The organism is Ancylobacter tetraedralis (genome assembly GCF_014195655.1).
Classification (GTDB): domain Bacteria; phylum Pseudomonadota; class Alphaproteobacteria; order Rhizobiales; family Xanthobacteraceae; genus Ancylobacter; species Ancylobacter tetraedralis.
Genome location: NZ_JACICD010000002.1, coordinates 169,408 through 226,241 on the forward strand (window position 1 = coordinate 169,408; position 56,834 = coordinate 226,241).

The window sequence follows — 56,834 nt, forward strand, 5'->3', positions numbered from 1 at the left end:
CCTTCAGTTCGCGGCGCACCACCGCTTCCAGCACCTTGATGCCGTCCGGCGTGTCGTTGAGGCAGGGGATGAAGTGGAACTTCTCACCGCCGCTGTGATGGAAGATCTCGGCATTCTCGCCGGCGATCTCCTCCAGCGTCTCCAGGCAATCCGCCACGAAGCCGGGGGTGATGACGGCGAGGCGCTTCACGCCGGACTGCGCCAGTGCCTCCACCGTCTTGTCGGTATAGGGCTGCAGCCACTCGGCCTTGCCGAAACGCGACTGGAAGGTGAGACGCAGCTTGCCCTCCGGCCAGCCCAGCGCCTCGCGCACCAGCCGCGTGGTCTGGTAGCAATAGCAGTGATAGGGGTCGCCCTTCTCGAAATACTCCTTCGGGATGCCGTGGAAGGAGGCGAGCACCAGCTCCGGCTCCCAGTCCAGCGTGGCGAGCGAGGTGCGGATCGAATTGGCGATGCCCTCGATATAGGCCGGCTCGTCCGGCCAGTGCGGGGCGACGCGCAGCACGGGCTGCCAGCGCATCGTCTTCAGCGCATCGAAGGCGGCATCGCACACGGTGGCCGAGGTGGCGGCGGCATATTGCGGATAGAGCGGCACCAGCAGCAGGCGCTCGCAGCCCTGTGCCTGCAACGCTTCGATGCGCGAGGCGATGGACGGGTTGCCGTAGCGCATCGCCCAGTCGAACACGAGCCGGTCGGAAAGCGGGCCCAGCGCCGCGTCGAGCTTTTCCGACTGCGCACGGGTGATGGTGCGCAGGGGCCCCTCGTCGCGCTCCGTGTTCCAGATCGTCGCGTAGTCCTTGCCCTTGGCCTGTGGCCGCCGCGACAGGATGATGACGTTGAGGATGAACCACCACAGGACGCGGTTGACCTCGATGACCCGGCGGTCGGAGAGGAACTCCTTGAGGTAGCGCCGCATCGACCAGTAATCGGTGCCGTCGGGCGTGCCGAGATTGACGATCAGCACGCCGATCTTGCCGAATTTCACCGGCGGATGGCCGGCGGGCAGGTGCGAGGTGGAGCGCGCACCGGGCGGCGTCACATTCTGGTTCATCATCGCTCCCGACCTGTCGCTGGCGCCCGCTTATAGGCGAATCCAGCCTTGATGCCACCACACCGGCGGCATCGCTTATACGCGTCAGCCGCGCGGGGGGATTTCCAGTCCGCGCTGCACGGCGGGGCGATCGAGCCCGCGCGCCAGCCAGGCCGGCACATGGGTCAGCGCGGCATAGTCGACCAGCTCGCCCGCGCCGTAGAAGCCGACGAGGTTGCGCACCCAGCCGAGCGTGGCGATGTCGGCAATGGTGTAATCCGCGCCCATGATCCAGTCGCGGCCCTCCAGCCGGCGCTCCAGCAGGGCGAGCAGGCGCTTGGCCTCCGCGACGTAGCGGTCACGCGGGCGCTTGTCCTCATAGGCCGCGCCGGCGAATTTGTGGAAGAAGCCGACCTGGCCGAACATCGGCCCGATGGCGGCCATCTGCCACATCACCCACTGGATGGTCTCGTAGCGCGCGGCCGGGTCGGCGGGCAGGAATTTCCCGGTCTTTTCCGCGAGATAGAGCAGGATGGCGCCGGATTCGAACAGCGCCAGCGGCGTGCCGCCCGGCCCATCGGGATCGAGGATCGCCGGGATCTTGCCATTGGGGTTCAGCGCGAGGAACTCGGCCGTCCAGCTCTCGTCCTTCAGGATGTTGACCGTGTGCGCCTCGTAGGGCAGCCCGGTCTCCTCCAGCATGATCGACACTTTCACGCCGTTGGGCGTGGGGAAGGAATAGAGCTGAAGCCGGTCGGGATGCTGCGCCGGCCAGCGGGAGGCGATCGGGAAGGCGGAGAGATCGGACACGAGGGCGCTCATGGGGGTGCTCCGGGCGGGCGGGAAGGTCGCTCGCTTACTTAGGCGCGCCGCGCTGGCGCGCCAGTCGAAAAATCCGGCAGGCGCCCCTTGCGAAAACGGCCGGGACAGGCCCGGCCGCGTCATAGGTGGTTTCGGGCGATCCGCTCACCGCACCAATATGTTGCGGAACTGCCAGGGATCGGTCTCGTCGAGGTCTTCGGGGAACAGGCCCGGCCGGCCGTCGAGCGGCGTCCAGTCGGTGTAATAACCCTTTACCGTGCCGAGATAGGGCTTCTGGATATCCAGACAGCGGCGATAATCCATCTCGTCGGTCTCGACGATGCCGGCCTCCGGGTTCTCCAGCGCCCACACCATGCCGGCCAGCACGGCGGAGGTCACCTGAAGTCCGGTCGCGGTCTGGTAGGGGGCGAGGTTGCGCGCCTCCTGGATGGTGAGCTGCGAGCCGAACCAATAGGCATTCTTCGCGTGGCCGTAGAGCAGCACGCCGAGCTCGTCGCGCCCGTCGACGATCTCGTGCTCGTCGAGAATGGTCCAGTCGCCGGAGAACTTGCCCTCATTGCCGAACAGCTCGTGCCACGACACCAGCGCGTCGTTGCAGGGGTGGTAGGCATAGTGGCAGGTCGGACGGAAGCTCACCTGCGCACCGTTGCGCACGGTGAAATAGTCGGCGATCGAGATCGATTCGTTATGCGTCACCAGGAAGCCGTGCTGGGCGCCCAGGCTCGGGCACCAGGTGCGCACCTTGGTGGCGGCGCCCGGCTGCATCAGGTAGATGGCCGAGCCGGAGCCGAAATTGTGGGTGTGGCCGTTGGCCGGCATCCATTTCTCATGGGTGCCCCATCCCAGCTCGGCCGGCTGCAGCCCTTCCGAGACGAAGCCCTCCACCGACCAGGTGTTGACGAAGGTGCCGAACGGGCGCGGGTCGCGGGCGCGCTGGGTGTCGCGCTCGGCGATGTGCAGACCCTTGACGCCGAGCCGGCTCATCAATTCCGCCCAGCCCTCGCGGCTGGCTGGCTCCTCGAATTCGAGGCCGGTGTCGTGGGCGAGGTTGACCAGCGCCTGCTTGACGAACCAGGACACCATGCCGGGATTGGCGCCGCAGCAGGAAACCGCCGTCGGCCCGCCCGGCTGGGCGCGCTTGGCCTTGAGCATGGATTCGCGCAGCGCGTAATTGGAGCGGCTGGCGGGCGTGGCGTCCTTGTCGAAATAGAAGCCGAGCCACGGCTCGACCACCGTGTCGATATAGAGCGCGCCGCATTCGCGGGCGAGCAGCATCAGATCGACCGAGCCGGTATCGACCGAGAGGTTCACCACGAAGCCGCGCCCGCCGGAGGTGAGCAGGGGCGTCAGAACCTCGCGGTAGTTTTCCTTGGTGATCGCCAGTTGCAGGAAGGCTATCCCGCGCTCATCCAGCAGGGCGCGATGGTCGTCCACCGGATCGATGACGGTCAGGCGCTCCTTGTCGAAATCGAAATGCCGCTCCAGCAGCGGCAGGGTGCCACGACCGATCGAGCCGAAGCCGATCATCACGATGGGACCGTCGATTTTTCCATAGACAGGCCAGACTGACATTCTCGGGGGGACTCCTTTGACTGGGAAAATGTAGCTCCGCAGGACTTGGATCTTGCGGCCGCACCATGGGCACCGCAGCCTGCCGCGTCAATGGTGACGGGGGAGTGACGGGCCGAGCCGCCCGGTCGTCAAGGCCCGCCCTGCCGCGCTCGCCCGACCATTCCGGATCACTCCGACGGGGGGCCTCAGCCGTCGCTGGCGAGGATGTGGCTGCGCACGAGCGGATAGACCTGGCCCTTCCAGCGGCGGCCGCTGAACACGCCATAATGGCCGACGCCCGCCTGCATATGGTGGCGCCGCAGATGCGGGCGCAGGCTGGCGCAGATGTCCTGCGCCGCCACCGTCTGGCCGACCGCGCAGATATCGTCGCGCTCGCCTTCCACGGTGAGCAGCGCGGTGCGGCGGATGGCGCGGAAGTCGATTCGTTCGCCCTGATAGGTCAGCACGCCGCGCGGCAGGTCGTGTTCCTGGAACACGATGCGGATGGTCTCGAGATAGAATTCGGCGGCAAGGTCCAGCACGGCGAAATACTCGTCGTAGAAGGTCTTGGTGGTGCGCGCCTTCTCGTGCTCGCCCATGGCGAGGTTCTCGAACAGCTCGACATGCGCCTTCACATGGCGGTCCATGTTCATCGCGAGGAAGGCGCCGACCTGCACGAAGCCGGGATAGACCCGCCGGCCCGAGCCGGCAAAGCCGGGCGGCACGGTGGCGATCAGGTTCTGCTCGAACCAGTCGAGCGGCTTGGAGGTGGCGAGCTCGTTGACCTTGGTCGGGTTGACGCGGGTATCCACCGGCCCCGCCATCAGCGTGATGGAGAGCGGTGTCGCCGGGTTGTCGTTCTGCGCCATCACCGCCGTGGCGGCGAGCACCTGCACGCAGGGCTGGCACACGGCCAGCGCGTGGGCGCCCGGCCCGATGGCCTCCAGAAAGCGGATGACGTGCTCGACATAGCCGTCGAAGCCGAAGCCGCCGGCCGAGAGCGGCACGTCGCGCGCATTGGCCCAGTCGGTGACGTAGACGTCGTTCTCCGGAAGCAGGGTGCGCACCGTGTCGATCAGCAGCGTGGCGAAATGGCCCGAGAGCGGGGCCACCACGAGGATGCGCGGCTGCGGCTGGTCGAGGTCCTTGGCGAAATGCAGCAGCGTGCCGAAGGGCAGCGCGAGCGCTACCTCCTCGACCACCGCGACCTCGCGATTGCCGACCACGACGCTTTCGATGTCGAAGGCGGGCCGCGCGTGGCTCAGGCCGGAGCGCTCCACCATCTCGCACGCGGCGGAAAGGTTGCGCAGCAGCGCGCTTTCTCCGAAGCCGGACAGCCGGGTGCCGGACATGGCGGTGTCGAGGAGCCGCCGCGACATCCGAGCCATGGTGCGAAACGGGTCGAAGAGGTCGGTCTGGGCCTGATAGGCGGCATAGATCATCGGCGGCGGCTCTCGATGGCGGCGTGACGGGCCGCCCGTGCGACGGTTGCCGGCCGGCGGCCGGAGGAGAATGTCACGTAACGGTCGTCTCGTCCCGCCCCGTGCGCGATGGCGCGGCGCCGGGGAAGCGGCGGGCGGCGCGGCATCGCTGGGTTGTTCAAGGGCAAGGGGCGTGCCGTGTCGCGCGCGGCACCCGCCGGAATGCGGGTCGTGCCGGATCGGGTATGGCACGAATAGTGTTTGGCCCGTGCCGGTCTTTCGCTGGACCGCCGCCCGCGCTGGAATCTCACCCGTCGCGGGGCGCGGGTCCGTCGCACGATCCTCATCGCAGCCGATCATACAGGACGCATGCCCATGCCCGCGCCCACCGCCAAAGCCGCCTCCACCACCGGGCCGGGGACGACGCGCGCCAGAGCCTCGAGAGGGAGCGCCGCCAAGGGCGCGGCCACCAAGGCTCCGGCGGCCGCGGCCGCGTCCGGGCCTGCCGCCGGGTCGACGGCGTCCCCCGCCACCCTCACCATTTCCAGCAAGAACTACTCCTCGTGGTCGCTTCGCGGGTACCTTCTGTGCCGGCTGGCCGGGCTCGACGTCGAGGAGGTCCGGCTCTCCGCGGACGATCCCTCGATCCGGGCGGAACTGCTCCTGCAATCCTCGTCCTTCCTCGTGCCGCGCCTCGACCATGAGGGCCTGCGCATCTGGGACACGCTGGCCATCGCCGAATACCTGCACGAATTGAGGCCCGATGCCGGTCTGCTGCCCAAGGATCGGGCAGCGCGCTCGCATTGCCGCTCGATATCCGGCGAGATGCATTCCGGCTTCGCCAACCTGCGCTCGGCGCTGCCGATGAACATCAAGGCCCGCCACCCCGGCTTCAAGGTGTGGACCGGCGCGCAGGCCGATATCGAGCACATCCTCGCCATCTGGCGCGATTGCCTGACGACCTATGGCGGGCCCTATCTGTTCGGGCCCGCGCCGACCATGGCGGACGCCATGTACGCCCCGGTCTGCTCACGCTTCACGACCTACGACGTGGCGCTCGATTCGCTCACGCGGGGCTATTGCGAGGCCATTCTCGCGCTGCCGGCGATGGAGGAATGGAGCGCGGCCGCGCTGGAGGAGCCGGACGAGATGGAGGAGCTCGACGTCGAGTTCTGACCGCCCGGCGCGGGGCCGGCGGAAAACCTCGCGACGCTCGACCCCATCCCGTCCGTGGGGGCGGAGGGGCGGGGGTCTGGAAGCGGGCTCGATCCCGGACAGGAGAACCCGCACAAACCCACGCCGCCCCTCCGAGGGGAATGTCTGACATCGGATTCTCTCCTGAGGGGAGAGGGGCCCGCGGATCGGCTCGGGGAGGGGCTGCGGGATCGCGAAGCGATGGAGCCCTCACCCACCCCTCTCCGCGTGCGGGGAGAGGGGGAGGCGCCTCGTTACGCGGAGCGCTTGAGGCCGCCGGTGGTCTCAAGCGCCATCAACTCGCTCAGGCTCGGCACCTCGACCGGTGCACCGGTCGGGCTGACGAGGCCGCGCGCGCCGTCCAGAGCGCCGGAGCGCAGTTCCAGCCCGAGGAAGCGGCGGCGATCGAACGCGCCGGGCAGCCACAGCCCTTCCGTCAGCGCCACATCGAAGCCGAAGCGCGCGTAATAGGGCGCGTCGCCCACCAAGAGGATGGCGCCATGGCCGAGGCGGGTCGCCTCAAGGATCGCCGTCGCCATCATCGCCTTGCCGAGGCCCCGGTCGCGGAACCAGGGATGCACGGCGAGCGGGCCGAGCAGCAGTGCCGGCCGGGCCGGACCCGCCGCGACATGCCACAGGCGCAGCGTGCCGACCACGCGCCCGTCCGCGCCATGAGCGGCGAAGGCCAGGCCATCGGCGGGCTTGCGCCCTTCGCGCAGGCGCTCGCTGGTCTTGGCCAGACGCGCGGCGCGGCCGAAGGCGAGGTCCAGCAGCGCCTCGCGCTGGGCGAGGTCGGCCGGCGTCTCCAGCGTGATGGCCGGCGTAGGACCGGCGAAGTCCTTGACGGTGACGGGGGTGGCCTGTGCCCGCGCGGACGCGGCGAAATCGGTGACGGCGAGTTCCATGGCGGCCTCCAACACCCGGTCCCGCCGGGCAAAAGAGGTGAAAAGGAATTGTGAAGGGTCGCGAGCCGTCATCCCGGCCGGAGCGGGGGCATGCCGCCGGAACCGCCCGATGGCTGGCGGCATCCGCTTGCGCGCATGTCGCCGGGGCAATTCCGGCGCGCCGCGCGGGCGGTGTCCGGGATGACGTGTAGCCGGGCTTCGCCCCGCTCAGATCACATAGGATCGGAGCGGTTCGAAACCGTTGAACGCCACCGCCGAATAGGTGGTGGTGTAGGCGCCGGTGGCTTCAATGAGCACCTTGTCGCCGATGGCGAGGGACACCGGCAGCAGGACCGGGGTCTTCTCGTACAGGACGTCGGCCGAATCGCAGGTCGGACCGGCGAGCACGCAAGGCTCCATCGCGTCGCCGTCATGGGGCGTGCGGATGGGGTAGCGGATGGCCTCGTCCATCGTCTCGGCGAGACCGCCGAACTTGCCGATGTCGAGATAGACCCAGCGCATCGTGTCGGTGTCGGACTTCTTCGAGATCAGCACGACTTCCGCCTCGATCAGGCCGGCCGCGCCGACCATGCCGCGGCCCGGCTCGATGATGGTCTGCGGGATCGTGTTGCCGAAGTGCCGCGACAGGGCGCGGAAGATCGCCTCGCCATAAGCCTCGGCGGCCGGCACGTCCTGCAGGTACTTAGCCGGGAAACCACCGCCGAGATTGACCAGCGACAGCGTGAAGCCACGCTGCGCGCAGGCGGCGAAGATGGCGCTCGCCGAGGCCAGCGCCGAATCCCAGGCGTCGACATTCTTCTGCTGCGAACCGACATGGAAGGAGATGCCATGCGCCTCGAGGCCGAGGCGGTGGGCGTGTTCCAGCACGTCGACCGCCATGTCCGGCTCGCAGCCGAACTTGCGCGACAGCGGCCATTCGGCGCCGGCGCCGTCGCACAGGATGCGGCAGAACACCTTGGCGCCGGCGGCGACGCGGGCCACCTTCTCGACTTCCTCGACGCTGTCGACCGCGAACAGGCGCACGCCGAGTTCGAAGGCCCGCGCGACGTCGCGCTCCTTCTTGATCGTGTTGCCGAAGGAAATGCGGTCGGCGGTGGCGCCGGTGGCGAGAACCATCAGGATCTCGTTGACCGAGGCGCAGTCGAAGCAGGAGCCCATCTCGGCCAGCGCGTTGAGCACGGCGGCGTCCGGGTTGGCCTTCACCGCGTAGAACACGCGGGTATCCGGCAGGGCGCGGGCGAAGGCGGCATAATTGGCCCGCACCACATCGAGATCGACGACGACGCAGGGACCATCCTCGCGTCGAGTGCGCAGGAATTCGCGAATACGGTCGGTCATGGCAATCCCCAAGGACCCGAAGCTTCAAACCCAAGTGGATGCGAACACCCGCCCGCGGCGTCATTGAGCCGCGCGCGTGGCGAGAATGCGCATCCGTTCGCCGGCCGCGCGACACCTGTCGCAGGGTCCGGATGGAATGGAGCCGTGGCAGCGATGCGATCGCTTGCGCGTGTGGAGAGCGCGAGCGTTCGATCGATGCCTTCGCTTGGTACGGGAGACCCGACCGCACGCCCGGCAAGAAGTAGTGCCTCTTCAGTTTCCCGACCTTTGGAGGGCCGACAGAGACTAAAAAAGCCCGCTACGTCGTTGCTTCAAGTCACGTTCCCCGCTGAGAGCGAGGTGCGCCGGTTTCGCCTCCGGCTACCGATCTGACTGGCGATTTTCCGGCCTCTTGTCCGGACTTCCGCCGATCGGCACGCGACCACAGGCACGTGCGAATGTTGGGCAGGACGCGATGTATGGATTTCCGCTGTCATATGCAAGCGGCTGGGATCGATTTTTTCCCGGACGCCTGTAAAATCCGCATGCACGTAAAACCGGCGGCTGCCGGCTGCCGGGAGGCGCGGCGACGATCGGGCGTCGGGCGCGTGTCGTGGCCGTATCCCGCAGTAGCGGTGTGATTCGCCGCGCTCAGCCTTCGACGAAGGGCTCGACGGATTTGGCCTTCATCACGAAGCGATAGATGCCGTAAAGCGCGAGCAGGCCGAACAGGCCTTCGAAGAAGATCTCGACCATCCAGCTGGCGTTGAACAGCGCGGCGATGGCCCAGCCGGCGGCCAGTCCGGCGCCGATGAGTTCGGCGCCAAGCAGGATGGCGGCGCTCACCACCGTGCTCACATGGTCCCAGCGGATGCGTCGGCCGGTGCTCATCTCGTCTCAATCCGTCTTATTCAGCAGGGCGCAAACTGCTATGCCCGGCGGCGCGGGTCAAGTTTTCCGCCAATAGGGAGAATCCACATGGCTTCGGGAGCGGGTTGGGGATCGGATCACGAGAGCGTGCGCGCGGGTTCCGGCATGGTCGCCACGCCGCACTGGCTAGCCACGGAAGCCGGCCGCGCGGTGCTGGAAGAGGGCGGCAACGCCATCGAGGCGGCACTCGCCGCCGCCGCCGCCATCGCCGTGGTCTATCCGCACATGAACCAGCTGGGCGGCGATGGCTTCTGGCTGATCCGCGATCCCCGGGGCCGCGTCGCCTATGTCGAGGCGGCCGGCTTTGCCGGCGCCAAGGCCACGCCCGCCTTCTACCGCGAGCACGGCCATGAGGAGGTCCTGCCCGCGCGCGGCCCGCTCGCCGCGCTCACCGTGCCCGGCCAGATCGGCGGCTGGAGCCTCGCATTGGAGGCCGCCGCGGCATTCGGCGGCAGGATGCCGCTGCGCCGGCTGCTGGAGCCGGCGATCGCCCATGCCCGCACGGGCTTTCCGGTCTCCGCCTCGCAGAACCGGCTCACCACCGAGAAGAAGGACGAACTGGCCTCGGTCCCGGGCTTCGCGCGGAACTTTCTCGATGAAGAGGGCGCGGTGCCCGAGGCCGGCACGGTGCAGCGCTTCGAGCGGCTGGCCGATACGCTGGAGCATCTCTCCCGCGCCGGGTTGGATGATTATTACCGCGGCGACATCGGCCGCGAGATCGCCGCCGATCTGGAGCGCGCCGGCAGCCCGGTGACGCGCGAGGACCTCGCCGCCTTTCACGCCGTGCGCCGCGCGCCGCTGCATGTGAAGCTCTCGACGCTGGAACTGTGGGGCTCGCCGCCCCCGACCCAGGGGCTGGCGACGCTGATGATTCTCGCCATCTTCGACCGGCTCGGCGTGAAGGAGCCGGAGAGCTTCGCCCATGTGCACGGGCTGATCGAGGCCACCAAGCGCGCCTTCCTGGTGCGCGACCGGGTGGTGACGGATTTCGAGCGGCTGACGCAGGACCCGGCGGATTTCCTGACCAAGGCGGCGATCGATCGCGAGGTGTCCGCCATCGATGCCCGCCGCGCCCTGCCCTGGCCGCACAAGGCCGCGCCGGGCGATACGATCTGGCTCGGCGCGGCGGACAGGAGCGGCCTCGTCGTCTCCTATATCCAGTCGATCTACTGGGAGTTCGGCTCCGGCCTCGTGCTGCCGGCGACCGGCGTGCTGATGCAGAATCGCGGCACCTCCTTCTCGCTGGACCCCACCGCCGTGAACCCGCTGGAACCCGGCCGCCGGCCGTTCCACACGCTCAATCCCGGCATGGCGGCGCTGGCGGACGGGCGCGTCGTCGCCTTCGGCTGCATGGGCGGGGAGGGCCAGCCGCAGACCAACGCGGCCGTCATGAGCCGCTATGCCCTGTTCGGCGCGCCGCTCGGCGAAGCGGTCGCCCGCCCGCGCTGGCTGCTCGGGCGCAGCTGGGGCTCGCCCTCGCTGACGCTGAAGCTGGAGGGCGCCTTCGATGGCGGCATCGCCGACCAGCTGGCCCGCGCCGGCCATGAGATCGAGATCCTCCCGCAGCCTTACGCCGACATGATGGGCCATGCCGGGGCCGTGGTGCTGCACCCGGGGCGCGAGGGCCTGGAAGGCACGCACGACCCGCGCTCGGATGGCGGCGCGCTCGGCGTGTGACCTGCCGCAACGGCTTTCACGGAACCGTCACACGCGCATGCGAGAGCCGGGCGCCAATGGGAAAGAGCCGATGGAAACGATTCTGACCAATGCCCGCCTGGTGCTCGAGGACCGTGTCGTCGAGGGCACGCTGGTGCATGAGAACGGCACCATTCGCGCGCTGGACGAAGGCCGCTCGCAGCTGCCCGGCGCCGTGGATTGCGACGGCGATTATCTCGCCCCGGGCCTGATCGACCTGCATACCGACGCGCTGGAAGGCCATTTCGTGCCGCGCCCCAAGGTGATCTGGCCCGATGCCCGCGCCGCCGCCCTGGCGCATGACGCGCAGATGGCCGGCTCGGGCGTCACCACCGTCTATGACGCGATCTGCGCCGGCGGCTTCGACCAGGCCAAGGCCGACCGGCGCGCACTCTATGAGGTGATGCTGGACGCGGTCGAGCAGGGTGCCACGCGCGGCATGTTCCGCGTCGATCACCGCATCCATCTGCGCTGCGAACTGACCGACCACGGCTTGCCCGATCTCGTGGATGCCGCGATGGGCCGGCCCAACCTGTCGCTGGCCTCGCTGATGGACCACACGCCCGGCACGCGGCAATGGCGCAATGTCGAGCATCTCAAGGTCTACCTGTCCGGCATCGGCAAGGGCGGGCCGGATATCGATGCCGAGGTGGCGGACCGCATCGAGCGGGCCAAGGGCGCGGTGGCCGGCAATTACGACAAGATGGTCGCTCTGTTCTCCGCGTCCGGCATCGTGCTGGCGAGCCATGACGACACCACCCCCGCCCATGTCGACGAAGCGGTGGCGGCCGGCTGCAGCATTTCCGAGTTTCCGACCACGCTGGAGGCCGCGCGCGCCGCGAAGGCGAGGGGCCTCGCCACGATCGGCGGCGCGCCGAACGTGGTGCGCGGCGGCTCGCATTCCGGCGGCGTGTCGATGCGCGACCTCGCGCAGCAGGGCCTGCTCGACGCGCTCGCCTCCGATTATGTGCCGGCAAGCCTGCTGCAGGCGGCGCTGGCGCTCACCCGCACCGCCGGGCTCACCCTGCCCGCCGCGCTGGCGCTCGTCACCGCGGCGCCCGCCCGCCTCGCCCGGCTCGACGACCGCGGAAGACTGGCGCCGGGGCTGCGCGCCGATCTGCTGCGCTTCCGTCTGATCGACGACACGCCGGCGGTGGGCGAGGTCACGCTCGCCGGCCGCCGTGTCTTCTGAGCCGGCGATCATGTCCTCCGATACCCGCTCCATCGAGCCGCGCTACGCTCTCTACTACGCCCCGCCGGCGCAGAGCCCACTCTGGCGCTTCGGCTCGGCGGTGATCGGCTATGACGCCGAGACCGGCGAGGCCGATGGCTCGCTGGCGCTGCGCCGCTTCGATGCCGTGCGCTGGCGCGAGATCACCGCCGAGCCGCGCCGCTACGGTTTCCATGCCACGATGAAGGCGCCGTTCCGGCTGGCGAGCGGGCGTGTGGAGGCTGATTTGCGGGCCGCCTGCGCCCGCTTCGCCGCCGAGCGGGCGCGCTTCGCCTGCGCCGGCATCCAGCTCGCGACGATCGGCCGCTTCCTCGCCTTCCGCACCGCCTCGGCCTGCGCCGCGCTCGATCGGCTGGCCGCCGCCGCCGTCGCCGCCTTCGACGAGTTCCGCGCGCCGATGAACGCGGCCGAGCGCGAGAAGCGCCAGCGCGCGCCACTGACGCCGCGCCAGCGCGACTATCTCGACCGCTGGGGCTACCCCTATGTGCTGGAGGAGTTCCGCTTCCACATGACCTTGACCGGGCCGCTGGAAGCGGCGGAGCGGGCGTTGGCGGAGGCGGAACTCGCCGAGCATTTCGCCCTGAGCGGGGCCGACGGACCGCTGATCGTCGGCGAGATCGCGCTCTACCGCCAGGAGGACGGCCCTTTCCGCCTGATCGCCCGCTATCCGTTCGGAGGAGACCGATGAGCAAGCTCGGGCTGTCGCCCACCATCGATCCCACCGCGCAGGTGAGCCGCTCGACGCTCGGGCGCTATACCGAGGTCGGCCCGCGCACCAAGCTCGATGAGGTGGAGCTCGGCGACTATTCCTATGTCGTGAACGATTCCGACATCGCCTATGCGCGCATCGGCAAGTTCACCTCCATCGCCGCCATGACCCGCATCAACCCGGGCAACCACCCGATGGATCGCGCCAGCCAGGCGCATTTCACCTATCGCGCCTCCGCCTATTTCGAGGATGCGCAGGACGAGGACAGCTTCTTCGCGTGGCGCCGCGCCCATGGCGTCACCATCGGCCATGACGTGTGGATCGGCCATGGCGCCATCATCCTGCCCGGCCGCACGGTGGGCGACGGCGCCGTGGTCGCGGCGGGGGCGGTGGTCTCCAGGGACGTGCCGGCCTACACCGTGGTGGCCGGGGTGCCGGCGCGGCCGGTGAAGGCGCGCTTTGCGCCCGCCATCGGGGAGCGCCTGCAGGCGCTCGGCTGGTGGCACTGGGAGCACGCGCGGCTGCGCGCGGCGCTGGAGGATTTCCGCGCGCTCCCCATCGAGGCCTTTCTCGAAAAGCACGGCGGCTAGTCCACAATCGTCAGCCCGGCCGGAGCGGAGCGGCTCGCCGGGGCCTCGGGCATCACGGGCGCGCCGCCTCGCAACCCGCCCGCGCTTGCGTCCACCTTCCCCGCCCGCTACCCCTTGGGCCCTGGAACCCGGAGGGAGGCGGATGGCCTACAGCTCGATCGAGGTCGACGAGGTGCTGGTGCGGCGCCGGTTGCGGCGCAAGCTCGCCTTCTGGCGCGTCCTTGCCTTTCTCGTGCTGCTCGGCGCCGGCTTCGGCCTGTTCGCCTGGTGGAGCGATGGCGCGCTGCTGCCGCGCTCAAGCCCGCATGTGGCGCGTGTCACCATTGGCGGCATCATCCGCAACGAGCGCGAGCGGCTGGACCTGCTGGAGGCGATCGGGCGCTCCGGCGCGCGCGCCGTGATCCTCTCCATCGACAGCCCCGGCGGCACGGTGGTGGGCTCCGCCGCGCTCTATGACGGGCTGCGCCGTCTGGCGCAGAAGGTGCCGATCGTCGCGGTGGTGGACGGCATGGCGGCCTCGGGCGCCTATATCGCGGCCATGGGCGCCGATCATATCGTCGCCCCGCGCAACGCGCTGGTGGGCTCCATCGGCGTCATCTTCCAGTTCCCCAATTTCGCCGGGCTGATGAAGACGGTCGGCATCTCCTATGAGGAGATCAAGTCCAGCCCGCTGAAGGCGGCGCCGAACATGTTCGATCCGCCCACCGAGGATGCCCGCGCGGCGGTGCGCTCGCTGGTCACCGACAGCTATGACTGGTTCAGGGATCTGGTGTCCGAGCGCCGGCTGCTGACCGGCGACAAGCTGGCGCAGGTCTCGGACGGCCGGGTCTTCACCGCCCATCAGGCGCTGCCGCTGCGGCTGGTGGATGAGCTGGGCGACGAACGCACCGCGCGCGACTGGCTCGCGCGCGAGCGCGGCGTCTCCCGCGATCTTCCCGTGCGCGATTGGCGCACCGGCCGTGCAGGAGACGAATTCGGCTGGTTGCACGCGCTGGCCGTGCGGGTTATGTCGCTGATCGGGCTCGGGGATCTCACCCATGCGGTGCTGAGTTCGGCGAGCGAGGCGACTGACACGGCGCGCCTTGACGGTCTGTTGGCCCTCTGGCAACCTCGGGGCGGCTAGACGGGGCCCAAGAGTTTCCAAAATATGATGTTTTTGGAATTCCGACGAGCCGATCACAATCAGGGGGCGGGGCGTCGATGATCAAGTCCGAACTTGTGCAGCGGATCGCCGAGGCGAATCCGCATCTCTATCAGCGCGACGTCGAGAATATCGTGAACGCGATCCTCGACGAAATCGTCGCGGCGCTGGCGCGTGGCGACCGGGTCGAACTGCGCGGTTTCGGCGCTTTCTCGGTGAAAGCCCGTCCGGCCCGCACCGGGCGCAACCCGCGCACCGGCGCGCATGTGGCGGTGGACGGCAAGGCCGTGCCCTATTTCAAGACGGGCAAGGAAATGCGCGAGCGCCTTAATGATGGCGTCGACCTTGAATAGTCTGGCTTTCGTTAGTCTGGCGATGATCGAACCTTCCGGGAGTGCCGCGTGTTGCTGCGTCGTATCGTGACGATCCTCCTCGTGCTGCCGATTTCGCTCGGGCTGGTCATGCTGGCGGTGGCGAACCGGCAGAAAGTCGCCCTCGTCGTCGACCCGTTCGGTGGCGCTTGGTCGATCGAGGCTCCGCTCTATCTCGTGGTGTTCGCCGCGCTGATCGTCGGCGTCGTAATCGGCGGGGTCAGCGTATGGCTCGGCCAGGGCCGCTATCGCCGGGCCGCCCGCCGCAACGAGCGTGAGGCGCGCCGCGCGAGGACGCAGGCGGACGAGCTGCGCGCCGTGGTCTCCGCGCGCGAGGGCACCACGCCCGCCCGCGCCACCGGCCTTCCGCTCGCCGCCGTCCCGTCCGCGCCTGCCCTTGCCGATCGCCGCCACGCGGCCTGATCTTCCGCCTCTTCCCGCCTCTCCCTGCCGGCGTTTCCATGACCGATCTGCGCTTCGTTTCCGCTGGCGAGATCGCCGGCCTCCTCACCTTTCCCGCTCTGATCGACGCGCTGGACGCCGCCTTCCGGCGTCGCATCGTGGTGCCGGTGCGCCATCACCACGCCATCGAGCGGCCCAATGGCGAGGAGGGCACGCTGCTGCTCATGCCGGCCTGGACGGCGGAGGGCGGCGAGGACGACGTGATGGGCACCAAGCTGGTGACGGTGTTCCCCGGCAATGCCCGGCGAGGGCTCGACAGCGTGGCCGGCCTGTTCGTGCTCAATTCCGCCGCCACCGGCCTGCCGCTGGCGGTGATGGACGGGCGCGCGCTCACTCTGTGGCGCACCGCCGCCGCCTCGGCCCTCGCCGCGCGCTATCTCGCGCGGGAGGATGCCACGCGGCTCACCGTCATCGGCGCGGGAGCGCTCGCCCCCTATCTCGCCCGCGCCCATGCCAGCGTGCGGCCGATCCGCGCCATCACCATCTGGAACCGTACCCTCGCCCGCGCGGAAGCGATGGCCGAATCGCTGCGGGCGGAAGGCTTCGAGGCCCGCGCCGAGCCCGATCGCGGCGCGGCCATCGGGGAGGCGGACATCGTCACCTCCGGCACGCTCTCGCCCGATCCGCTGGTCGAGGGTCGCTTTCTGCAACCCGGCCAGCATGTCGATCTGGTCGGCGGCTTCACCCCCGCCATGCGCGAGGCGGATGACGAAGCCATTGCCCGCGCGCGGGTCTATGTCGATACCCGCGCCGGGGCGGGCAAGGAGGCGGGCGACATCGTGGTGCCGCTGCGAACCGGCGTCCTGGCGCCGGACGGGGTGCAGGGCGACCTGTTCGAACTGGCCGCCGGCACCGCCGCAGGGCGTGGCGGGCCGGAGGAGATCACGCTGTTCAAGTCGGTCGGCACGGCGATCGAGGACCTCGCCGCCGCCGAACTGGTGTGGAAGGCGCTGAAGGGCTGAGCCCCCCACATGACCCGCGGGTCTGGAGCTAATGCCCCGGCCGGCCCTGCGCCTTCACCCGCGCCGCGTCCAGCCGCTCGATGATGGCCTTCACCACCAGCGTCACCAGCGCGACGGCGGTCAGCACGGTGGCCACCGCGAAGGCGGCGATGGCGTTGTTGTCCTGGTAGAGCAGCTCGATCTGCAGCGGCAGCGTGTTGGTCTGGCCGCGAATATTGCCGGACACCACCGAGACCGCGCCGAACTCGCCCATCACCCGCGCATTGCACAGCGCCGCGCCATAGAGCAGGGCGAAGCGCACATTGGGCAGGGTGACGAGCCGCAGGATGCGCCAGCCGCCGGCCCCCAGCGTCACCGCCGCCTCTTCCTCCTCCGACCCCTGCGCGATCATCAGCGGGATGAGTTCGCGCGCGACGAAGGGCGCGGTGACGAACAGGCTGGCCAGCACGATGCCGGGCACGGCGAACATGATCTTGATGTCGTGCGCCTGCAGCCACGGCCCCAGCAGCCCCTGCGCGCCATAGACGAAGAGATAGGCGACGCCGGCAATGATCGGCGAAATGGAGAAAGGCAGTTCGACCAGCGCCACCAGGAGGTTGCGGCCGCGAAAGCGGAACTTGGCGATGCACCAGGCGCTGGCGATGCCGAAGCCGATATTGATCGGCACCACGATGAGCGCGACGCACAGGGTCAGCAGCATCGCATATTGCGTGTCGGGCGCGGCGAAGGAGGCGAGATAGGCGCCCCAGCCATGGCGCAGCGCCTCGGCGAAGATGGCGATCAGCGGCACCACCAGCACCAGCGCGGTGACGGCCAGCACGCTACCGATCAGCAGCGCCCGCGTCAGCGGACCGTCGCCGACCCGGATACGGCGGGCGGGTCCATGCGAGGGAGCGGGATGCGAGGGGGGGCTCATAGCCTCAGTCTCCCGTGCCGATGCGGCGCTGCTGCCAGAGCTGGATCATGTTGACCAGAAACAGCATGGCGAAGGCGAGGCCGAGCAGCGTCGAGGCGATCGCGGCGGCGGCGGGGTAGTCATATTCCTCGATGCGGATGAAGGTCAGCAGCGAGACCACCTCGGTCTTCAGCGGCAGGTTGCCGGCGATGAAGATGATGGCGCCGAATTCGCCAAGCGAGCGGGCGAAGGCGAGCGAGGCGCCGGTGAGGAAGGCCGGGAAGATGGCGGGAAAGATGATGCGCGCGAAGATGCGCCAGTCCGAGGCGCCGAGCGTGGCCGCCGCTTCCTCCACATCGGTGGCGAGATCCTCCAGCACCGGCTGCACCGTGCGCACCACGAAGGGGATGGAGGTGAAGGCCATCGCCGCGGCAATGCCGAGCGGAGTATAGGCGACCGAGATGCCGAGCGCGGCCAGCGGCGCGCCGAACCAGCCATTCTTGACGAACAGCGCCGAGAGGGCGAGCCCGGCCACGGCGGTCGGTAGGGCGAAGGGCACATCGACCAGCGCATCGATGAAGCGCCGGCCGGGAAATTCATAGCGCACCAGCACCCAGGCCAGCGCGAGGCCATAGACGGCGTTGAACAGGGTGGCGAGCGCGGCCGTGGTCAGCGTCACCCGGAAGGCGCTCGCGGTGCGCGCGCCGCTCAGGATGGCGAGATAGCGCTCCCAGCCGACATCGAGCGCCTGCCACACCAGCGCGCCCAGCGGCAGCAGCACGATCAGGCAGAGATAGAACAGGGTGATGCCGAGCGAGAGGGGATAGCCCGGTATGACGCGGTTCAACGGACGGGCTCCTCAGAAAAGCCGATGGCCGGGATATGCCCCCGGCCATGACCTATTGAAACGCGGATGTCCAGCGTGGCGAGGGCATCTGCCCCCTCTCCCCCGCGGGGGAGAGGGTCGGGCTGAGGGGGAAGGCCGGGTCCATGACGGCCCGAACGGCTCGACCCCTCACCCGACGCCGCGCGGCGACCTCTCCCCGTCGGGGAGAGGCGAGAACTCACGGCGCGACGAACAACTGGTCGAGCTTGCCGCCCGAGGCGAAGTGCACCTTCTGCGCCTTGTCCCAGCCGCCGAACACGTCCTCGACCTTGACCAGGCGGACGGGGGCGAACTTGGCCTTGAACGCCTCGGCCACCTTGGGGTCGACCACGCGGTTATTGGCCTGCGCCGCCACGGTCTGGCCGGCGGGCGAATAGAGGAAGGTGAGGTAGTCGGTGGCGAGCGCGCGCGAGCCGCGCTTGTCGACCACCTTGTCCACCAGCGCGACCGGGAATTCCGCGAGCAGGCTCACCGGAGGCACCACGACCTCCAGCTTCTTGTCCTTGTAGGCGTCGCGGGCGCCGAGGACCTCGGCCTCGAAGGTGATCAGAACATCGCCCTGCTCGCGATCGACGAAGGAGGTGGTGGCGCCGCGGCCGCCCGTGTCGAACACGACGACATTGGCGAGGAATTTCTTGATGAAGGCGTCGGCCTTGGCCTCGTCGCCGTTGAACTTCTCCAGCGCATAGGCATAGGCGGCGAGATAGGTGTAGCGCGCATTGCCCGAGGTCTTGGGATTCGGGAACACCAGCTTCACATCGTCGCGGACCAGGTCGTCCCAGTTCTTCACGTTCTTCGGGTTGCCGGCGCGCACCAGGAAGGCGGGGAACGAGTACCAGGGCGAGGAGGCGTTGGGCAGGCGGGCCTGCCAGTCCTTGGCGACATAGCCCTTGTCGACGAGGAAGGTGATGTCGGTGATCTGGTTGAAGGTGACGACGTCGGCCTCCAGCCCCTCGACGATGGAGCGCGCCTGCTTGGAGGTGCCGGCATGGCTCTGGTTGACCTTGATGTCCTTGCCGGTCTTGGCCTTCTCGGCCGGCTCGAACTCCTTGTTGATCGCCTCGAAGAGCTCGCGGGCGACGTCATAGGAGGCGTTCAGGATCGAATTCGGCGCCTCCTGCGCGCGGGCCGGGCCGGTGCCCGCCAGGATGAAGGGCGCCAGGGCGGCGGCGAGGGTCGTGGTGAGCACGAGGCGGCGCGACAGGCGCATGGACGTATCTCCGCGGTCAGCATACGGCACGATCGGCTTGCCCCGACGGCCTATATTCATAAATTTGACGTGAAATCTATAATTTCACAGATAATGCTGAGTAGCATGTGGATCGCCGTGGAGGAAGGACCGATTGCGCCGGTCGGGGCGAGATTTCACTCAAATCGATGGGAATTCCGAAGCGGCAGCTCCGGGAGCCGCTGCGCCGGGACGCCGGCGCCCGGCGTCGAGACGCTTGCCAAGGCCGCACGAGCCAACGACCGCGCGCCAGCCAGAACCCAGGCCCAGCCAGAACCCCGCCCCAACCAAGACCCGCCCCAACCAAGACCTCGCCTCCGCCCGCGGTTCCGTGCTAGGTGGCTCTCTTCGAGGAGACGGCCTTGGCGCTTGAGATCAAAATCTGCGGGCTCAGCACCCCCGAGACGCTGGATGCGGCGCTCGGGGCGGGGGCCGACATGGTGGGCATGGTGTTCTTCCCGCCCAGCCCGCGCCATGTCGATCTCGCCACGGCGCAGGCCCTCGCCGCGCGGGCGCGCGGCCGCGCCGGGATCGTCGCGCTCACCGTCGATGCCGATGACGCCACGCTCGCCGCCATTGTCGCTTCCGTACGGCCGGACCTGCTCCAGTTGCACGGCACGGAGCCCCCCGAGCGGCTCGCCATCCTCCGCGCCCGTTTCGGGGTGCCGGTGATGAAGGCCGTCGGCATCGCCATGCCCGCCGACCTCGACCGGCTGGCCGCCTATGACGGGCGGGCCGACCGGCTGCTGCTGGATGCCAAGCCGCCCAAGGGCGCCGTGCTGCCGGGCGGAAACGGGGTTCCCTTCGACTGGAACCTGATCGCCGGCCGGGCCTTCGAGACCCCCTTCCTGCTGGGCGGCGGCCTCGACCCGGCCAATGTCGGCGCCGCGGTGCGATTGATCCGTCCCGACGGCGTCGACGTATCGTCCGGTGTCGAGCGTGCACCCGGCATCAAGGACCCAGATCGTATCGCCGCCTTCGTGCGCGCGGCGCGGGAGGCGGACACGGCCGCCACCGCTCCCGCCCGACCGGCCGACACTTCACCCGCGAGAGAGACGAGCCTGTCGTGAACGTTCCGAATTCCTTCCGCACCGGCCCCGACGAAAACGGCCATTTCGGCATTTTCGGCGGTCGTTTCGTCGCCGAAACGCTCATGCCGCTCATCCTCGATCTCGACGAGGCCTACCAGCAGGCCAAGGCCGACCCCGCCTACAAGGCGGAGATGGATGCCGGGCTCAAGCACTATGTCGGCCGGCCGAGCCCGCTCTACTATGCCGAGCGCTTCACCGAGCACCTGCGCGCCAGCGCCCCGGGGGGCATGGGCGCGAAGATCTATTTCAAGCGCGAGGAGCTGAACCACACGGGTTCGCACAAGGTGAACAACGTGCTCGGCCAGATCCTGCTCGCCCGCCGCATGGGCAAGGAGCGCATCATCGCCGAGACGGGGGCGGGCCAGCACGGCGTCGCCACCGCCACGCTGTGCGCGCGCTACGGGCTGAAATGCGTCGTCTACATGGGCGCGGTGGATGTCGCGCGTCAGGCGCCCAACGTGTTCCGCATGAAGATGCTCGGCGCGGAAGTGGTGCCGGTGAAGTCGGGCTCCAGCACGCTCAAGGACGCCATGAACGAGGCGCTGCGCGACTGGGTGACCAACGTGCACGACACGTTCTACTGCATCGGCACGGTGGCCGGCCCGCATCCCTATCCGGGCATGGTGCGGGACTTCCAGTCCATCATCGGCCGGGAGACGCGCGAGCAGATGCTGGAGGCGGAAGGCCGCCTGCCGGACAGCCTGATCGCCTGCATCGGCGGCGGTTCCAACGCGATGGGCCTGTTCCATCCCTTCCTCGACGACACCGGCGTGCAGATCTTCGGCGTCGAGGCGGCCGGCCACGGCATCCCCACCGGCCAGCACGCCGCCTCGCTCACCGGCGGGCGCCCGGGCGTGTTGCACGGCAACCGCACCTATCTGCTGATGGACGATGACGGCCAGATCACCGAGGCGCATTCCATCTCGGCCGGCCTCGACTATCCCGGCATCGGCCCGGAACATAGCTGGCTGCACGATATCGGCCGCGCCACCTACATCTCCGCCACCGATGACGAGGCGCTGGCCGCCTTCCAGCTGGTGTCGAAGCTCGAGGGCATCATCCCCGCGCTGGAGCCGGCCCATGCCCTCGCCAAGGTGATCGATCTCGCCCCGACCCTGCCGAGCGACCATCTCATGGTGGTCAACCTCTCCGGCCGTGGCGACAAGGACATTCCGCAGGTGGCGGAAATTCTGGGGACCCGCCTATGACCGCCCGCCCGACAACCCGCCTCGACCATCGCTTTGCCGCCTGCGCCACGGAAGGGCGCGCGGCGCTGGTGACGTTCATTACCGCCGGCGATCCCGACTACGACACCTCGCTGGCCGTGCTCAAGGCGCTCCCAGTGGCGGGTGCCGACGTGATCGAGCTCGGCGTGCCCTTCACCGACCCGATGGCCGATGGCCCGGCGATCCAGGCGGCGGGCCTGCGCGCCCTGGCCGCCGGCCAGACGCTGGCCAGGACGATCCAGCTGGTGCGCGAATTCCGCAAGCAGGACGATGCCACGCCGATCGTGCTGATGGGTTATTACAACCCGATCTATATTTATGGCGTCGACCGTTTCCTGGTGGACGCCAAGGCGGCCGGGGTGGACGGGCTCATCGTCGTCGACCTGCCGCCGGAGGAGGACAACGAGCTGTGCCTGCCGGCGCTGCTGGCCGGCCTCGCCTTCATCCGCCTCGCCACGCCGACCACCGACGACAAGCGTCTGCCAGCCGTGCTCGCGAACACGGCCGGCTTCGTCTACTACGTCTCCATCAACGGCATTACCGGCTCGGCGACGCCGGACGCGGATCGGGTCGGCGAGGCGGTGGCGCGTATCAAGCGCCATACCGTGCTGCCGGTCGCGGTCGGCTTCGGCGTCCGCACGCCCGAGCAGGCCGCCGCCATCGCCGCCGGGGCGGATGGCGTTGTGGTGGGTTCGGCGATCGTCGATGCGCTGCGCGCCAGCCTCGACAGCAACAACCGCGCGACGCCGGCCACGGTTTCCGCCGTCACCTCGCTGGTCGCCCGGTTGGCGCAGGCGGTGCGCGGCGTGCGGCGCGAGGCCGCCGAGTAGCGCGCTCTGCCCTCATGTGCGAGGCCCCGCAGGTGTGCATCTGCGAGGCCCGCATGCTGCAACGCCTTCCGGGCGCCTTCCCTTGGCCGGCTTTCGGCATTAGATGAGAAAGCCGGCGTGCCAAGGCGCGCCCGTGCCGCTTCCCGTTTTCCGTCCGGAGCCACGCCGTTGAACTGGATCTCGAACGTCGTCCGCCCGAAGCTGAACAGCTTCCTCAATCGCCGCGACGTGCCGGAAAATCTCTGGGTGAAATGCCCGGAGACCGGCCAGCTGGTGTTCCACAAGGACCTTGAGGCCAATCTCCACGTCGTTCCCGGCTCCGGCTACCACATGCGCATGGAGCCGGCGGCCCGGCTGCGCTCGGTGTTCGACGGCGGCAAATGGTATGACATCGCCCTGCCAGCCATGCCGGTCGACCCGCTGAAGTTCCGCGACGAGAAGCGCTACCCCGACCGCCTGCGCGATGCCCGCGCCAAGACCGGCGCGCAGGATGCGCTGAAGGTCGGCTATGGCAAGCTGGAAGGCCTGCCGGTCACGGTCGCCGTGCAGGATTTCGGCTTCATGGGCGGCTCGCTCGGCATGGCCGCCGGCGAGGCGATCATCACCGGGCTGGAGACCGCCGCCGCGCGCGGCACGCCGTTCATCATGTTCGCCTGCGGCGGCGGGATGCGCATGCAGGAAGGCATCCTCTCGCTGATGCAGATGCCGCGCACCACCTGCGCCGTGCAGGAACTGCGCGAGGCGAGGCTCCCCTATATCGTCGTTCTCACCAACCCGACCACCGGCGGCATCACGGCGTCCTACGCCATGCTGGGCGACATCCAGATCGCCGAGCCGGGGGCGCTGATCGGCTTTGCCGGTCCCCGCGTCATCGAGCAGACCATCCGCGAGAAGCTGCCCGAGGGGTTCCAGCGCGCCGAATATCTGCGCGATCACGGCATGGTCGATCTGGTCGTGCACCGCCATGAGATGCGCGCCACGCTGGGCCGGGTGTGCCGCCTGCTGATGCGGGCGCCGGCGGTGGCGGCCGAACAGCCTGTCGTGAAGCCGGCCCCGGCCGAGGCCGAGGCGGCACCCGCGCCTGCGCCCGTCGCCGCGCCGGTGGGCGCCTGAGGTTGCCATGCCGGCCCTGCCCCAGCCACGGGACGCGGTGGAAGACATCTTCTCCCGCCTTCTGGCGCTGCACCCGAAGCTGATCGACCTCTCGCTCGATCGCATGTGGCGGTTGCTGGAGCGGCTCGGCCATCCCGAGACGCGCCTGCCGCCGGTCATTCATGTCGCCGGTACCAATGGCAAGGGCTCCACCGTCGCCTTCATGCGCGCGGTGCTGGAGGCCGCGGGCAAGCGCGTGCATGTCTACACCTCGCCCCACCTGGTGCGTTTCAACGAGCGCATCCGCCTGGCCGGCCAGTTGGTCGACGACGCCACGCTCACCGAGGCGCTCGCCCGCGCCGAACGCGCCAATGAGGGCGCGCCCATCACTTTTTTCGAAATCACCACCGCCGCCGCCATGCTGCTTTTCGCCGAGGTGAAGGCGGATGTGCTGCTGCTGGAAGTGGGGCTTGGCGGGCGGCTGGATGCGACCAACGTCATCGAGACGCCGCTGGTCAGCGTGATCACCCCGGTCTCCATCGACCATGTCGATTTCCTCGGCGGCACCGTCGCAGAGATCGCGGGGGAGAAGGCCGGCATTCTCAAGCGCCTTGTTCCGGCGGTGATCGGGCGCCAGCCGCCCGAGGCGCTGGCTGTGATCGAGCGTCAGGCGGCCCGCCTCAGGGCGCCGCTCAGCATCATGGGCGAGCAGTTCCAGGCCCATGAAGAGGGCGGGCGCCTCGTCGTCGCCGATGAGGACGGCCTCATGGACCTGCCGCGCCCGCGTCTCGTCGGCCCGCACCAGATCGGCAATGCCGGGCTGGCGGTGGAAGCGCTGCGGGTGGCCGGGCAGCGCGATCCCGCCTTCCGCCTGCCGGCTTCGGCCTTCGAGGAGGGCATGCGCGCCGCGCAATGGCCGGCGCGGCTGCAGCGCCTGGGGCCGGGCCCGCTCACCCAGCGCGCGCCGCAGGGCGTCGACATCTGGCTCGACGGCGGCCACAACGCGGCGGGTGGGCAGGCACTCGCGGCGGCGCTGGCCGACCTCGAGGACCGGGTGTCCCGCCCGCTGGTAATGATCGTCGGTATGCTGGGAACCAAGGATTCCGGCGCGTTCCTGGCGCCCTTCGCCGGGCTCGCGCGTGAACTCGTGGCCGTGCCGGTGCCGGGCGAGCACAAGGGCCAGCCGCCCGAGGCGGTGGCGGGCGCGGCGCGCGCGCATGGCATCAGCGCTTCGGTCGCGCCGAGCGTGGCGGCCGCGCTGGATGGGCTGAGCGCCTTCCCGGTGGCGCCGGCGCCGCGCGTGCTCATCACCGGCTCGCTCTATCTCGCCGGCGCCGTGCTGGCGGAGAACGGCACGCTGCCGGACTGAGGCGCGCGCTCTTGCGCGCTTTCAACGCTACCCGCGCACGAAACAACCCGGATACGGCCTCTCGGCCGTTCCGGGATGACGCAGGTGCAGTCGTCGTGAAGGTACCGGCTCAGCGGGGAGCCAGCACCATGATCATCTGCCGGCCTTCCAGCGAAGGCTCGGCTTCCACCTTGGCGATGGGGGCGAGTTCTTCCTTCACCTTGTTCAGCAGCTTGTAGCCGAGCTCCTGATGCGCCATCTCGCGGCCGCGGAAGCGCAGGGTGATCTTCACCTTGTCACCTTCCTCGAAGAAGCGGTGGATCGCCTTCATCTTCACCTCGTAGTCATGGGTGTCGATGCCGGGACGCAGCTTGATTTCCTTGATCTCGACGATGTGCTGCTTCTTGCGGGCCTCGTTGGCCTTCTTTTGATTCTGGTACTTGAAGCGGCCGTAATCGAGAATCTTGCATACCGGCGGCACGGAGTTCGGCGCGATCTCGACGAGGTCGAGGCCGGCTTCCTGCGCACGCAGAATGGCATCACGAGTCGGGATGACGCCAAGATTCTGGCCCTCCTGATCGATGAGCTGCACTTCGCGGATGCGGATGTCTTCGTTGACGCGCGGGCCTTCCTTCTCCGGCGCGACGGGTCTCATAGGGCGACGAATGGCGGCTTTCTCCTCTGCCGTTTCAGAAAAACTGCTCTACCGCGACCTGAAGCGTGCCAGACGGCTCGTTCCGCGCGCGTAAAACGGTCGCAGAACATGTTGACAAACCGGTCAGAAGTCAACGGTACGACAGGGTCGAACGCATCAATGCCCGGATGAGTTTCACGCGCCCTGCCGCAAGCCGGAGGGGAGCCCTGTTCGCGCTCCCGTCCGGCCTGTAGGTGAAGATGGCGCGGGCGGCGCGAATCGCAAGTGCCGGCGCGGCACGGGCCGGCATTGCGGCGGCGACCTCAAGGAGACGGGCATGACGGAAACCGCCGTTCAGATAGCACAGACACAACCCCGTTTCATCGCCGTGGGCGAGGATGCGCGGTCGATCGCGGTGCGGTCCACCCCGGCCGGGGCCGGCGAGGGAGCCCCCGGCGTGCTGTGGTGCGGCGGCTATCTCTCGGACATGTGCGGCAGCAAGGCGGAGGCTTTGGCCACGTGGGGCGTAGAGACCGGCCGGCCGGTGGTGCGCTTCGACTATTCCGGCCATGGCGAATCCGGTGGGCGTTTCATTGACGGCACCATCTCGCGCTGGGCGCAGGAGGCGCTCGCGGTGTTCGACGGCGAGACGAGCGGACCGCAGGTCGTGGTCGGCTCCTCCATGGGCGGCTGGATCGCGCTGCTGCTGGCGCGGGCGCTGGCCGCGCGCGGCGAGCCCTCGCGCCTCGCCGGGCTGGTGCTGATCGCCCCGGCGCCCGACTTCAGCGAAGAGCTGATGTGGAAGGCGATGACCCCGGAGATTCGCGCGGAAATCCTGGAGAAGGGCGTGTGGTACCGCCAGAGCGAGCACGGCACCACGCCCATCACCCGCGCCTTCATCGAGGACGGACGGGCCAATCTGGTGCTGGGCGCGCCGTTCGCCGTCGGCTGCCCCGTGCGCATCCTCCAGGGCGTCGCCGATGATGTGGTGCCCTGGCAGCACGCCTTGCGGCTCAGCACCTGCCTCGCCGAGGACGACGTGGTGGTGACGCTGGTGAAGGATGGCGATCACCGTCTGTCGCGGCCGGAGGACATTGCCCGCATCCTCGACGCGGTTGCCTCGATCGGCTGAACGCTCAGGCGGAAGAGCTGACCGTCACCGGGGTGGCCGCGATGTCCGGCGCGCGCAGGATCACGATCTCGGTCGTGTCGTAGCGCCGCCGTTCCAGCTCCTCGAAGCCCTCCGGCGCGGTGAAGCCGGCCTCGGCCGCTTCCTCAACGATGACAAGCGCGCCGGGCGCGAGCCATTTGCCCGCGCGCGCATTGGCCAGCGCCAGCCCGGCGAGGCCGCGCCCATAGGGGGGATCGCAGAAGACGAGGTCGAAGGCGTCGCTCGCCATCGCCTCGCCGAGCTTCGTCGCGTCGCGGCGGAAGATGCGGGTGATGCCGCCGAGGCCCAGCGCCTCGATATTGGCGCGGATCAGCGCGCGCGGCTCGGGAGCCTCGTCCACGAACACCGCGAGCTTCGCCCCGCGCGAGAGCGCCTCCAGCCCCAGCGCGCCGGTGCCGGCGAACAGGTCCAGCACCCGCGCGCCCGACGCGGCGTCGTCATAGGCATGCGCGAGCACGTTGAACAGCGCCTCGCGCAGCCGGTCCGACGTGGGCCGGGTGGCGTTGGAGGACGGCCCGTGCAAGGGGCGTCCCTTGAAGCGCCCGCCGACAATGCGCACGTTTCAGCCCGCCTCAGCCGCGCGGCGCGCGCGGCGGGCGCCCGCCCGGCTTTCCGCCGGGGGAGCCGCCGGGCTTGCCACCGGAACGCGGACCGCCCGGCTTTCCACCGCCCGGCTTGCCGCCAGCGCGCGGGGCGCCACCCGGCTTGCCGCCGAAGGATTTGCCGCCGGCGGGCTTGTTCCCAAAGGATTTGCCGCCAAAGGATTTGCCGCCGCCGGCCCGCTCGCCACCCGACCGTTCACCACCCGACCGTTCACCACCCGGTCGGCTCCCGAACGGCTTTCCGGCCGGCCGCTCGCCGCGCTCGGGCCTGTCGCCAAAGGAGCGCTTCTCGCGGAACGGGCGCTTCTCGCCGGGAGATTTCTCCCCGAACGACTTCTCGCCATAGGTCCGGCCGCCCTCGGGCCGTTCGCGGCGCGGGGGGCGATCCTCACTGGTGCGCTCGGGACGATCGAAGCGGCGCACGGGCCGCTCGGCATCCTCGCGGCGCGGACGGTCGAGATCGCGCGGCGGACGGACGGGACGCTCCACGCGCGCGCCATCCTCGCCCTCGCCGGGACGCGGGCGCCGCGCGCGGCTCTGCTCGGATTTCACCCGGCCGGTGAAGGGTCGGTCGGTTGCCTCGCCACGATAGGGCCGCGCACCCTCCGAGCGCTCCCGACGTTGCGGACGATCACCCATGGGGCGCTCGCTGCGTTCACGGAACGGACGATCGCCAGCGGGACGCTCGCTGCGTTCACGGAACGGACGATCGCCCGTGGGACGCTCGCTGCGTTCACGGAACGGACGATCGCCAGCGGGACGCTCGCTGCGTTCACGGAACGGACGGTCGCCCGTGGGACGCTCGCTGCGTTCGCGGAACGGACGGTCGCCCGTGGGACGCTCGCTACGTTCGCGGAACGGACGATCGCCAGCGGGGCGCTCGCTGCGTTCGCGGAACGGACGGTCGCCCGTGGGACGCTCGCTGCGTTCACGGAACGGGCGATTGCCGCCCTCCGGTTCCTCGCGCGGTCCGCGCTCCTCGAAGCGCGGGCGGGCGGGGCGGGGGCCGGCGGCGGCGCGGTCCCGCGTGGGCTTGCGCTCGGGACGGCCGGCACGCGCGGGCCGGGGGGCGTCGCCGGCCTCGGCCTCGGCCGGGGCGCCCTCGCCGTCGGGCCGCCGGCGGAAGGTGCGCTCGCCGCCACCCTCGCGGGTGGGGCGTGACGTGGTGCGGGCGTCGTCGCTGCGGCGGGCCGGGCGGGCGGGGGCCTCCTCGGCCTCCTCGGTGGCGGTGGAGCGCACACGCTGCACCAGCACCTTGCGACCCTTGCGATCGGCCACCAGGCCGGAGGTCACGCTGCGCTCGGGGCTTTCCTCGGTGTCGATCGGCCGGCGGCGGTGGCGGTCCTCCGACCCTTCCGGCTTGGCATAGCCGGCCTTTTTCGCGGCGGGGCGGCGGGGCGCCTCGTCCTCGTCGGCATGGTTGAACAGCGGACCCTCGAAATCCGCGCCGGCGGCGGCGGAAAGCTCGGGGCCGAGCTGGTCGGCCAGCACGCGGGTGCGCACTTCCTCGACCGCGCCCTGCGCGATCTCGCCGAGCTGGAACGGGCCGTAGGAAAGCCGGATCAGCCGGTTGACGTCGAGCCCGAGGCTGCCGAGCACGTTGCGGACTTCGCGGTTCTTGCCCTCGCGCAGCGCCAGCGTCAGCCACACATTGGAGCCCTGCACGCGGTCGAGCAGTGCCTCGATCGGCCCGTAATGCACGCCCTCGACCGTGATGCCGTGGATCAACGCGTCGAGCTTGTCCTGGGTGATCGAGCCCTTGGCGCGCACGCGGTAGCGGCGCAGCCAGCCGGTTTCCGGCAGTTCCAGCACCCGCGACAGGCCGCCATCATTGGTGAGGAGGATGAGCCCCTCGGTATTGAGGTCGAGCCGGCCGACCGAAACCAGACGCGGCAGGCCGCCGGGCAGGATCTCGAACAGGGTGGGGCGCCCCTCGGGGTCGAAATTGGTCGTCACCACGCCCTTGGGCTTGTGGTAGAGGAACAGCCGCGTGCGCTCCTTCTCGGGCAGCGGCGCGCCGTCCACGCTGATGTGGTCCGCCTCCGTAACGGTGCGGGCGGGGCTTTCCAGCACCTCGCCATTCACCGCCACGCGGCCGGCGAGGATCCATTCCTCGATCTCGCGGCGCGAGCCGAGCCCCGCGCGGGCGATGACCTTGGCGACGCGCTCGGCCTCGCGCGGCTCGGCCGGGGCGAGGGTACGCGGGGCGCGCGGTACGCGGTTCTGGTCCTTGCGGGGCGGCGTGTTCTTGGGCATGGGGTGCAATCGTCCGGGGGTTCGGTCCGGTCCTTGGCGACGATCCGGAGTGCAAAGCGATATCCGTATTGGGGCGCGGGTGCTAGCACGTCCGTCGCCTTGAGGCGAGCATTTGCGGCGTGCGAGGGCGGCAAGCGGCGATCAGGTGAGCGAGAAGTGACCGAGCGGCAGAATACAGGCCCGGAATCGGGCCCGGAAACAGGCGCGGGATTGCGCTCGACATCGCGCGCCGGTTTCATGGATCTGGCGCTGGCCGAGGCCGGCAAGGCGGGCGCGCGCGGCGAGGTGCCGGTAGGCGCCGTGCTGGTGCGGGGTGGCGTGGTGATCGCCGCCGACGGCAATCGCACGCGCGAACGCGCCGACCCCTCCGCCCATGCCGAAATGCTGGTGGTGCGGGCGGCGGCGGCCCTCATCGGCAGCGACCGGCTGCCCGACTGCGATCTCTATGTGACGCTGGAGCCCTGCACCATGTGCGCGGGGCTGATCGCCTGGGCGCGGCTGCGCCGGCTCTATTACGGCGCGGCCGACCCCAAGGGCGGGGCGGTGGAAAGCGGCGTGCGCTTCTTCGCCCAGCCGAGCTGCCATCACCGTCCCGATATCTATGGCGGCCTCGGCGAGCGCGCGGCGGCGCAGTTGCTGCGCGATTTCTTCGCGGGGCGGCGGTAGGACGCTGAAAGCCGCTCGGCTTTCAGTTCACCCGCGAGATGCAGAACTCCACCACGTCGAGCAGCGCCCGCTTGGCCGGCCCGGCCGGGAAGAGGCCGAGCGCATCGCACGCCATGGAGCCATAATGGCGCGCACGCTTGACCGTGTCGGCGAGCGCCTGGTGGCATTCGAGCAGCCCGACGGCGCGCGCGAGGTCGCCCTCGCCGATCTCCCCGCGCTCCAGGCTGCGGCGCCAGAAGTCGCGCTCCTCCTCGGTTCCGCGGCGGAAGGCGAGGATGATCGGCAGGGTGATCTTGCCCTCGCGGAAATCGTCGCCGACATTCTTGCCGAGCGCGGCGCCGGAGCCGCCATAATCGAGCACGTCGTCGACGAGCTGGAAAGCGATGCCCAGATTCATGCCGTAGCTGCGGCAGGCGACCTGCTCCGCCTTGGGCCGCTCGGCCAGCACCGGCCCGACCTCGCAGGCGGCGGCGAACAGTTCGGCGGTCTTGCCACGGATGACGGCGAGATATTCGTCCTCGCTGGTGGCGGTGTTCTTGGCGGCGGCGAGCTGGGCCACCTCGCCCTCGGCAATGACCACGGCGGCGTTGGACAGAATGTCCAGCGCTGTGAGGTTGCCGACCTCGATCATCATGCGGAAGGCCTGGCCGAGCAGGAAGTCGCCCACCAGCACGCTCGCTTCGTTGCCCCACAGCATGCGGGCGGCGAGCTTGCCACGGCGCATCTCGCTGTCGTCGACCACGTCGTCATGCAGCAGCGTCGCCGTGTGCATGAACTCGACCGAGGCGGCGAGCTTGACCGCGCCATCGCCCTGATAGGCGGCGAGCCCGGCCGTGGCGAGGGTGAGCATCGGCCGCAGCCGCTTGCCGCCCGAGGAAATCAGGTGCTGCGCGACCTCCGGGATCATCGTCACGTCGGAGCCGGTACGCGAGAGGATCAGGGCGTTGACCCGCTCCATGTCCGCGCGGACCAGATTGACGATGCCCTCGATGGAGGGCGCGGCCGAGACCTCGGCGGCAGGATCGAAGGGCAGAACGACGGCCACGGGGTTCCTTCCGAATCTCTTCACCAAAACGCCAGCACGAGGTGTGAAGACCGGTTGTCGCGCGCGCGAAGCGCAACCCCGGCCGCCATCAACCCGAGCGCCGACCATCCCCATAGCGTAAATACGCCATTGACGGAAAGAGCCGAAGCCGTCGCCCAATCCCGCCCGGCCGGCTCTCATCGCCGCATGAACGTGGCATGATGGCGCCATGCGCGAACTCATCCGGACCAATGACATCGTTCTTCTCTCCGCCGTCGAGGCGCTGCTCGACGGGGCGGGAATCGGCCATCTCGTGCTGGATCAGCACATGAGCGTGATGGAAGGCTCGATCGGCCTGCTGCCGCGCCGCCTTCTGGTGGAGGAGGCGCGCCTGGCCGTCGCTCGCGCCCTGCTGAAGGAAGCCGGCCTCGGTGCCGAGCTTTCCGCACAATGACGGGCGAATTGGAAACGGACGCCGCGCCCGCGCCGCGCGAGCCTGGATGGGGTGAGCCGGAATTGACCGACGACGCTCTCCTCGGCGGGCGGCTTCATCTGCTGCAGCCGGCGCGGGGGCATCGCGCCGGGCACGACGCGCTGCTGCTGGCCGCCAGCGTGCCGGACGATGCGCGACGGGCGGTCGATCTCGGGGCCGGAATCGGGGCGGCGGGGCTGGCTTTGGCCACCCGCCTCGCGCGGGTTGCGCTCACGCTGGTGGAGATCGATCCCGCCACCGCCGCGCTGGCGGGCCACAATGCCGCCCGCCAGTCTCCCGATCTGTCGGCGCGGGTCAGCGTCGTGACCGGGGCGGTCGAGCGGGTAGGGCGTCCTTCGGGCCCGCCCGCGCCGGCGGCCGGGGCGGCCGATCTCGTGCTGATGAACCCGCCCTTCAACGACCCCGCCCGCCACCGCGTCTCCCCGCGCGCCAGCCGGGCGCTGGCGCACAGCGTGGCCGATGCCGGGATAGAGGCGTGGCTCACCGCCGCGGGGCGGCTGCTGGAGCCGGGCGGGCGGCTCGCGCTGATCCACCGGCCCGAGGCCATCGAGGCGCTCCTCACGCTTCTTCGCGGCCGTTTCGGTGCCGTGACGATCCGCCCCGTGCATCCGCGCCCCGAGGCGCCGGCGATCCGCCTGCTCATCGGAGCCATCAAGGGCCGGCGCACGCCGCCCGTGCTGCTCCCCGGTCTGGTGCTCGCCGGCGCGGATGGCCGGCCGAGCGTGGCGGCCGGGCGCATCCTGCGCGAGGGGGCGAGCGTGGAAGCGGCGCTGCGCGGTTCGCAGGGCACGTCGCTGGACTCGCTGCAGGACTCGCCGCAGGACACGCCGCTGGACTCTCGGCCGATGCCGGCTTGAGCCGGCCGATGCGACGCCCTATGTCTTGGGCATGGCCAATGCATCCTTCTTCGCCGAATTCCGCCGCCGCCTCGATCCTGTCCTGCCCGCACGGTTGCGCGCGGGTACCGCCATCGTGCCGGTGGTGCGGCTCAGCGGCGCGATCGGCATGTCGCGGCCGTTCAATCCCGGCATCACCTTCGCCAATACGGCGCGGGTGCTCGACCGCGCCTTCGCGGTGAAGGGGGCGAAAGCGGTGGCGCTGGTGATCAACTCGCCCGGCGGCTCACCGGTGCAGTCGCATCTCGTCCATCGCCGCATCCGCCTGCTGGCGGAGGAAAAGAACCTCCCGGTCATCGCCTTCGTCGAGGATGTGGCGGCGTCCGGCGGCTATATGATCGCCAGCGCCGCCGACGAGATCGTCGCCGATCCGTTTTCCATCGTCGGCTCGATCGGCGTGGTGAGCGCCGGCTTCGGCTTCAACCGCGCGCTCGACAAGCTCGGCATCGACCGGCGTGTCTACACCGCTGGCGAGAGCAAGGTGATCCTCGACCCGTTCCAGCCGGAAAAGGCGGAGGATGTCGAGCGGCTGAAGGCGTTGCAGAAGGAAATTCATGACGCCTTTGTCGGGCTGGTGCGCCAGCGGCGCGGCGACGTGCTCAGCCATGACGAGGCGACGCTGTTCTCCGGTGCGTTCTGGACCGCGACGCAGGCGCAGGAACTCGGCCTTGTCGATGCCATCGGCGAGATCCGCTCGTTTCTGCGCGCGCGCTATGGCGAGAAGGTCGTGACACCGCTGATCGAGGGCAAGAGCGGCCTGTTCAGCCGGCGCGTTCCCGGCATTGCCGGCCTCGACGCGGGCGCCATGGCGCCGGCGATCGGTGCCGGCATCGCCGAGAACCTGCTCGCCGTCGCCGAGGAGCGTTCGCTCTGGAACCGGTACGGCCTATGATCATTCTGCCCCGCGAATGGGAAATCGCACCATGCCGCCTGTGATCGTGCTCGCCCTCGGTGCCATGGGTGCCGCGGCTCTGGTCAAGCTTCTGGCCGGCGAATCGCGCCGCGTGAATGCCGAACTCGATGCCGCCCGGCGGGCGGAAGAGGCCAATGTGCCGGCGACCCGCGTGACCTTGCGTCGCGACCCGAAGACCGGCGAGTACCGACCCTTCGATTCCTGAGCCAACAGGCCGACCGGCGGCTGCGTTACTGCGGTAATAGTTGTTGGAATGGCTCCAATATGATGGCGTGGTCCATCATTACAGGGAATTCACTTTTTACGCTGGCGGTTCGGCCTTATCCCCGAGGAGAATGGTTCGGGCGAGCGGGGCGATGTTGCAGAGGTCGGAAGGCGGTTGGACGGCAGGCACGCGGGCGACGCGGCGGCGCCGCTGGTCGGGCGTGCTGCTGCTGCTCGTGCTGGGCGGCGCGGGCGGGGGCTATGCGTATTACCGCCACCTCGCCGCCGAGGCGCAGGCGGTGCCGGCCTACCAGACCGCGAAGGTCGAGCGCGGCGATATCGAGACCACCGTCACCGCCATCGCCAACATGCAGCCGAAGAACTATGTCGATGTCGGCACGCAGGTCTCCGGCCAGCTGCGCCGCATCGATCCCGATGTCGGCGCGGTGGTGAAGAAGGACGACCTCCTCGCCGAGATCGACCCCACCGTCTACCAGACCCGGGTGGCCGGCGATCGCGCCAGCCTCGACAATCTGCGCGCCCAGCTGGCGCAGGCGCAGGCCCAGCTCACCCTCGACCGGCTGCGCAACCAGCGCGCCCAGCAATTGCTCGCCAACCAGTCCGGCAGCCGCGACGCGGCGGACGCCGCCGACGCGACCGAACGGATCAGCGTTGCCAAGATCGACGCGCTCAAGGCGCAGATCGCCCAGACCCAGGCGACGCTGGACGGCGATCTCGCCAATCTCGGCTACACCAAGATCTACGCGCCCATGGATGGAACGGTGGTCTCGATCACCGCCCGCGAGGGCTCGACGCTGAACGCCAACCAGTCCGCCCCCATCGTGCTGCGCATCGCCGACCTGCAGACCATGACGGTGACGGCCCAGGTGGCGGAAGGCGACATTCCCCGCATCCGCATCGGCACGCCGGCCTATTTCTCCACTCTCGGCCTGCCCGACCGGCGCTGGCAGGGGCAGGTGCGGCAGATCGAGCCGACCCCGACCATCGTCAACGACGTGGTACTCTACAACGTGCTGATCGACGTGCCGAACGAGGACCTGACGCTCATGACCAACATGACCGCGCAGGTGTTCTTCCGCCTCGGCGAGGCCAGGGACGTGCCGCTGGTGCCCACGCAGGCGCTGCGGACCCGCCGCGACGGCTCGCATGTCGTGAAGGTGGTCACCCCGGGCGGCACCGAGGATCGCGTGGTGCAGACCGGCCTGTCCAACCGCACGGTGACGCAGATCGTCGAAGGGCTGGAGCCTGGCGAGACGGTCGTCACCGGCGCCAGCGCGGGTGCCGCGGCTCCCCGCCCGCCCGGCCAGCCGCGCCCCTCCATGCCGCCCCGGCTTGGCTGAGGCCGTCATGGAGGAGGTCGCCCGCCCCGCCCCCACCCCCGCCCCCACCCCCGCCCCCGGCCCCGTCTGCCGGCTCGATGCCGAGGAGGAGATCGCGCGCCGGGCCGCCGCGTCGGCCACCGGCGCGGCCCTTCGCCCGATGGTCGAATTGGACGATGTCAGCCGCATCTATCCCAATGGCGAGAGCGTGGTGCGCGCGCTCGACCGTGTTTCGCTCACCATCATGCCCGGTGAGTTCGTTGCCATCATGGGCCAGTCCGGCTCGGGCAAGTCGACGCTGATGAACATTATCGGCTGCCTCGACCGTCCCTCGGCCGGCGCCTACCGCGTCGACGGCGTCGACGTCGCCGCGCTCGACAAGGATGCGCTGGCGGCGCTGCGCTGTTCGACCTTCGGCTTCGTGTTCCAGCGCTACAACCTGCTGCCGACCCTCACGGCGGCGGAGAATGTCGAGATCCCCTCCATCTATGCCGGCGCGGCCAAGGAGCCGCGCGTCGAGCGCGCCCATGTGCTGCTGGAGCGCCTCGGCCTCGGCGACCGCAGCGCGCACCGGCCCGGCCAGCTCTCCGGCGGCCAGCAGCAGCGCGTTTCCATCGCCCGCGCGCTGATGAACGCCGCCCCGATCATTCTCGCCGACGAGCCCACCGGCGCGCTCGATTCGCGCTCGGGCGAGGAAGTGCTGGCGCTGCTGCGGGAGCTGAACGGGGAGGGCCACACGGTCATCCTCATCACCCATGACCCCGATGTCGCGGCCCATGCGCGGCGCGTCGTGCGCTTCCAGGACGGGCGCATCGTCTCCGACGAGCGGCGGGAGGAGGAGCCGGCCCGCGTGCCGTTGCCCGCCGTCGGCCCGGCGCGGCGCGGCGGGCTCGCCCGCTTCGTGCCCGACGTGGCCGAAGCCGTGCGCATGGCCTTTTCCTCGATGCACGCCAATATTTTCCGCACCGCGCTGACGCTGCTCGGCATCGTCATCGGCGTCGCCTCGGTCATCACCATGCTGGCGGTGGGCGATGGCGGCAAGGCGCGGGTGATGGAGCGCATCGCGCAGATCGGCACCAACCTGCTCATCATTCGTCCCGGCGCGGTGGGCGTGCGCTCCTCCGGCGACAATGCCACGCTGCTGCCGGAGGATGCGGAGGCGCTGCGCGCCGTTCCCGGCATCGCCGATGTGGCGCCCGAGCGCACCGGCCGCTACACGCTGCGCTTCGGCTCGGAAGATTATTTCACCACGGTCACCGGCACCAGTGCCGATTATCTGGCAGCCCGCGACTGGCCGATCGCCAAGGGTGTGATGTTCACGGCGGACGACGTGCGTGCCTATGCCCCTGTTATCGTGCTGGGACAGACCGTGGCCACCAACCTGTTCGGCGAGGATGACCCGCTCGGGCGCTACATCCTCGTGAAGAACGTGCCCTATGAGGTGATCGGCATCCTCGCCGCCCGCGGCGCCAACGCCTTCGGGCAGGATCAGGACGACGTCGCGCTGGTGCCGCTCTCCACCGGCTTCGTGCGGATCTTCGGCCGCCGCTTCGTCAACTCCGTCACCGTGAAGGTGGAGAACGCCGCCGACATTCCGCGCGTCGAGGCCGACGTCACCCGCATCATCACGGATCGCCACCAGGCGGAGGACTTCCAGGTACGCAACACCGCGCAGTTCCTGGAAACCGCTGTGGAGACCCAGAACACGCTCACTCTCGTGCTGGGCTGCGTCGCCGCCATCTCGCTGCTGGTGGCCGGCATCGGGGTCATGAACATCATGCTGGTGAGCGTGACCGAGCGCACCCGCGAGATCGGCATACGCATGGCGACGGGCGCGCGCATGAGCAACATCATGCTGCAGTTCAACACCGAGGCGCTTGTCGTGTGCGGCGTCGGCGGGGCGGTGGGCGTCGCGCTCGGCATCGGCGTCGCGGTGCTGCTGGAGAGTCTCGGCGTCAGCATCGTGCTCAGCCTGCTGCCGCCGCTGCTGGCCTTTGGCTGCGCCTTCCTCACCGGGCTGATCTTCGGCTACCTGCCGGCGCGCAAGGCGGCCGGGCTCGATCCCGTGGTGGCGCTCGCCTACGAGTAGGCGACGCATGCGCCGCGCGACGGGCCGACGCGCGACGGGCCGACGTGCGACGGGTCTTGCCCCCTGCCGCCCGAACGTTTAGGCGAAGCACGGACACCGGCGGCTGGAGGCACTCGGCATGAACGTTCTTCTGCTCGGCTCGGGCGGCCGCGAGCATGCGCTCGCCTGGAAGCTGGCGCAGAGCCCGCTCATTGAGGGCTTCTTCGCCGTGCCGGGAAATCCCGGTATCGCCGACTACGCGACCTGTTTCGAGGGCATTGCGCTCACCGACCACGACGCCATCGTCGCGCTGTGCGGGGCGTATCGGATCGACCTCGTGGTGGTCGGCCCCGAGGCGCCGCTGGTCGAGGGCATTGCCGACCGGCTGATCAACGAGGGCATCGCGGTGTTCGGTCCGCGCCAGGTCGCGGCGCAGCTGGAAGGCTCCAAGCTCTTCACCAAGGAATTGTGCAAGGCGCACAACATCCCGACCGCCGCTTTCGGCCGGTTCGACGACCGCGAAGCCGCCCGCGCCTATGTCGAGCGCCACGGCGCGCCCATCGTGCTCAAGGCCGACGGGCTGATGGCCGGCAAGGGCGTCATCGTCGCGTTGACGCTGGACGAGGCGCTGGCCGGGATCGACGAGGTCTTCGCCATGGGCGGGTCGGAGGCGGGCTTTCGCACCGAGATCCTCATCGAGGAATTTCTCGAAGGCGAGGAAGTCTCCTTCTTCTGCCTCGTCGACGGCGAGACCGTGCTGCCCTTCGGCTCGGCGCAGGACCACAAGCGCGCCTTCGATGGCGACGAGGGCCCCAATACCGGCGGCATGGGCGCCTACTCGCCCGCGCCCATCTTCACCGCCGAGATCGAGCGCCGGGTGCTCGGTGAGATCATCAAGCCCACCGCGCGCGCGCTCGCCGATGCCGATTGCCCCTATCGGGGCGTGCTGTTCGCCGGGTTGATGATCACCACCAAGGGCCCCAAGCTCATCGAATACAATGTCCGCTTCGGCGATCCCGAATGCCAGGCGCTGATGCTGCGGCTCGACGCCGACCTGCTGCCGCTGCTCCACGCGGTGGCGACCGGGCGGCTGGAGAGCCAGCCGGTGCCGCTCAAGCCCGAGGCGGCGATCACCGTGGTCATGGCGGCGCGCGGCTATCCCGGCAGCTATTCCAAGGGCTCGCGCATCTCGGGCATCGGCGCGGCGGAGAGCATTCCCGGCGTGAAGGTGTTCCACGCCGGGACACGGCGCGAGGGCGCGGCGATTCTCGCCAATGGCGGGCGCGTGCTCAACATCGCGGCCATCGGCGGCAATGTGGCCGAGGCGCGCGAGCGCGCCTATGACGGCGCGGCGCTGATCGACTGGCCGGAAGGCTTCTATCGTCGCGATATCGCCTGGCGCGCGCTGGGGAGCGACACCAGATAGAGCGTGCGCCGCAGCATTTCCCAACAAATGCCGCGGTCGCAGGCCAGTCAGGGGCGGGACAGGAAGCATCATGAACGACCTCGCGGCAGCCCCCGATCTCTCCGTGACACAGAAGGCCCGCCGCTCTCCCCGCGCGGCGCCGGCCTATGACGGCATCGTCGTCTCCGGCGAGCACAGCCCCGCCCCGCCCGCGCCGGGGCCGCGCATCGCGGTGGCGCTCGGCTCGGGCGGAGCGCGCGGCCTCTCGCATGTTCTCGTGCTGGAGGCGCTGGACGATCTCGGCGTGAAGCCGGTGGCGCTGGCGGGCGCTTCCATTGGCGCGCTGTTCGCCAGCGTCTATGCCGCCGGCATGCCCGCCCGCGAGTTGCGCCAGCTGGTCGCCCACACGCTGCGCAATCGCGGCGAGGTGATGCGGCGCCTGCTGGCGGCCCGGGTGGGGCGCATCTCCCATCTCTTCGCCGGGCTCGGCAATCCCGTGCTGATCGATGCCGAGCAGATGATTGCCGGCTTTCTCCCCGACATCGTGCCCGAGACCTTCGAGGAGCTCGGCATTCCGCTGCAGGTGGTGGCGACCGATTACTGGGGCCGCTGCGAGCGCATGTTCGAACAGGGCCCGATCCGCCCGGCGGTGGCGGCCTCGCTCGCCATTCCGGGGCTGATGCGCCCCGTCCAGCATGGCGGGCACACGCTGGTCGATGGTGGCGCGGTCAACCCGCTGCCCTTCGACCTGCTGCGCGCCCGGGCCGATATCGTGCTGGCGGTCGACATTACCGGCGGCCATGGCACGGAAATGCGCGGCGTGCCGGCGCCGTTCGAGGCGATGTTCGCCACGCTGCAGATCATGGCCTCGTCGATTGTCGGCGAGAAGCTGAAGAACGGCGCGCCGGACATCCTGATCCGGCCCAACGTGCATGATTTCCGCGTGCTGGAATTCTTCCGCTTCGCCGCCATCTTCAAGGCCTCCGAACCGGCCAAGGATGAGGTGAAGCGCCGCCTCGCCGCCGCGCTGGAGCGGGTTCTCTAGCGCACGCCGTCTCTAGCCGCGCGGGCCGAACACCACGATGGCGGCGCCGGCGAGGCAGACCGCGCCGCCCAGCAGGTCCCAGCGATCGGGCCGGAAGCCCTCCACCTGCCACAGCCAGACGAGCGACGCGGCGACATAGATCCCGCCATAGGCGGCGAAAGCGCGCCCGGCCATCGGCGCATCGACCTGCGTCAGCACGCCGGCGAAGGCGATCAGGCTCGCCACGCCCGGCGCCAGCCACAGCGCGCTCGCCCCGCTGCGCACCACCGCCCAGAAGGCGAAGCAGCCGGCGATCTCCAGCAGGGCGGCGAGGACGAAGAGCAGGGCGGTGTGCATTACTTTCCCTCAGCCGAGGATGGTCGACTTCACCCACCAACCGGGATGAGCGGCGGCGACCTGCTTGCCGGCCCGCGCGGCGGCGCGGCAGTCCGGATAGAGCGCGAACATGGTCGCACCGGAGCCCGACATGCGCACGAGCCGCACCTCCGGCGTCGCCCGCAGCGCGCTCGCCACATCGTCCAGAACCGGGGCGAGGCGACGGGCGGGCGGCTCGAGGTCGTTCGGCTCGTCCATCAACCAGGCCAGCGCCGGCCCCTGCGCGACAAAGGCCGGGACGGGCCTGGCGGCGGCGAGCGTCGTGCCCGGTGTGAGGGCGAGGGCGCGGAACACGTCCGGTGTCGGCACCGGCACGCGCGGATTGACCAGCAGCGCGCCGAACCGGGGCAGCGCGAGCGGGGTGATTGCTTCACCGCGCCCGGCCATCCGGCAGCTTCGGCTGTACAGGCAGGCCGGCACATCCGAGCCGGTGGCCAGCGCGGCGGCGAACAGGCGCGCATCGCCCCGTGGCAGGCCGTTCGCCCGCGCCAGCAGCCGCAGCGCGGCGGCCGCGTCCGCCGATCCGCCGCCAATGCCCGCCGCGACCGGCAGGCGCTTGTCGAGTGTGAAACGCCCGGTGACGAGGCCGGGAATCCGCGCGACCAGGTCGCGCGCGGCCCGCAGCACGAGATTGTCCGGGTCCGCCGCCAGTGTCCCCGCGCCCGGCCCGGCGAGGTCCAGCGCGAGTTCGTCCCCCGGCTGCAGCGTCAGCCGGTCGCCCGCGCCGGCAAAGGCGACCACGCTCGACAATTCGTGATAACCGTCCGCGCGCCGTCCGAGCACGCGCAGCGACAGGTTCACCTTGGCCGGCGCGCGCTCGGTCAGAACAGGGGATTCAACGCGGGGAGGGCGGCTCTCGGGCATGGTCCGCTTATGCGATGGAGCGCCGCTGCCGGCAAGCGGGGGAACCGCCCGCCGCACCCCGGCCGCACCCCGGCCGCCGCTCGGCTTGCGCCGGTCCGTCATTTGGATGTATAAGACGGTCATTCACTAATTCTCATAGCGACTATCTGGTCGGTTGAGAGTGGGTTCCGCCACCGGAGCCCGCTCTTTTTGCATTACGGGCCGTGTGGGTCCGGGCAGGACGGATGAGCGAACAAGACAATCACCCCGCTGAAGAGATCGTCGCACCGGCTAGCGGTGCCGGCGAACCCCGCCTTGACGAACCCCGCCTCGTGACCGAGGCCGGACCGGCCGCGCGCGTCGCCGGCATCGTCGCGCCGGTGCTGGAAGGTCTCGGCTTCCGGCTGGTGCGGGTGAAGATCACCGGCGGCCATTCGCCGACGCTGCAGATCATGGCCGAGCGGCCGGATGGCGGCTTCGGCATCGAGGAATGCGAGGCGGCCAGCCGCGCCATCTCGCCCGTGCTCGATGTCGAGGACCCGATTTCCGGCGCCTACAACCTCGAAATGTCCTCGCCCGGCATCGACCGGCCGCTGGTGCGCATCTCCGATTTCGAGCGCTGGGCCGGCCATGAGGTGAAGGTCGAGATGGCCGTGCCGGTGGAGGGGCGCAAGCGCTTCCGCGGCCTGCTGATCGGCGCGAAGGACGGCGCGGCGCTGGTTCGCCTGCCCGACGCGCCGGCCGGGTCGCCCGATACGGCGACGCTGCCGATCGCCGATATCGGCGAGGCGCGCCTCGTCATGACCGAAGCGCTCATCCGCGAGGCCCTGCGCCGCGACAAGGCGCTGCGCGAGGGCGCGGGGATCGACGAGGACGATATCGACACCGCCGACCTGGGCGATGCCCCTCTCGACGGCGATGACGAGGGCGACGACGCGGGGGCCGGCGAGGCCGTCGCCGTCCGCGTGGTGCCGCCGAAGAAGATGCCCGTCCGCGGCAAGCCGAAGGCCAAGGCGATGCTGAAGCCCAAGGGCGCGGCAAAGCCTGGCAAGAAGTCCAACGCCAAACGCACATCCACCGCGAAGGAGATCCACTGATGGCAGTGGTCAGCGCAAACCGGCTCGAACTCCTGCAGATCGCCGACGCGGTCGCGCGGGAGAAATCGATCGACCGGAGCATCGTCATCGCCGCCATGGAAGATGCGATCGCCAAGGCGGCCCGCTCGCGCTACGGCGCCGAGACCGACATCCACGCCGAGATCAATGCGCGCACCGGTGAGCTGCGCCTCGCCCGCCATCTGCTGGTCGTCGATCAGGTGGACAATCCGTCCACCGAGATCGAGATCGTCTCCGCCCGCCGGCACAACCCGGCGGCGCAGGTTGGCGACACCATCGCCGACACGCTGCCGCCCTTCGACTTTGGCCGCATCGCCGCGCAGTCCGCCAAGCAGGTGATCGTGCAGAAGGTGCGCGAGGCCGAGCGCGACCGGCAGTACGAGGAATTCAAGGACCGCATCGGCGAGGTCATCAACGGCGCGGTCAAGCGGGTCGAATATGGCAACGTGGTCGTGGACCTCGGCAAGGGCGAAGCCTCGCTGCGCCGCGACGAGCTGCTGCCGCGCGAAGTGTTCAAGGTCGGCGACCGCATCCGCGCCTATGTCTATGACGTGCGCCGCGAACTGCGCGGCCCGCAGATCTTCCTGTCGCGCACCCATCCCCAGTTCATGTCGAAGCTGTTCGCGCAGGAAGTGCCGGAAATCTATGACGGCATCGTCGAGATCAAGGCCGTGGCCCGCGATCCGGGCTCGCGTGCCAAGATCGCCGTGACCTCCCGCGATTCCTCGGTCGATCCGGTCGGCGCCTGCGTCGGCATGCGCGGCTCGCGCGTGCAGGCGGTGGTGAACGAGCTGCAGGGCGAGAAGATCGACATCATTCCGTGGTCGGACGACGTCGCCACGTTCATCGTCAACGCCCTCGCCCCGGCCGAAGTGGTCAAGGTCGTGCTTGACGAGGATCGCGAGCGTATTGAAGTCGTGGTCCCGGATGCCCAATTAAGCCTGGCGATCGGCCGTCGCGGTCAGAATGTCCGCCTTGCGTCCCAGCTCACCGGCTGGGACATCGACATCATGACCGAAGCGGAAGAGAGCGAGCGGCGGCAGAAGGAATTCGCCGAGCGCTCGAAGATTTTCGCCGAGGCGCTCGACCTCGACGAGATGATGGGCCAGCTTCTGGCCTCGGAAGGCTTCTCGAATGTCGAGGAGATCGCCTATGTCCCGGTCAACGAACTCGCTTCCATCGAGGGCTTCGACGAGGACACGGCGCAGGAACTGCAGAACCGCGCGCTGAACCATCTGGCGCAGGTCGAGGCGGATTTCGACGCCCGCCGCCGCGAGCTCGGCGTCGCGGACGAACTGCGCGACGTGCCGGGCGTGACCTCGCCCATGCTGGTGGCGTTCGGTGAGAACGACATCAAGACGGTCGAGGATCTTGCCGGCTGTGCCACCGATGATCTCACCGGCTGGACCGAGCGCAAGGATGGCGAGACCGTGCGCATCTCCGGCGCGCTGGAAGGTTTCCAGCTGTCGCGCGAGGATGCCGAGGCGCTGATCATGCGGGCCCGCGTGAAGGCCGGCTGGATCGAGGCCGACGAGGTCGTCGCCGAGGAAGGCGAAGAAGAAGCCGAAGCCGAGGTCGAGGCGGACGAGACCCGCGCCTGAGGCGTGGGGTTCGGTCCCTGAGGTCCAAGGCTGGTGAGCAGGAGCGTGGCACCCGTGCAGGCAGAGGCGGCATCGGACGGGGCGGAGGCGGACATGTCCGCGTCGGTCCCCGCCAGCGACACCGCGGCCCCTGTCGGGGTTGACGTCGGTGCGGACGCGGCGGGCGATGTGCCCGGTGACGTTCCGGCCGTGGAAGCCGATGCCGTGGAGACCGACGAGGGACCGGAGACGGTCCGTCGGGCGCTGACGCGGCTCTGCCTCGCCACGCGCACCGTGAAGCCGGTGGGGGAACTCATCCGCTTCGTGGTGGGTCCCGACGGCCTTGTGGTGCCGGACATCGCCGCCCGGCTCCCCGGGCGGGGCGCCTGGGTCACGGCCCGGCGCGACTCGGTGACCGAGGCGATGAAGAGGAAGGCCTTCGGGCGGGCCTTCCGCGGCAAGGGTCGCGCCGATCCGGCGCTGCCCGAGCTGGTCGGGCAGCTGCTCGAGAAGGACGCGCTCGGCGCCCTCGCCCTCGCCAACAAGGCGGGGCAGGTGGTGACGGGCAACATGAAGGTGATCGACGCCCTCACGGGCGGAAAGGTCGCCGTGCTGGTGCATGCCCGCGACGCCGCTCCCGACGGGGCCGGCAAGCTCGACGGGCTGGCCCGGCGCATCGTTGAGGCGGGCGGACGCAAGATCGCCCGCATCGATGCCTTCCCCGGCGTGCAATTGGACTTGGCGCTAGGGCGGGCAAATGTGGTACATGCTGCGCTGCTTGCGCATCCGACCAGCGCGGGCTTTCTCGCGCGTGTCAGACGACTTGAAGGCTGGTACGCCGACTAAGGGCAGTTCAGCGTTCGGATGGAACCATCCGGGCGACGAGAAAATGCTTCAGTCTCAATGAGCTGGAGCATTTTCTCGTCGATCAGGTGTTTCCATCTGAACCTTGAAGGCCCCGCATTGAGGCAGGCGGACCGCAGGTGACGCATTCCCGCAAGGGGCGGGGATGCACAGGAACGGATATCGAATGACCGATACGAAGAACCCGGGCGAGAAGACGGTGGGCGTTGGCCAGGGGACTGGCCAGGGGGGGAAGACCCTCACGCTCAAGCGACCTGTCGAGCAGGGCGTCGTCCGCCAGAGCTTCAGCCATGGGCGGTCCAAGTCCGTCGTGGTGGAGAAGGTGAAGCGCCGTGTCCTCGGCCCGGGCGACAAGCCCGAGGCGCCGCAGGCCGCGTCGCCGGCACCTTCTTCCCCGGGACCGTCCGCCCAGCCGCAGGCTCCGCGCCCCGCGCCCAGCAACGTGCAGACTCGCCCGCCGCTGCGCACCCAGCCATCGCCCAACGCCAATCTGTCGGGTCCGCGCCCGGCGCCGCAGGGCTCGCGCCCGGGCGGCGTGGTGCTGCGCTCGCTGACCGAGGAAGAGGCTCGCGCCCGTACCGCCGCGCTGCAGGACGCCCGCCTGCGCGAGGTCGAGGAGCGCCGCCGCGCCGAGGAAGAAGCCGTCCGCCGCGCCGAGCGCGAGGCGCGCGAGAAGATCGAGCGCGAGGCCGCCGAAGCGCGCAAGCGTGAGGAAGAGGCCCGCCGCGCCTTCGAGGAAGAAGCCAAGCGCAAGTCCGAGCAGGAGGCGCGCAAGCGCTTCGGCGAGGAAAACCCCGGCCATGCCGGCGCTGCCGCGTCGTCGCAGGGGGCTGCGCCGGCCTCGGCGCCGCGCGGGGGGGCGTCTGCCCCGGCCGCTTCGCGTCCCGGTTCGTCCGGTCCTCGCACGACCACGCCCGCGCCGACCGCCGCCACCCCGGCGGGTGCGCCGCGCGTGGCGACGCCGCGCAGCAACCCGGCCATGGACGCCGAGGAAGACGATCGCCGTCCGGTTCGCCGGGGTCCCGGTGGCGCGCCCGCGCGTCCCGCCGTCCCCGCCAAGCCGACCCGTCCGGCTGCCGGGCCTGAGAAGAGCCGCGGCCGCCTGACCGTCGTCACCGCCCAGTCGGGTGATGACGAGCGCCAGCGTTCGGTGGCCTCGTTCCGCCGCCGCACCCAGCGCATGAGCGGCCATCGCCATGTCGAGACCAAGGAAAAGATCGCCCGCGAGGTCACGGTCCCGGAGACGATCTCCATCCAGGAACTCGCCAACCGCATGGCCGAGCGCGCGGTCGACGTCATCCGCCTGCTGATGAAGCAGGGCCAGATGGTGAAGATCACCGACGTGATCGACGCCGATACCGCCCAGCTGCTGGCCGAGGAACTCGGCCACACCGTGCGCCGCGTCGCCGAATCCGACGTCGAGGAAGGCCTGTTCGACACGGCCGACACCGACGAGGAACTGGTGTCGCGTCCTCCGGTCGTCACCATCATGGGCCATGTCGACCACGGCAAGACCTCGCTGCTCGACGCCATCCGCAAGGCCAACGTCGTCTCCGGCGAGGCCGGTGGCATCACCCAGCATATCGGTGCCTATCAGGTGACCTCGCCGCTCGGCGGCAAGATCACCTTCATCGATACGCCCGGCCATGCGGCGTTCACCGCCATGCGCGCCCGCGGCGCCAAGGTGACGGACATCGTGGTGCTGGTCGTGGCTGCCGATGACGGCGTCATGCCGCAGACGATCGAGGCGATCAACCACGCCCGCGCCGCCAAGGTGCCGCTGATCGTGGCCATCAACAAGGTCGACAAGCCCGATGCGAAGCCGGAGCGCGTGCGCACCGAGCTGCTGCAATACGAGGTCCAGGTCGAAAGCCTCGGCGGCGACACGCTCGAAGTGGAAGTGTCGGCCAAGGCGCAGACCAACCTCGACAAGCTGCTGGAAGCCATCACGCTGCAGGCGGAAGTGCTCGACCTCAAGGCCAATCCCAACCGCGTCGCGGAAGGTACGGTCATCGAGGCCAAGCTCGATCGGGGCCGGGGTCCGGTGGCGACCGTGCTGGTGCAGCGCGGCACGCTGCATGTCGGCGACATCGTCGTTGCCGGCGCCGAATTCGGCCGCGTGCGCGCGCTGATCGACGACAAGGGCGCCAATGTCACCGCGGCGGGCCCGTCCTTCCCGGTCGAGGTGCTCGGCTTCAACAGCACGCCGGAGGCGGGCGACCGTCTCGCCGTGGTGGAGAACGAGGCCCGCGCCCGCGAGATCACCGACTATCGTCAGCGCCAGAAGCGCGAGAAGGCGGCGGCCCGTTCCGCCACCATCCGCGGGTCGCTGGAGCAGATGATGAGCCAGGCCAAGACGACCGGCCGGAAGGAATTCCCGCTCATCATCAAGGGTGACGTGTCCGGCTCGGTCGAGGCGATCATCTCCTCGCTGGAGAAGCTCGGCACCGACGAAGTGCAGGCCCGCATCATCCATTCCGGCGCGGGCGGCGTGAACGAGAGCGACGTGACGCTGGCCGAGACGGCCGGCGCGGCGATCATCGCGTTCAACGTGCGCGCTAACAAGGAAGCCCGCGATGCGGCCGAGCGTGCCGGCATCGAGATCCGCCAGTACAACATCATCTACGACCTGGTGGATGACGTGAAGGCGGCGATGGGCGGCCTGCTGGCGCCGATCAACCGCGAGACCATGCTCGGCAATGCCGTGATCAAGGAGATCTTCGCGGTCTCCAAGGTGGGCAAGGTCGCCGGTTGCCTTGTTACCGACGGTGTCGTCGAGCGCGGCCAGCATGTCCGCCTCATCCGCGACAACGTGGTGATCCACGAAGGCAAGCTGTCGACGCTCAACCGCTTCAAGGATGCGGTCAACGTCGTGCAGTCGGGCCAGGAGTGCGGCATGTCCTTCGAGAACTACCAGGACATGCGTGCCGGCGACACGATCGAGTGCTACCGCGTCGAGGTCGTGCAGCGCACGCTCTGACGTGTGCCGCTCTCTGCCGCTCCCCGTGCGCGGGGAGCGCGCGCCCCGCGCAGGCTCGGCATACGTCGTTGGCCGGGCGCGGATTTTCCACGGGAGCGAGCGGTCCAAGCCCGCTCGCTCCGGTCGAGGCCGGCCCCATCGATCCGGTTCACCGGCGGGGGCCTTGAAGGTTTGTGAATCATGAAGAACAAAGCGAGCTCGGGCGCAGGCCCGAGCCAGCGCCAGTTGCGCGTGGGCGAACTGGTGCGCCATGCCCTGGCCGATATCCTCGCGCGCGGCGATGTCGCGGATCCGGCCCTGTCCAAGGTGCTGATCACCGTTCCCGAGGTGCGGATGAGCCCGGACCTGAAGATCGCCACCTGTTTCGTCATGCCGCTCGGCGGCAAGGATCCGAAGGCGGCGATCGAGGCGCTGGCGACCAACGCCAAGCCGCTGCGCGGGGAAATCGCCCGCCGGGTGGAGCTGAAATTCGTGCCCGAGCTGCGCTTCCGCATCGATACCTCCTTCGAGGAGGGGGGACGCATCGACGCGCTGCTGCGGTCGCCGCAAGTGCAGCGCGATCTCGACAGGAACGACGACGACAAGAACGACGACGGCCAGAACGACCACGAGGACGCCCGATGAACGCCCCCTTCGCCCAGCAGGCGCCGATTGACGAGGCTCCGATGGATCCGGCGCCGCACGTCGACGCCGGCGACGAGACCGCTGCCGAGCGGGCGCCCGCCCCGCGCGCGGCGCCCGAGCGCAAGCGTCGCCCCAAGCGCGACCTCGACGGCTGGGTGCTGCTCGACAAGCCGGTCGGCATGACCTCCACCCAGGCGGTCGGCGCGGTGAAATGGCTGTTCCAGGCCAAGAAGGCGGGCCATGCCGGCACGCTCGATCCGCTCGCCTCCGGCTGCCTGCCCATCGCGCTGGGCGAAGCCACCAAGACGGTTCCCTTCGTGATGGAAGGCCGCAAGGTCTATCGCTTCACCGTCCGCTGGGGCGTGCAGACCGACACCGACGACAGCGAGGGCAAGGCGATCGCGACCGCCGACGAGCGTCCCTCGCGTGAGGCCATCCTGTCGATCCTCGACGAGTTCCGCGGCGAGATCGAGCAGGTGCCACCGCAGTTTTCGGCGCTGAAGATCAATGGCGAGCGCGCCTATGACCTCGCCCGCGAAGGCATCGAGGTGGAACTCGTCGCGCGCACCGTCATCGTCCACTCGCTCGACCTTGTGGAGATGCCGGACGCCGACCACGCGGTTTTCGAGACCGAGTGCGGCAAGGGCACCTATGTGCGCTCGCTGGCCCGCGACATGGGCCAGCGGCTGGGCACGCGCGGCCATATCTGCGCGCTGCGCCGCACCCGCGTGGGCACCTTCGCCGAGGAGGAACTCGTGCCGCTGGCGACGCTGCGCGAGATTTCCGAGGCGATGGACGATGCCGCGCCCATGCAGGCGCTGCGCCCGGTGTCGATCGGCCTCGATACGCTGCCCTCGCTGCGCGTCTCGCCGGCGGATGCCGCGCGGCTGGTTCATGGCCAGCCGATCATCCTGCGCGGCCGCGACGCGCCGATCCTCGAAGGGCCGGTGGCGATCACCGCCGGCGGGCGCCTCGTCGCCCTTGGCGAGGCCGAGGCCGGGGAGATCCACCCCAAGCGGATCTTCCATTCGGGCAAGTAGGCGGCCCCCGCGCCGGGCGCACGGCATAGTTGACGCTAGCCAGATTGGCGTTTTCGTGTATCTTGCGCCCGCGTTGCGGACCCTTGTCCGCGCGACCCGCAATCCTTCGACCGCGCTGGACGACATCCCGGCCCGGCCGAACTGCGGAACCGGCGAGCGAGAACGGCACGTGATCCCGGAGGGATCGGCCGCGGCGCTCGCCATCTCCACCGTCAGAACCGAAAGGACTCTCCGATGTCGATCACTGCCGAGCGCAAGCAGGCGCTCATCCAGGAATACGCCACCAAGCCGGGCGATACCGGTTCGGCCGAGGTGCAGGTCGCGATCCTCACCGAGCGCATCGCCAACCTCACCGGCCACTTCAAGGGCCACGCGAAGGACAATCATTCCCGTCGCGGCCTGCTCAAGATGGTCTCGGCCCGTCGCGGCCTCCTCGACTATCTCAAGAAGACCGAGGAAGCCCGCTACAAGTCCCTGATCGCGCGGCTGGGCATCCGCCGCTGACCCTCGATGCGAGGCTCGCACCCCGACGGTGCGGGCCTCGCGCGCATGGGTGCCCTGCCTGCCGACCGGAAGGCCGGACCGGCAGGCACGTGCCCATACGATGACGTGGAGCGTGTTCGCCGCGCAAATGGCCCCTCGGCCCTTGCGCAACAGGCTCCGGACGACGGCGCAGCGGATGGTCCGCGCGCGCCGATACCGCAAGAGCGGCGGGCATGGGGCTCGCCGCGACCGATGAGAAGCGGCGCGCCATGGCAGGATCGCCGGAGGCTCGGAGCACGACCCGAACCTCTCGCCGTCTTGCCCATGGCCCCGCTTCGGAAAGCCAGAGACAGACATGTTCGATATTCACCGCGAGGAACTCGACTGGGGCGGGCGCACGCTCGTTCTCGAGACCGGCCGCATGGCGCGCCAGGCTGACGGCGCCGTGCTCGCGACCTATGGCGACACCACCGTCCTCGCCACCGCCGTCTCCGCCAAGGCGCCCAAGCCCGGCCAGGACTTCTTCCCGCTGACCGTCAACTACCAGGAAAAGGCCTACGCGGCCGGCCGCATTCCCGGTGGCTATTTCAAGCGCGAAGGGCGCCCGAGCGAAAAGGAGACTCTGGTCTCCCGCCTCATCGACCGTCCGATCCGCCCGCTCTTCGCCGACGGCTACAAGAACGACACCCAGGTCGTCATCACCGTGCTGTCGCACGACCTTGAGAACGATCCCGACATCGTCGCGCTGGTCGCCTCCTCGGCCGCGCTCACCCTCTCCGGCGTGCCCTTCATGGGCCCGGTGGGCGGCGCCCGCGTCGGCTTCATCGACAATGAATACGTGCTCAACCCGACCAGCGACGAGCTGAAGGAATCGGCGCTCGACCTCGTGGTCGCCGGTACCGCCGACGCCGTGCTGATGGTCGAGTCCGAGGCCAAGGAACTGTCCGAGGACGTGATGCTCGGCGCGGTCATGTTTGGCCACCGCCACTTCCAGCCCGTGATCGAGGCCATCATCCGCCTCGCCGAGAAGGCCGCCAAGGAGCCGCGCGACTTCGTGGCTCCGGACCATTCGGCGCTCGAGGCCGAACTGCGTGGCCTGATCGAGCAGGACCTGCGCGCCGCCTACAAGATCGCCCGCAAGCAGGATCGCTACGACGCGGTCGGCGCGGCCAAGGCGAAGGCGAAGGCGCATTACGCTGCGCTGGCGGCCGAAGGCCAGCCGGTGCCGGATGGTCAGGTGCTCTCCGAGGTCCTCAAGGAGCTCGAAGCCAAGATCGTGCGCTGGACCATCCTCGACGATGGCGTGCGCATCGACGGCCGCGACACCAAGACGGTCCGCCCGATCGTCGCCGAAGCCAGCGTGCTGCCGCGCGCCCACGGCTCGGCGCTGTTCACCCGTGGCGAGACGCAGGCCCTGGTGGTCGCGACGCTCGGCACCGGCGAGGACGAGCAGTTCATCGACAGCCTGGAAGGCACCTACAAGGAGCGCTTCCTGTTGCACTACAACTTCCCCCCCTTCTCGGTCGGCGAGACCGGCCGCATGGGTTCGCCCGGCCGCCGCGAGATCGGCCACGGCAAGCTCGCCTGGCGCGCCATCCGCCCGATCCTGCCGCCCGCGCATGAGTTCCCCTACACGCTGCGCGCGGTGTCGGAGATCCTGGAGTCGAACGGCTCCTCCTCCATGGCGACCGTCTGCGGCACCTCGCTGGCGCTGATGGATGCCGGCGTGCCGCTGCGCCGTCCGGTGGCGGGCATTGCCATGGGCCTCATCCTCGAGGGTGAGAAGTTCGCCGTGCTGTCCGACATCCTCGGCGACGAGGATCACCTCGGCGACATGGACTTCAAGGTGGCCGGCACCGACAAGGGTGTCACCGCCCTGCAGATGGACATCAAGATCGCCGGCATCACCGAGGAGATCATGAAGGTCGCCCTCGCCCAGGCGAAGGATGGCCGCGCGCATATTCTCGGCGAGATGGCCAAGTCGCTGACCGGCGCCCGCGCCGAGCTGGGCGAACATGCCCCGCGCATCGAGGTGATCCAGATTCCGGTCGACAAGATCCGCGAAGTCATCGGCTCCGGCGGCAAGGTCATCCGTGAGATCGTCGAGAAGACCGGCGCCAAGATCAACATCGAGGATGACGGCACCGTGAAGGTGGCCTCGGCCTCGGGTGAATCGATCAAGGCGGCGCTCAACTGGATCAAGTCCATCGCCTCCGAGCCGGAGATCGGCCAGATCTATGACGGCACCGTCGTCAAGGTCGTCGATTTCGGCGCCTTCGTGAACTTCTTCGGCGCCAAGGACGGGCTCGTGCACGTCTCGCAGCTCGCCAAGGAGCGCGTGTCCAAGCCGTCCGACGTGGTCAAGGAAGGCGAGAAGGTCAAGGTCAAGCTGCTCGGCTTCGACGAGCGCGGCAAGACCCGCCTGTCCATGAAGGTCGTCGACCAGGCGACCGGCGAGGACCTCGAGGCGAAGGGCAGCAAGGACGCCGACAAGGAAGGCAACGCCGCCGAGTGATCGGCCGCGCACTCTCCTGATGCCATTATCGAGCGGGGCGCCTTCGGGGCGCCCCGTTTCGTTTTGGCGGTTCAGACCCCTGCGCCAAACGCATGGCGCTGCATCCTGACAGCCAATCGACAGGTTGCCGGCATGAGATTAGAGTAATTCTAATCTAATCCGGACGCTGCCGATGAAACGCTTTGCCGACCTGACAGAGGCCGAGATTCTCGCCCTCGCCATTTCCAACGAGGAGGAGGATGCGCGCATCTACCTCCAGTTCGCCGGCCGGCTGCGGGCCGACTATCCCGCCACCGCCGCAATGTTCGAGCGCATGGCGGAGGAGGAGCACGGCCATCGGCATTCGCTGCATGAACTGTACAAGGCGAAGTTCGGCGGCGAGCTGCCCTATATCACCCGGCAGGACGTGAAGGGCTTCCTCAAGCGCAACCCGATCTGGCTGCTCGAGACGCTGCGCATCGACAGCGTGCGCCAGCAGGCCGAGATGATGGAATACGAGGCGCAGCAATTCTACATCAAGGCCGCCGCCCGCGCCCGCGATGCCGATACGCGCCAGCTGCTCGCCGACCTTGCCGAGGCGGAGAGCCAGCATGAGCGACTGGCGCAGGATCTCGGCGGGCAGATCGAGACCAGCGGCGCGCGCGAGAGCGAGGACGAGGCCGCTCATCGCATCTTCGTGCTGCAGATCGTCCAGCCGGGCCTTGCCGGGCTGATCGACGGGTCGATTTCCACGCTGGCGCCGATCTTCGCCGCCGCCTTCGCCACGCAGGATAGCTGGGCGGCCTTCCTCGTCGGCCTCGCCGCCTCCATCGGTGCGGGCATCTCCATGGGCCTCACCGAGGCGCTGTCGGACGATGGTGCGATCACCGGCCGGGGCAGTCCGTGGCCGCGTGGCATCGCCTGCGGCGTCATGACGACGCTGGGCGGGCTGGGCCATACGCTGCCCTATCTCATTCCCGATTTCTGGACCGCCACCGCGGTGGCCGGCGTGGTCGTGGCCTTCGAACTCGCCGCCATCGCCTGGGTGCGCACCCGCTACATGGAGACGCCGTTCACCTCGGCCATCGTGCAAGTGGTGCTCGGCGGCATCCTGGTGCTCATCACCGGCATCCTCATCGGCTCGTCCTGAGCGCGCTCAGCCATAGGCCGCCAGCGCCGCGCGGATCGCCGCGCGGTCCCACCCGGCCTTGAGCGCGAGGGCAAGCAGCACGCGCGCCTTCGGCCCGGAGAGCAGCCCGGCCGGCAGGGCGCCACGGCCGATGAGGTCGATCTCCGAGCCGGCATAGCCATAGGTGCGCTCGAAGACCGGGCCGGCCAGAGTCCGGCTCGCCAGCGCGACCGGCAGGGTGAGAGCGACCTCGCCGACCAGATCGGCGAGCGGTGCCGGCACGTGACCCGCGCCCATCCCCTCGATGACCACGCCCGCATAGCCGAGCTCGGGAACCGCCCGCAGCAGCCGCCCGTCATCGCCCATCGCCATCTTGATGAGCGCGACGGGGGGCATGTCGCCGGGCACGAGGTGCAAGGCCGGCAGGTCGACCGGCGCGGGCCGGGCGAAGAAGCGCGGCCGCCCCTCCGCCACCAGCCCGAGCGGGCCGCCATTGTCGGAGACAAAGGCGGAGGTCAGCGCCGTATGTGCCTTGCGCACGAAGCGGGCGGCGTGGATCGTGTCGTTCAGCACCGCCAGCGCGCCCAGCCCGCGGGCGGCGGGAGCGGCGGCGACAAGGGCGGCGGCGAGCAGGTTGCCCGGCCCGTCCGCCCCGGCCTGCTGGGGCCCGCGCATGGCGCCGACCACCACGACAGGGCGCTCGCCGGGCACCAGCAGGTCGAGCGCGAAGGCGGTCTCCTCGATCGTGTCGGTGCCCTGGATGACGATGGCGCCGTCAAATCCGGCGCCAAAGCCCATGCGGATCTCTGCGGCCACGGTGACGACATGGTCCAGCGTGAGCGAGGGGCTGGGCAGGCGCAGCGGCGAGCGCGCCTCGATCTCCGCCACCTCCCCCAGCCCCGGCACGGCGGCCACGAGTTCGGCCGCCCCGAGCGTCGGGGCGATGCCGCCCGCGGCCGAGGCGGTCATGGTGATGGTGCCTCCGAGCGAGAGCACGAGAAGGCGCGGGCGTGTCATCGGGGCCCCCAGGCGAAGCGACGCGAGGCGCGATCATAGCCCGCCCGCGCCGTGCCGGACAGGCGGGCGTCTTGGGATGCGGGCGTCTCACGCGGCGGCGGGCAGGGAGGGCAGGCCCGCCGGCAGCGGCCCGCCGGTCGCCCAGTCGAGCAGCTCGACCGTATGCACCACCGGGATCGCCGTCCCGCCGCCGATCTGCGTCATGCAGCCAATATTGCCGGCGGCGATGATCTGCGGGTCCGTGCGCTCGATATTGGCGACCTTGCGCGCGCGCAGGCGCCCGGCGATCTCCGGCTGCAATATGTTGTAGGTGCCGGCCGAGCCGCAGCACAGGTGCCCCTCGGCGGGCTCCAGCACAGTGAAGCCGACCGACGACAGCAGCGTCTTCGGCGCGGTGCGCACGCGCTGGCCGTGCTGCAGCGAGCAGGCCGAATGATAGGCGACGCGGATGCCGGCGGCGATGACCGGCACCGGCAGCTCGCGCTCGGCAAGAAACTCGCTCACATCCTTCGCCAGCGCCGAGACCCTGGCGGCGCGCGCGGCATAGGCCGGCTCACCGCGCAGCATGTGGCCGTAATCCTTGATGGTGGTGCCGCAGCCGGAGGTGGTGACGAGGATGGCGTCCAGCCCTCCGCGTTCCTGGCCCTCGCCCTCGATCTCGCGCGACCAGGCGTCGACATTGGCGCGCGCATTGGCCAGCGCCAGTTCCTCCTTGCCCATGTGGTGGGTGAGCGAGCCGCAGCAGCCTCCGCCCACCGGGCGCACGATCTCCACGCCCATGCGGGTGAGCAGGCGAATCGCCGCGTCGTCGATATCCGGGCGCAGCACCGGCTGGGCGCAGCCGTCGAGCAGCGCGACGCGCGCGCGGCGCGGTCCCTTCGCCGCAAACCGCCGCTCGCCCTCGTTTGCCGAGCGGGTGGCCGGCCGCGCGGGCGCCAGCTTCAGCATGGCGGCGATGGGGCGCAGCGCCGGCACGCCCTCGAACAGCGGGGCGAAGGGCCGGGCCAGCATCGCCCCGCCGATCGCCAGGCGGAACAGCGCGCGGCTGGGCAGCACGCGCGCCAGCAGGGCCCGGGTGAACTTGTCGATCAGGGGGCGGTCATAGGTCTTCTCGACATGGTCGCGGGCATGGTCGATCAGGTGCATGTAGTGCACGCCCGAGGGGCACGTGGTCATGCAGGACAGGCAGGACAGGCAGCGGTCGACATGGCGCGCGACCTCGACGGTGGCCGGCCGATCATTTTCCAGCATGTCCTTGATGAGGTAGATGCGCCCGCGCGGGGAATCCAGCTCGTCGCCCAGCAGCACATAGGTCGGGCAGGTGGCGGTGCAGAAGCCGCAATGCACGCAGGCACGCAGCACCTGTTCGGACCTCGCCATCTGCGGATCGGCGAGCTGGGCGAGGGAGAAGTTGGTCTGCATCGCTCACATCCCCGCATACATGCGGCCGGGGCTCAGCACCCCCGCCGGGTCGAAGCCGCTCTTCATCCGCTTCACCAGCGCGCCCGTCACAGCGTCCAGCGGCTGGAACACCTCCTGCGCCGCGCGTACCGGGGCGCCAGCGCGGATCAGCGTGGCGTGCCCGCCGCCGGTGGCGCTCACCGCCGGACGGATGAGCGGCGCGTGCGGCTCGATGCCGGGCATCTCGATCCAGACCAGCCCGCCGGACCAGTCATAGAAGCAGCGCCCGCCGACCGCGCGGACCGCGGCCCCGATCCGCGCACCCGCCATGGGCGCGACCGAAACGCGCCAGATGGCGGCAACCTCCCCCTCCCCCCCGGGGAGAGGGACGGGTGAGGGGGATGCCGCGATTGCCTCGCCCGCCGCGCTGCCCGCGCCGACCTCTCCCGCACGGAGAGATACAAGAGGAGAGACAAGAGGGGCGGCGAACGGTTCCACATCGCGCAGCGCCCGCCAGAAGGCGCGCGAGGCGTCGGCATCGAGAAAGGCGAGCTCGCCGCGCGCGCGCAGCAGTGCCTCCAGCTTGCCGCGCCGGTGCAGGATGGAGGGCTGCACGCCTTCCAGCCGCAGCGCCGTCACCGAACGTCCCGCGCCCGCCACGGCGGGGAGGCGGGAGACGACATCCGCCGGCAGATGGGCGGCGCCGGACACGTCGTAATAGGAGCCCACCGCCGCGCTCATGGCGCTGGCGGCGGCGTCATCGTCGAGGCCGAGGATCAGCAGCGTCTCCACTGTCTCGGGTCGCGGCAGCACCTTGATGGTGATTTCGGTGAAGGCGGCGAAGGTGCCGTGCGAGCCGGCGAGGCCGCGCGGCAGGTCGTAACCCGTGACATTCTTCACCACCCGCCCGCCGGCCTTGAACGCCTCGCCCCGGCCGGAAACGGCGCGGATGCCGAGCGCATGGTCGCGCGCGGCGCCCGCGCTCGGGCGTCGCGGGCCGGCGAGGTTGCAGGCGAGCAGCCCGCCCAGCGTGCCTTCGCCCGGGGGCTGGCCGAGCAGCGGGCCGAAATCCATCGGCTCGAACGCCATCATCTGGTTGGCACCGGCGACTAGCGCCTCGATCTCGGCGACGGGGGTGCCGGCCCGCGCGCTCAGCACGAGTTCTTCCGGCTCATAGAGCGTGACGCCGGTCAGCGCGGCGAGCTCCAGCGTAAAGTCGGTCTGGATGGCGCGGCCCAGCGCCGC

Annotated in this window: 52 protein-coding genes (2 of these 52 only partly in view); 33 read left to right on the forward strand and 19 right to left on the reverse strand. The window is 69.7% G+C overall.

The window, feature by feature from the left end:
- From hemH to FHS55_RS06110, 4 genes are all read right to left on the reverse strand, one after another.
- Positions 1–1,051, reverse strand: the 5' portion of a protein-coding gene (gene hemH, locus FHS55_RS06095; protein ID WP_183189237.1) for a ferrochelatase. The gene continues 17 nt to the left of window position 1, outside the view; the window shows 1,051 of its 1,068 coding nt (coding positions 1–1,051); the start codon lies at positions 1,049–1,051; its stop codon lies off the left edge, out of view.
- A gap of 84 nt (positions 1,052–1,135) precedes the next feature.
- Positions 1,136–1,840, reverse strand: coding sequence for a glutathione S-transferase N-terminal domain-containing protein (locus FHS55_RS06100; protein ID WP_183189238.1), 705 nt, complete (start codon positions 1,838–1,840; stop codon positions 1,136–1,138).
- A gap of 156 nt (positions 1,841–1,996) precedes the next feature.
- Entirely contained in the window at positions 1,997–3,424 is a 1,428-nt protein-coding gene (locus FHS55_RS06105; RefSeq protein ID WP_183188817.1) for a homospermidine synthase, read from the reverse strand.
- A 185-nt stretch (positions 3,425–3,609) separates the two neighbouring features.
- Complete coding sequence (locus FHS55_RS06110; protein ID WP_183188818.1) at positions 3,610–4,845, reverse strand: polyhydroxyalkanoate depolymerase; 1,236 nt, start codon at positions 4,843–4,845, stop codon at positions 3,610–3,612.
- A 348-nt stretch (positions 4,846–5,193) separates the two neighbouring features.
- Here FHS55_RS06110 and FHS55_RS06115 point away from each other — a divergent pair, with 348 nt between their 5' ends.
- Positions 5,194–6,000 (forward strand): glutathione S-transferase family protein, encoded by an 807-nt coding sequence (locus tag FHS55_RS06115; RefSeq protein ID WP_425485788.1) that lies wholly within the window; start codon positions 5,194–5,196, stop codon positions 5,998–6,000.
- Between the two features lie 272 nt (positions 6,001–6,272).
- On the opposite strand, the gene FHS55_RS06120 is transcribed toward FHS55_RS06115, so the two are convergent.
- From FHS55_RS06120 to FHS55_RS06130, 3 genes are all read right to left on the reverse strand, one after another.
- Positions 6,273–6,923 (reverse strand): GNAT family N-acetyltransferase, encoded by a 651-nt coding sequence (locus FHS55_RS06120; RefSeq protein WP_183188820.1) that lies wholly within the window; start codon positions 6,921–6,923, stop codon positions 6,273–6,275.
- A 207-nt stretch (positions 6,924–7,130) separates the two neighbouring features.
- Positions 7,131–8,267, reverse strand: a complete 1,137-nt coding sequence (locus FHS55_RS06125) for a type III PLP-dependent enzyme (RefSeq protein WP_343056069.1) — start codon at positions 8,265–8,267, stop codon at positions 7,131–7,133.
- A 624-nt stretch (positions 8,268–8,891) separates the two neighbouring features.
- The gene (locus tag FHS55_RS06130; protein ID WP_183188822.1) at positions 8,892–9,131 is read right to left on the reverse strand and encodes a hypothetical protein; all 240 of its coding nucleotides are present in this window, start codon (positions 9,129–9,131) and stop codon (positions 8,892–8,894) included.
- A gap of 87 nt (positions 9,132–9,218) precedes the next feature.
- On the opposite strand from FHS55_RS06130, the gene FHS55_RS06135 reads away from it, so the two are divergent.
- The 8 genes from FHS55_RS06135 (at position 9,219) to lhpI (ending at position 16,331) form a co-directional block, all read left to right on the forward strand.
- Positions 9,219–10,847: a gamma-glutamyltransferase family protein gene (locus FHS55_RS06135; protein WP_281379560.1), complete on the forward strand. Its 1,629-nt coding sequence runs from the start codon at positions 9,219–9,221 to the stop codon at positions 10,845–10,847.
- 70 nt (positions 10,848–10,917) lie between these two features.
- A complete protein-coding gene (locus FHS55_RS06140) occupies positions 10,918–12,057 on the forward strand; it encodes an alpha-D-ribose 1-methylphosphonate 5-triphosphate diphosphatase (protein WP_183188823.1) in 1,140 nt (379 codons plus the stop codon).
- A 10-nt stretch (positions 12,058–12,067) separates the two neighbouring features.
- Positions 12,068–12,784 carry a DUF1045 domain-containing protein gene (locus tag FHS55_RS06145; RefSeq protein ID WP_183188824.1) on the forward strand — a complete coding sequence of 239 codons (717 nt, stop codon included), beginning with the start codon at positions 12,068–12,070 and terminating at the stop codon, positions 12,782–12,784.
- Positions 12,781–13,395 carry a DapH/DapD/GlmU-related protein gene (locus FHS55_RS06150; protein WP_183188825.1) on the forward strand — a complete coding sequence of 205 codons (615 nt, stop codon included), beginning with the start codon at positions 12,781–12,783 and terminating at the stop codon, positions 13,393–13,395. Before FHS55_RS06145 ends, FHS55_RS06150 begins: the two co-directional genes overlap by 4 nt.
- A gap of 142 nt (positions 13,396–13,537) precedes the next feature.
- Positions 13,538–14,518, forward strand: coding sequence for a signal peptide peptidase SppA (sppA, locus tag FHS55_RS06155; protein WP_183188826.1), 981 nt, complete (start codon positions 13,538–13,540; stop codon positions 14,516–14,518).
- A 77-nt stretch (positions 14,519–14,595) separates the two neighbouring features.
- Entirely contained in the window at positions 14,596–14,889 is a 294-nt protein-coding gene (gene ihfB, locus FHS55_RS06160) for an integration host factor subunit beta (protein WP_183188827.1), read from the forward strand.
- Between the two features lie 48 nt (positions 14,890–14,937).
- Positions 14,938–15,330, forward strand: a complete 393-nt coding sequence (locus FHS55_RS06165; RefSeq protein ID WP_343056012.1) for a lipopolysaccharide assembly protein LapA domain-containing protein — start codon at positions 14,938–14,940, stop codon at positions 15,328–15,330.
- Between the two features lie 38 nt (positions 15,331–15,368).
- Positions 15,369–16,331, forward strand: a complete 963-nt coding sequence (lhpI, locus tag FHS55_RS06170) for a bifunctional Delta(1)-pyrroline-2-carboxylate/Delta(1)-piperideine-2-carboxylate reductase (RefSeq protein ID WP_183188828.1) — start codon at positions 15,369–15,371, stop codon at positions 16,329–16,331.
- A gap of 28 nt (positions 16,332–16,359) precedes the next feature.
- Here lhpI and cysW read toward each other — a convergent pair whose 3' ends face one another.
- The 3 genes from cysW to cysP all read right to left on the reverse strand — a co-directional run bounded on the left by cysW (position 16,360) and on the right by cysP (position 19,322).
- Entirely contained in the window at positions 16,360–17,247 is an 888-nt protein-coding gene (cysW, locus tag FHS55_RS06175) for a sulfate ABC transporter permease subunit CysW (RefSeq protein WP_183188829.1), read from the reverse strand.
- A 4-nt stretch (positions 17,248–17,251) separates the two neighbouring features.
- Positions 17,252–18,073, reverse strand: coding sequence for a sulfate ABC transporter permease subunit CysT (gene cysT, locus FHS55_RS06180; RefSeq protein ID WP_183188830.1), 822 nt, complete (start codon positions 18,071–18,073; stop codon positions 17,252–17,254).
- A 217-nt stretch (positions 18,074–18,290) separates the two neighbouring features.
- Positions 18,291–19,322, reverse strand: coding sequence for a thiosulfate ABC transporter substrate-binding protein CysP (gene cysP, locus FHS55_RS06185; protein WP_183188831.1), 1,032 nt, complete (start codon positions 19,320–19,322; stop codon positions 18,291–18,293).
- Positions 19,323–19,702: 380 nt separating this feature from the next.
- Between cysP and FHS55_RS06190 the strand changes: the two genes are divergently transcribed.
- From FHS55_RS06190 to FHS55_RS06210, 5 genes are all read left to right on the forward strand, one after another.
- Positions 19,703–20,410, forward strand: coding sequence for a phosphoribosylanthranilate isomerase (locus FHS55_RS06190; RefSeq protein ID WP_183188832.1), 708 nt, complete (start codon positions 19,703–19,705; stop codon positions 20,408–20,410).
- Positions 20,407–21,639, forward strand: a complete 1,233-nt coding sequence (gene trpB, locus FHS55_RS06195; RefSeq protein ID WP_183188833.1) for a tryptophan synthase subunit beta — start codon at positions 20,407–20,409, stop codon at positions 21,637–21,639. Before FHS55_RS06190 ends, trpB begins: the two co-directional genes overlap by 4 nt.
- Positions 21,636–22,487, forward strand: coding sequence for a tryptophan synthase subunit alpha (trpA, locus tag FHS55_RS06200; protein WP_183188834.1), 852 nt, complete (start codon positions 21,636–21,638; stop codon positions 22,485–22,487). The genes trpB and trpA overlap by 4 nt, the downstream gene beginning before the upstream one ends.
- 168 nt (positions 22,488–22,655) lie before the next feature.
- Positions 22,656–23,600: an acetyl-CoA carboxylase, carboxyltransferase subunit beta gene (gene accD / locus FHS55_RS06205; protein WP_183188835.1), complete on the forward strand. Its 945-nt coding sequence runs from the start codon at positions 22,656–22,658 to the stop codon at positions 23,598–23,600.
- A 7-nt stretch (positions 23,601–23,607) separates the two neighbouring features.
- Positions 23,608–24,948 carry a bifunctional folylpolyglutamate synthase/dihydrofolate synthase gene (locus FHS55_RS06210; RefSeq protein ID WP_183188836.1) on the forward strand — a complete coding sequence of 447 codons (1,341 nt, stop codon included), beginning with the start codon at positions 23,608–23,610 and terminating at the stop codon, positions 24,946–24,948.
- Between the two features lie 109 nt (positions 24,949–25,057).
- Here the strand turns inward: FHS55_RS06210 and infC are convergent, their stop codons facing one another.
- Entirely contained in the window at positions 25,058–25,582 is a 525-nt protein-coding gene (gene infC, locus FHS55_RS06215) for a translation initiation factor IF-3 (protein WP_183188837.1), read from the reverse strand.
- 316 nt (positions 25,583–25,898) lie between these two features.
- On the opposite strand from infC, the gene FHS55_RS06220 reads away from it, so the two are divergent.
- Complete coding sequence (locus FHS55_RS06220; protein ID WP_183188838.1) at positions 25,899–26,693, forward strand: alpha/beta hydrolase; 795 nt, start codon at positions 25,899–25,901, stop codon at positions 26,691–26,693.
- Between the two features lie 4 nt (positions 26,694–26,697).
- Here the strand turns inward: FHS55_RS06220 and rsmD are convergent, their stop codons facing one another.
- Positions 26,698–27,291 carry a 16S rRNA (guanine(966)-N(2))-methyltransferase RsmD gene (gene rsmD / locus FHS55_RS06225; RefSeq protein WP_183188839.1) on the reverse strand — a complete coding sequence of 198 codons (594 nt, stop codon included), beginning with the start codon at positions 27,289–27,291 and terminating at the stop codon, positions 26,698–26,700.
- 13 nt (positions 27,292–27,304) lie between these two features.
- Complete coding sequence (locus FHS55_RS06230; protein WP_183188840.1) at positions 27,305–29,590, reverse strand: pseudouridine synthase; 2,286 nt, start codon at positions 29,588–29,590, stop codon at positions 27,305–27,307.
- A 237-nt stretch (positions 29,591–29,827) separates the two neighbouring features.
- Here FHS55_RS06230 and FHS55_RS06235 point away from each other — a divergent pair, with 237 nt between their 5' ends.
- Positions 29,828–30,256 (forward strand): nucleoside deaminase, encoded by a 429-nt coding sequence (locus tag FHS55_RS06235; RefSeq protein WP_183189241.1) that lies wholly within the window; start codon positions 29,828–29,830, stop codon positions 30,254–30,256.
- A 22-nt stretch (positions 30,257–30,278) separates the two neighbouring features.
- Here the strand turns inward: FHS55_RS06235 and FHS55_RS06240 are convergent, their stop codons facing one another.
- The gene (locus FHS55_RS06240; RefSeq protein ID WP_183188841.1) at positions 30,279–31,301 is read right to left on the reverse strand and encodes a polyprenyl synthetase family protein; all 1,023 of its coding nucleotides are present in this window, start codon (positions 31,299–31,301) and stop codon (positions 30,279–30,281) included.
- Positions 31,302–31,509: 208 nt separating this feature from the next.
- Between FHS55_RS06240 and FHS55_RS06245 the strand changes: the two genes are divergently transcribed.
- The 8 genes from FHS55_RS06245 to FHS55_RS06280 all read left to right on the forward strand — a co-directional run bounded on the left by FHS55_RS06245 (position 31,510) and on the right by FHS55_RS06280 (position 39,644).
- Positions 31,510–31,734, forward strand: coding sequence for a putative signal transducing protein (locus FHS55_RS06245; protein ID WP_183188842.1), 225 nt, complete (start codon positions 31,510–31,512; stop codon positions 31,732–31,734).
- 62 nt (positions 31,735–31,796) lie between these two features.
- Entirely contained in the window at positions 31,797–32,630 is an 834-nt protein-coding gene (locus FHS55_RS06250) for a tRNA1(Val) (adenine(37)-N6)-methyltransferase (protein ID WP_246339899.1), read from the forward strand.
- 31 nt (positions 32,631–32,661) lie between these two features.
- A complete protein-coding gene (locus FHS55_RS06255; protein ID WP_183188844.1) occupies positions 32,662–33,561 on the forward strand; it encodes a S49 family peptidase in 900 nt (299 codons plus the stop codon).
- A gap of 31 nt (positions 33,562–33,592) precedes the next feature.
- Entirely contained in the window at positions 33,593–33,787 is a 195-nt protein-coding gene (locus tag FHS55_RS06260) for a hypothetical protein (protein ID WP_183188845.1), read from the forward strand.
- A gap of 151 nt (positions 33,788–33,938) precedes the next feature.
- Positions 33,939–35,147: an efflux RND transporter periplasmic adaptor subunit gene (locus tag FHS55_RS06265; protein ID WP_183188846.1), complete on the forward strand. Its 1,209-nt coding sequence runs from the start codon at positions 33,939–33,941 to the stop codon at positions 35,145–35,147.
- A 139-nt stretch (positions 35,148–35,286) separates the two neighbouring features.
- On the forward strand, positions 35,287–37,215 hold the full coding sequence (locus FHS55_RS06270; RefSeq protein ID WP_183189242.1) for a MacB family efflux pump subunit: 1,929 nt from the start codon (positions 35,287–35,289) through the stop codon (positions 37,213–37,215).
- A 118-nt stretch (positions 37,216–37,333) separates the two neighbouring features.
- Complete coding sequence (purD, locus tag FHS55_RS06275; protein ID WP_183188847.1) at positions 37,334–38,620, forward strand: phosphoribosylamine--glycine ligase; 1,287 nt, start codon at positions 37,334–37,336, stop codon at positions 38,618–38,620.
- A 70-nt stretch (positions 38,621–38,690) separates the two neighbouring features.
- Positions 38,691–39,644 (forward strand): patatin-like phospholipase family protein, encoded by a 954-nt coding sequence (locus FHS55_RS06280; RefSeq protein WP_183188848.1) that lies wholly within the window; start codon positions 38,691–38,693, stop codon positions 39,642–39,644.
- Positions 39,645–39,656: 12 nt separating this feature from the next.
- Here FHS55_RS06280 and FHS55_RS06285 read toward each other — a convergent pair whose 3' ends face one another.
- The gene (locus FHS55_RS06285; protein ID WP_183188849.1) at positions 39,657–39,980 is read right to left on the reverse strand and encodes a YnfA family protein; all 324 of its coding nucleotides are present in this window, start codon (positions 39,978–39,980) and stop codon (positions 39,657–39,659) included.
- A gap of 9 nt (positions 39,981–39,989) precedes the next feature.
- Positions 39,990–40,883 carry a 4-(cytidine 5'-diphospho)-2-C-methyl-D-erythritol kinase gene (locus FHS55_RS06290; protein WP_183188850.1) on the reverse strand — a complete coding sequence of 298 codons (894 nt, stop codon included), beginning with the start codon at positions 40,881–40,883 and terminating at the stop codon, positions 39,990–39,992.
- A gap of 224 nt (positions 40,884–41,107) precedes the next feature.
- Here FHS55_RS06290 and rimP point away from each other — a divergent pair, with 224 nt between their 5' ends.
- From rimP to mbfA, 9 genes are all read left to right on the forward strand, one after another.
- Entirely contained in the window at positions 41,108–41,959 is an 852-nt protein-coding gene (rimP, locus tag FHS55_RS06295) for a ribosome maturation factor RimP (RefSeq protein ID WP_183188851.1), read from the forward strand.
- Positions 41,959–43,578, forward strand: coding sequence for a transcription termination factor NusA (gene nusA / locus FHS55_RS06300; RefSeq protein WP_183188852.1), 1,620 nt, complete (start codon positions 41,959–41,961; stop codon positions 43,576–43,578). Before rimP ends, nusA begins: the two co-directional genes overlap by 1 nt.
- A 93-nt stretch (positions 43,579–43,671) precedes the next feature.
- On the forward strand, positions 43,672–44,403 hold the full coding sequence (locus FHS55_RS06305; protein WP_183188853.1) for an RNA-binding protein: 732 nt from the start codon (positions 43,672–43,674) through the stop codon (positions 44,401–44,403).
- A 184-nt stretch (positions 44,404–44,587) separates the two neighbouring features.
- Positions 44,588–47,401: a translation initiation factor IF-2 gene (infB, locus tag FHS55_RS06310; protein ID WP_183188854.1), complete on the forward strand. Its 2,814-nt coding sequence runs from the start codon at positions 44,588–44,590 to the stop codon at positions 47,399–47,401.
- 180 nt (positions 47,402–47,581) lie between these two features.
- Positions 47,582–48,025, forward strand: a complete 444-nt coding sequence (rbfA, locus tag FHS55_RS06315; protein ID WP_183188855.1) for a 30S ribosome-binding factor RbfA — start codon at positions 47,582–47,584, stop codon at positions 48,023–48,025.
- Positions 48,026–48,066: 41 nt separating this feature from the next.
- Complete coding sequence (truB, locus tag FHS55_RS06320) at positions 48,067–49,065, forward strand: tRNA pseudouridine(55) synthase TruB (protein ID WP_246339951.1); 999 nt, start codon at positions 48,067–48,069, stop codon at positions 49,063–49,065.
- A gap of 234 nt (positions 49,066–49,299) precedes the next feature.
- The gene (gene rpsO / locus FHS55_RS06325) at positions 49,300–49,569 is read left to right on the forward strand and encodes a 30S ribosomal protein S15 (RefSeq protein ID WP_183188857.1); all 270 of its coding nucleotides are present in this window, start codon (positions 49,300–49,302) and stop codon (positions 49,567–49,569) included.
- Positions 49,570–49,903: 334 nt separating this feature from the next.
- Entirely contained in the window at positions 49,904–52,063 is a 2,160-nt protein-coding gene (gene pnp / locus FHS55_RS06330; RefSeq protein ID WP_183188858.1) for a polyribonucleotide nucleotidyltransferase, read from the forward strand.
- A 172-nt stretch (positions 52,064–52,235) separates the two neighbouring features.
- On the forward strand, positions 52,236–53,192 hold the full coding sequence (gene mbfA, locus FHS55_RS06335; RefSeq protein ID WP_183188859.1) for an iron exporter MbfA: 957 nt from the start codon (positions 52,236–52,238) through the stop codon (positions 53,190–53,192).
- Positions 53,193–53,198: 6 nt separating this feature from the next.
- Here mbfA and FHS55_RS06340 read toward each other — a convergent pair whose 3' ends face one another.
- The 3 genes from FHS55_RS06340 to FHS55_RS06350 all read right to left on the reverse strand — a co-directional run.
- A complete protein-coding gene (locus FHS55_RS06340) occupies positions 53,199–54,188 on the reverse strand; it encodes an asparaginase (RefSeq protein ID WP_183188860.1) in 990 nt (329 codons plus the stop codon).
- An 87-nt stretch (positions 54,189–54,275) separates the two neighbouring features.
- Positions 54,276–55,610: a glycolate oxidase subunit GlcF gene (gene glcF / locus FHS55_RS06345; protein WP_183188861.1), complete on the reverse strand. Its 1,335-nt coding sequence runs from the start codon at positions 55,608–55,610 to the stop codon at positions 54,276–54,278.
- Between the two features lie 3 nt (positions 55,611–55,613).
- Positions 55,614–56,834, reverse strand: the 3' portion of a protein-coding gene (locus FHS55_RS06350) for an FAD-binding protein (RefSeq protein ID WP_183188862.1). It continues 141 nt past the right edge of the window; the window shows 1,221 of its 1,362 coding nt (coding positions 142–1,362); its start codon lies off the right edge, out of view; its stop codon occupies positions 55,614–55,616.

Bases quoted from the DNA above. Each gene is read 5' to 3' on its own strand.
- FHS55_RS06105 (WP_183188817.1), bottom strand. From the start codon at position 3,424: ATGTCAGTCTGGCCTGTCTATGGAAAAATCGACGGTCCCATCGTGATG.
- FHS55_RS06110 (WP_183188818.1), bottom strand. From the start codon at position 4,845: ATGATCTATGCCGCCTATCAGGCCCAGACCGACCTCTTCGACCCGTTT.
- FHS55_RS06115 (WP_425485788.1), top strand. From the start codon at position 5,194: ATGCCCATGCCCGCGCCCACCGCCAAAGCCGCCTCCACCACCGGGCCG.
- FHS55_RS06120 (WP_183188820.1), bottom strand. From the start codon at position 6,923: ATGGAACTCGCCGTCACCGATTTCGCCGCGTCCGCGCGGGCACAGGCC.
- FHS55_RS06130 (WP_183188822.1), bottom strand. From the start codon at position 9,131: ATGAGCACCGGCCGACGCATCCGCTGGGACCATGTGAGCACGGTGGTG.
- FHS55_RS06135 (WP_281379560.1), top strand. From the start codon at position 9,219: ATGGCTTCGGGAGCGGGTTGGGGATCGGATCACGAGAGCGTGCGCGCG.
- FHS55_RS06140 (WP_183188823.1), top strand. From the start codon at position 10,918: ATGGAAACGATTCTGACCAATGCCCGCCTGGTGCTCGAGGACCGTGTC.
- FHS55_RS06145 (WP_183188824.1), top strand. From the start codon at position 12,068: ATGTCCTCCGATACCCGCTCCATCGAGCCGCGCTACGCTCTCTACTAC.
- FHS55_RS06150 (WP_183188825.1), top strand. From the start codon at position 12,781: ATGAGCAAGCTCGGGCTGTCGCCCACCATCGATCCCACCGCGCAGGTG.
- sppA (WP_183188826.1), top strand. From the start codon at position 13,538: ATGGCCTACAGCTCGATCGAGGTCGACGAGGTGCTGGTGCGGCGCCGG.
- ihfB (WP_183188827.1), top strand. From the start codon at position 14,596: ATGATCAAGTCCGAACTTGTGCAGCGGATCGCCGAGGCGAATCCGCAT.
- lhpI (WP_183188828.1), top strand. From the start codon at position 15,369: ATGACCGATCTGCGCTTCGTTTCCGCTGGCGAGATCGCCGGCCTCCTC.
- cysW (WP_183188829.1), bottom strand. From the start codon at position 17,247: ATGAGCCCCCCCTCGCATCCCGCTCCCTCGCATGGACCCGCCCGCCGT.
- cysP (WP_183188831.1), bottom strand. From the start codon at position 19,322: ATGCGCCTGTCGCGCCGCCTCGTGCTCACCACGACCCTCGCCGCCGCC.
- trpA (WP_183188834.1), top strand. From the start codon at position 21,636: ATGACCGCCCGCCCGACAACCCGCCTCGACCATCGCTTTGCCGCCTGC.
- FHS55_RS06210 (WP_183188836.1), top strand. From the start codon at position 23,608: ATGCCGGCCCTGCCCCAGCCACGGGACGCGGTGGAAGACATCTTCTCC.
- infC (WP_183188837.1), bottom strand. From the start codon at position 25,582: ATGAGACCCGTCGCGCCGGAGAAGGAAGGCCCGCGCGTCAACGAAGAC.
- FHS55_RS06220 (WP_183188838.1), top strand. From the start codon at position 25,899: ATGACGGAAACCGCCGTTCAGATAGCACAGACACAACCCCGTTTCATC.
- FHS55_RS06230 (WP_183188840.1), bottom strand. From the start codon at position 29,590: ATGCCCAAGAACACGCCGCCCCGCAAGGACCAGAACCGCGTACCGCGC.
- FHS55_RS06235 (WP_183189241.1), top strand. From the start codon at position 29,828: ATGGATCTGGCGCTGGCCGAGGCCGGCAAGGCGGGCGCGCGCGGCGAG.
- FHS55_RS06245 (WP_183188842.1), top strand. From the start codon at position 31,510: ATGCGCGAACTCATCCGGACCAATGACATCGTTCTTCTCTCCGCCGTC.
- FHS55_RS06255 (WP_183188844.1), top strand. From the start codon at position 32,662: ATGGCCAATGCATCCTTCTTCGCCGAATTCCGCCGCCGCCTCGATCCT.
- FHS55_RS06260 (WP_183188845.1), top strand. From the start codon at position 33,593: ATGCCGCCTGTGATCGTGCTCGCCCTCGGTGCCATGGGTGCCGCGGCT.
- FHS55_RS06265 (WP_183188846.1), top strand. From the start codon at position 33,939: ATGTTGCAGAGGTCGGAAGGCGGTTGGACGGCAGGCACGCGGGCGACG.
- FHS55_RS06270 (WP_183189242.1), top strand. From the start codon at position 35,287: ATGGTCGAATTGGACGATGTCAGCCGCATCTATCCCAATGGCGAGAGC.
- purD (WP_183188847.1), top strand. From the start codon at position 37,334: ATGAACGTTCTTCTGCTCGGCTCGGGCGGCCGCGAGCATGCGCTCGCC.
- FHS55_RS06280 (WP_183188848.1), top strand. From the start codon at position 38,691: ATGAACGACCTCGCGGCAGCCCCCGATCTCTCCGTGACACAGAAGGCC.
- FHS55_RS06285 (WP_183188849.1), bottom strand. From the start codon at position 39,980: ATGCACACCGCCCTGCTCTTCGTCCTCGCCGCCCTGCTGGAGATCGCC.
- FHS55_RS06290 (WP_183188850.1), bottom strand. From the start codon at position 40,883: ATGCCCGAGAGCCGCCCTCCCCGCGTTGAATCCCCTGTTCTGACCGAG.
- rimP (WP_183188851.1), top strand. From the start codon at position 41,108: ATGAGCGAACAAGACAATCACCCCGCTGAAGAGATCGTCGCACCGGCT.
- nusA (WP_183188852.1), top strand. From the start codon at position 41,959: ATGGCAGTGGTCAGCGCAAACCGGCTCGAACTCCTGCAGATCGCCGAC.
- FHS55_RS06305 (WP_183188853.1), top strand. From the start codon at position 43,672: ATGTCCGCGTCGGTCCCCGCCAGCGACACCGCGGCCCCTGTCGGGGTT.
- infB (WP_183188854.1), top strand. From the start codon at position 44,588: ATGACCGATACGAAGAACCCGGGCGAGAAGACGGTGGGCGTTGGCCAG.
- rbfA (WP_183188855.1), top strand. From the start codon at position 47,582: ATGAAGAACAAAGCGAGCTCGGGCGCAGGCCCGAGCCAGCGCCAGTTG.
- truB (WP_246339951.1), top strand. From the start codon at position 48,067: ATGGATCCGGCGCCGCACGTCGACGCCGGCGACGAGACCGCTGCCGAG.
- rpsO (WP_183188857.1), top strand. From the start codon at position 49,300: ATGTCGATCACTGCCGAGCGCAAGCAGGCGCTCATCCAGGAATACGCC.
- pnp (WP_183188858.1), top strand. From the start codon at position 49,904: ATGTTCGATATTCACCGCGAGGAACTCGACTGGGGCGGGCGCACGCTC.
- mbfA (WP_183188859.1), top strand. From the start codon at position 52,236: ATGAAACGCTTTGCCGACCTGACAGAGGCCGAGATTCTCGCCCTCGCC.
- FHS55_RS06340 (WP_183188860.1), bottom strand. From the start codon at position 54,188: ATGACACGCCCGCGCCTTCTCGTGCTCTCGCTCGGAGGCACCATCACC.
- glcF (WP_183188861.1), bottom strand. From the start codon at position 55,610: ATGCAGACCAACTTCTCCCTCGCCCAGCTCGCCGATCCGCAGATGGCG.